The sequence below is a fragment of the Paenarthrobacter sp. NPDC089307 genome, assembly GCF_040685055.1.
In the GTDB taxonomy this organism is placed as follows: Bacteria; Actinomycetota; Actinomycetes; order Actinomycetales; family Micrococcaceae; genus Arthrobacter.
Genome location: NZ_JBFBHE010000003.1, coordinates 54,622 through 111,412 on the forward strand (window position 1 = coordinate 54,622; position 56,791 = coordinate 111,412).

General features: G+C 63.5%; 54 protein-coding genes and 1 riboswitch (2 of these 55 running past the window's edge). Of the genes, 29 read left to right on the top strand and 25 right to left on the bottom strand.

Translation table 11 applies throughout. The annotated features are described in order from the left end of the window. From AB0N72_RS07735 to AB0N72_RS07745, 3 genes are all read right to left on the bottom strand, one after another. On the bottom strand, window positions 1-109 hold the start of the coding sequence (locus AB0N72_RS07735) for an SRPBCC family protein (protein ID WP_363934257.1). 356 nt of this gene lie to the left of the window's left edge; only the first 109 of its 465 coding nucleotides appear in the window; its start codon is at window positions 107-109; the stop codon falls past the left edge of the window. After that, window positions 106-444, bottom strand: coding sequence for a metalloregulator ArsR/SmtB family transcription factor (locus tag AB0N72_RS07740; protein ID WP_363934451.1), 339 nt, complete (start codon window positions 442-444; stop codon window positions 106-108). The genes AB0N72_RS07735 and AB0N72_RS07740 overlap by 4 nt, the downstream gene beginning before the upstream one ends. A gap of 138 nt (window positions 445-582) precedes the next feature. Next, window positions 583-1,554: a hypothetical protein gene (locus AB0N72_RS07745; protein ID WP_363934258.1), complete on the bottom strand. Its 972-nt coding sequence runs from the start codon at window positions 1,552-1,554 to the stop codon at window positions 583-585. 156 nt (window positions 1,555-1,710) lie between these two features. On the opposite strand from AB0N72_RS07745, the gene AB0N72_RS07750 reads away from it, so the two are divergent. Further along, the gene (locus AB0N72_RS07750) at window positions 1,711-2,190 is read left to right on the top strand and encodes a DUF4383 domain-containing protein (protein ID WP_363934259.1); all 480 of its coding nucleotides are present in this window, start codon (window positions 1,711-1,713) and stop codon (window positions 2,188-2,190) included. A gap of 144 nt (window positions 2,191-2,334) precedes the next feature. Here AB0N72_RS07750 and AB0N72_RS07755 read toward each other — a convergent pair whose 3' ends face one another. The 3 genes from AB0N72_RS07755 to AB0N72_RS07765 form a co-directional block, all read right to left on the bottom strand. Then, window positions 2,335-3,015 carry a response regulator transcription factor gene (locus AB0N72_RS07755; RefSeq protein WP_363934260.1) on the bottom strand — a complete coding sequence of 227 codons (681 nt, stop codon included), beginning with the start codon at window positions 3,013-3,015 and terminating at the stop codon, window positions 2,335-2,337. Continuing rightward, a complete protein-coding gene (locus AB0N72_RS07760; protein ID WP_363934261.1) occupies window positions 3,008-4,333 on the bottom strand; it encodes a histidine kinase in 1,326 nt (441 codons plus the stop codon). Before AB0N72_RS07760 ends, AB0N72_RS07755 begins: the two co-directional genes overlap by 8 nt. Window positions 4,334-4,537: 204 nt before the next feature. Beyond that, window positions 4,538-5,209 carry a GntR family transcriptional regulator gene (locus AB0N72_RS07765; protein WP_363934262.1) on the bottom strand — a complete coding sequence of 224 codons (672 nt, stop codon included), beginning with the start codon at window positions 5,207-5,209 and terminating at the stop codon, window positions 4,538-4,540. Between the two features lie 151 nt (window positions 5,210-5,360). On the opposite strand from AB0N72_RS07765, the gene glyA reads away from it, so the two are divergent. The 7 genes from glyA to purU are packed head-to-tail and all read left to right on the top strand — an operon-like array spanning window position 5,361 to window position 14,188. Continuing rightward, a complete protein-coding gene (glyA, locus tag AB0N72_RS07770; RefSeq protein ID WP_363934264.1) occupies window positions 5,361-6,701 on the top strand; it encodes a serine hydroxymethyltransferase in 1,341 nt (446 codons plus the stop codon). Beyond that, window positions 6,698-7,918 carry a sarcosine oxidase subunit beta family protein gene (locus AB0N72_RS07775; RefSeq protein ID WP_363934266.1) on the top strand — a complete coding sequence of 407 codons (1,221 nt, stop codon included), beginning with the start codon at window positions 6,698-6,700 and terminating at the stop codon, window positions 7,916-7,918. Before glyA ends, AB0N72_RS07775 begins: the two co-directional genes overlap by 4 nt. 17 nt (window positions 7,919-7,935) lie before the next feature. Continuing rightward, the gene (locus tag AB0N72_RS07780; protein ID WP_363934268.1) at window positions 7,936-8,319 is read left to right on the top strand and encodes a sarcosine oxidase subunit delta; all 384 of its coding nucleotides are present in this window, start codon (window positions 7,936-7,938) and stop codon (window positions 8,317-8,319) included. A 2-nt stretch (window positions 8,320-8,321) separates the two neighbouring features. After that, complete coding sequence (locus tag AB0N72_RS07785; protein ID WP_363934269.1) at window positions 8,322-11,267, top strand: sarcosine oxidase subunit alpha family protein; 2,946 nt, start codon at window positions 8,322-8,324, stop codon at window positions 11,265-11,267. Then, the gene (locus AB0N72_RS07790) at window positions 11,260-11,898 is read left to right on the top strand and encodes a sarcosine oxidase subunit gamma family protein (RefSeq protein WP_363934270.1); all 639 of its coding nucleotides are present in this window, start codon (window positions 11,260-11,262) and stop codon (window positions 11,896-11,898) included. The genes AB0N72_RS07785 and AB0N72_RS07790 overlap by 8 nt, the downstream gene beginning before the upstream one ends. Then, entirely contained in the window at window positions 11,898-13,289 is a 1,392-nt protein-coding gene (locus AB0N72_RS07795; RefSeq protein ID WP_363934272.1) for an L-serine ammonia-lyase, read from the top strand. The genes AB0N72_RS07790 and AB0N72_RS07795 overlap by 1 nt, the downstream gene beginning before the upstream one ends. A 2-nt stretch (window positions 13,290-13,291) precedes the next feature. After that, the gene (gene purU, locus AB0N72_RS07800; RefSeq protein WP_363934273.1) at window positions 13,292-14,188 is read left to right on the top strand and encodes a formyltetrahydrofolate deformylase; all 897 of its coding nucleotides are present in this window, start codon (window positions 13,292-13,294) and stop codon (window positions 14,186-14,188) included. 92 nt (window positions 14,189-14,280) lie between these two features. Here purU and AB0N72_RS07805 read toward each other — a convergent pair whose 3' ends face one another. The 3 genes from AB0N72_RS07805 to AB0N72_RS07815 all read right to left on the bottom strand — a co-directional run bounded on the left by AB0N72_RS07805 (window position 14,281) and on the right by AB0N72_RS07815 (window position 16,950). Further along, on the bottom strand, window positions 14,281-14,784 hold the full coding sequence (locus AB0N72_RS07805) for a DUF456 domain-containing protein (protein WP_363934274.1): 504 nt from the start codon (window positions 14,782-14,784) through the stop codon (window positions 14,281-14,283). Between the two features lie 89 nt (window positions 14,785-14,873). Further along, window positions 14,874-16,064 carry an NADP-dependent malic enzyme gene (locus tag AB0N72_RS07810; protein ID WP_363934275.1) on the bottom strand — a complete coding sequence of 397 codons (1,191 nt, stop codon included), beginning with the start codon at window positions 16,062-16,064 and terminating at the stop codon, window positions 14,874-14,876. A gap of 277 nt (window positions 16,065-16,341) precedes the next feature. Continuing rightward, window positions 16,342-16,950, bottom strand: a complete 609-nt coding sequence (locus AB0N72_RS07815; RefSeq protein WP_363934277.1) for a TetR/AcrR family transcriptional regulator — start codon at window positions 16,948-16,950, stop codon at window positions 16,342-16,344. Between the two features lie 200 nt (window positions 16,951-17,150). On the opposite strand from AB0N72_RS07815, the gene AB0N72_RS07820 reads away from it, so the two are divergent. The 3 genes from AB0N72_RS07820 (at window position 17,151) to AB0N72_RS07830 (ending at window position 20,885) form a co-directional block, all read left to right on the top strand. Then, the gene (locus AB0N72_RS07820) at window positions 17,151-18,278 is read left to right on the top strand and encodes a VCBS repeat-containing protein (protein WP_363934279.1); all 1,128 of its coding nucleotides are present in this window, start codon (window positions 17,151-17,153) and stop codon (window positions 18,276-18,278) included. Between the two features lie 52 nt (window positions 18,279-18,330). Further along, the gene (locus AB0N72_RS07825; RefSeq protein WP_363934281.1) at window positions 18,331-19,476 is read left to right on the top strand and encodes an FG-GAP-like repeat-containing protein; all 1,146 of its coding nucleotides are present in this window, start codon (window positions 18,331-18,333) and stop codon (window positions 19,474-19,476) included. Window positions 19,477-19,835: 359 nt separating this feature from the next. Continuing rightward, complete coding sequence (locus AB0N72_RS07830) at window positions 19,836-20,885, top strand: VCBS repeat-containing protein (protein WP_364081238.1); 1,050 nt, start codon at window positions 19,836-19,838, stop codon at window positions 20,883-20,885. Window positions 20,886-20,887: 2 nt separating this feature from the next. Here AB0N72_RS07830 and AB0N72_RS07835 read toward each other — a convergent pair whose 3' ends face one another. Continuing rightward, on the bottom strand, window positions 20,888-22,189 hold the full coding sequence (locus tag AB0N72_RS07835; protein WP_363934285.1) for an MFS transporter: 1,302 nt from the start codon (window positions 22,187-22,189) through the stop codon (window positions 20,888-20,890). A 157-nt stretch (window positions 22,190-22,346) separates the two neighbouring features. Between AB0N72_RS07835 and rraA the strand changes: the two genes are divergently transcribed. Both rraA and AB0N72_RS07845 read left to right on the top strand, forming a co-directional pair. After that, window positions 22,347-22,820, top strand: coding sequence for a ribonuclease E activity regulator RraA (rraA, locus tag AB0N72_RS07840; RefSeq protein ID WP_363934287.1), 474 nt, complete (start codon window positions 22,347-22,349; stop codon window positions 22,818-22,820). 130 nt (window positions 22,821-22,950) lie between these two features. Then, on the top strand, window positions 22,951-24,603 hold the full coding sequence (locus AB0N72_RS07845) for an MDR family MFS transporter (RefSeq protein WP_363934288.1): 1,653 nt from the start codon (window positions 22,951-22,953) through the stop codon (window positions 24,601-24,603). 68 nt (window positions 24,604-24,671) lie between these two features. Here AB0N72_RS07845 and AB0N72_RS07850 read toward each other — a convergent pair whose 3' ends face one another. The 7 genes from AB0N72_RS07850 to AB0N72_RS07880 form a co-directional block, all read right to left on the bottom strand. After that, window positions 24,672-26,117 (bottom strand): aromatic amino acid lyase, encoded by a 1,446-nt coding sequence (locus AB0N72_RS07850; protein ID WP_363934290.1) that lies wholly within the window; start codon window positions 26,115-26,117, stop codon window positions 24,672-24,674. A gap of 242 nt (window positions 26,118-26,359) precedes the next feature. Beyond that, a complete protein-coding gene (locus AB0N72_RS07855; protein ID WP_363934292.1) occupies window positions 26,360-28,111 on the bottom strand; it encodes a urocanate hydratase in 1,752 nt (583 codons plus the stop codon). Between the two features lie 33 nt (window positions 28,112-28,144). Further along, a complete protein-coding gene (locus AB0N72_RS07860; RefSeq protein WP_363934294.1) occupies window positions 28,145-29,056 on the bottom strand; it encodes an ABC transporter substrate-binding protein in 912 nt (303 codons plus the stop codon). 77 nt (window positions 29,057-29,133) lie between these two features. Beyond that, window positions 29,134-29,886: an ABC transporter permease subunit gene (locus AB0N72_RS07865; protein WP_363934296.1), complete on the bottom strand. Its 753-nt coding sequence runs from the start codon at window positions 29,884-29,886 to the stop codon at window positions 29,134-29,136. Continuing rightward, window positions 29,847-30,497 carry an ABC transporter permease gene (locus AB0N72_RS07870; RefSeq protein WP_363934298.1) on the bottom strand — a complete coding sequence of 217 codons (651 nt, stop codon included), beginning with the start codon at window positions 30,495-30,497 and terminating at the stop codon, window positions 29,847-29,849. Before AB0N72_RS07870 ends, AB0N72_RS07865 begins: the two co-directional genes overlap by 40 nt. Continuing rightward, window positions 30,494-31,600 carry an ATP-binding cassette domain-containing protein gene (locus tag AB0N72_RS07875; protein WP_363934300.1) on the bottom strand — a complete coding sequence of 369 codons (1,107 nt, stop codon included), beginning with the start codon at window positions 31,598-31,600 and terminating at the stop codon, window positions 30,494-30,496. The genes AB0N72_RS07870 and AB0N72_RS07875 overlap by 4 nt, the downstream gene beginning before the upstream one ends. Further along, the gene (locus AB0N72_RS07880) at window positions 31,597-32,283 is read right to left on the bottom strand and encodes an IclR family transcriptional regulator (protein ID WP_363934302.1); all 687 of its coding nucleotides are present in this window, start codon (window positions 32,281-32,283) and stop codon (window positions 31,597-31,599) included. Before AB0N72_RS07880 ends, AB0N72_RS07875 begins: the two co-directional genes overlap by 4 nt. Before the next feature lie 245 nt (window positions 32,284-32,528). Here AB0N72_RS07880 and AB0N72_RS07885 point away from each other — a divergent pair, with 245 nt between their 5' ends. The 3 genes from AB0N72_RS07885 to AB0N72_RS07895 all read left to right on the top strand — a co-directional run bounded on the left by AB0N72_RS07885 (window position 32,529) and on the right by AB0N72_RS07895 (window position 36,880). After that, a complete protein-coding gene (locus AB0N72_RS07885; protein ID WP_363934304.1) occupies window positions 32,529-33,728 on the top strand; it encodes an allantoate amidohydrolase in 1,200 nt (399 codons plus the stop codon). Next, a complete protein-coding gene (locus tag AB0N72_RS07890) occupies window positions 33,725-35,080 on the top strand; it encodes a formimidoylglutamate deiminase (protein ID WP_363934305.1) in 1,356 nt (451 codons plus the stop codon). The genes AB0N72_RS07885 and AB0N72_RS07890 overlap by 4 nt, the downstream gene beginning before the upstream one ends. Window positions 35,081-35,410: 330 nt before the next feature. Further along, complete coding sequence (locus tag AB0N72_RS07895) at window positions 35,411-36,880, top strand: sugar porter family MFS transporter (RefSeq protein WP_363934306.1); 1,470 nt, start codon at window positions 35,411-35,413, stop codon at window positions 36,878-36,880. Window positions 36,881-36,943: 63 nt separating this feature from the next. On the opposite strand, the gene AB0N72_RS07900 is transcribed toward AB0N72_RS07895, so the two are convergent. From AB0N72_RS07900 to AB0N72_RS07910, 3 genes are all read right to left on the bottom strand, one after another. Continuing rightward, a complete protein-coding gene (locus tag AB0N72_RS07900; protein ID WP_363934308.1) occupies window positions 36,944-38,170 on the bottom strand; it encodes an MFS transporter in 1,227 nt (408 codons plus the stop codon). Window positions 38,171-38,238: 68 nt separating this feature from the next. Further along, window positions 38,239-38,682: a MarR family transcriptional regulator gene (locus AB0N72_RS07905; protein ID WP_363934309.1), complete on the bottom strand. Its 444-nt coding sequence runs from the start codon at window positions 38,680-38,682 to the stop codon at window positions 38,239-38,241. A 77-nt stretch (window positions 38,683-38,759) separates the two neighbouring features. Then, on the bottom strand, window positions 38,760-39,263 hold the full coding sequence (locus AB0N72_RS07910) for a GNAT family N-acetyltransferase (protein ID WP_363934310.1): 504 nt from the start codon (window positions 39,261-39,263) through the stop codon (window positions 38,760-38,762). Between the two features lie 107 nt (window positions 39,264-39,370). Between AB0N72_RS07910 and AB0N72_RS07915 the strand changes: the two genes are divergently transcribed. From AB0N72_RS07915 to cycA, 5 genes are all read left to right on the top strand, one after another. Beyond that, window positions 39,371-39,700, top strand: coding sequence for a PadR family transcriptional regulator (locus AB0N72_RS07915; protein ID WP_363934312.1), 330 nt, complete (start codon window positions 39,371-39,373; stop codon window positions 39,698-39,700). Window position 39,701: 1 nt separating this feature from the next. After that, window positions 39,702-40,067, top strand: a complete 366-nt coding sequence (locus AB0N72_RS07920; RefSeq protein WP_363934314.1) for a DUF1048 domain-containing protein — start codon at window positions 39,702-39,704, stop codon at window positions 40,065-40,067. Beyond that, window positions 40,064-40,867, top strand: a complete 804-nt coding sequence (locus AB0N72_RS07925) for an ATP-binding cassette domain-containing protein (RefSeq protein WP_363934316.1) — start codon at window positions 40,064-40,066, stop codon at window positions 40,865-40,867. The genes AB0N72_RS07920 and AB0N72_RS07925 overlap by 4 nt, the downstream gene beginning before the upstream one ends. Then, the gene (locus AB0N72_RS07930; protein ID WP_363934318.1) at window positions 40,864-41,628 is read left to right on the top strand and encodes an ABC transporter permease; all 765 of its coding nucleotides are present in this window, start codon (window positions 40,864-40,866) and stop codon (window positions 41,626-41,628) included. The genes AB0N72_RS07925 and AB0N72_RS07930 overlap by 4 nt, the downstream gene beginning before the upstream one ends. Before the next feature lie 164 nt (window positions 41,629-41,792). Continuing rightward, complete coding sequence (gene cycA, locus AB0N72_RS07935; RefSeq protein ID WP_363934320.1) at window positions 41,793-43,253, top strand: D-serine/D-alanine/glycine transporter; 1,461 nt, start codon at window positions 41,793-41,795, stop codon at window positions 43,251-43,253. A gap of 67 nt (window positions 43,254-43,320) precedes the next feature. Here cycA and AB0N72_RS07940 read toward each other — a convergent pair whose 3' ends face one another. From AB0N72_RS07940 to AB0N72_RS07950, 3 genes are all read right to left on the bottom strand, one after another. Then, a complete protein-coding gene (locus AB0N72_RS07940; RefSeq protein ID WP_363934322.1) occupies window positions 43,321-44,469 on the bottom strand; it encodes a mannitol-1-phosphate 5-dehydrogenase in 1,149 nt (382 codons plus the stop codon). Beyond that, window positions 44,469-46,487 carry a PTS mannitol transporter subunit IICBA gene (locus tag AB0N72_RS07945; protein ID WP_363934324.1) on the bottom strand — a complete coding sequence of 673 codons (2,019 nt, stop codon included), beginning with the start codon at window positions 46,485-46,487 and terminating at the stop codon, window positions 44,469-44,471. Before AB0N72_RS07945 ends, AB0N72_RS07940 begins: the two co-directional genes overlap by 1 nt. A 62-nt stretch (window positions 46,488-46,549) precedes the next feature. Continuing rightward, a complete protein-coding gene (locus tag AB0N72_RS07950; protein WP_018780189.1) occupies window positions 46,550-47,272 on the bottom strand; it encodes a TetR/AcrR family transcriptional regulator in 723 nt (240 codons plus the stop codon). Between the two features lie 129 nt (window positions 47,273-47,401). Here AB0N72_RS07950 and ptsP point away from each other — a divergent pair, with 129 nt between their 5' ends. The 6 genes from ptsP (at window position 47,402) to AB0N72_RS07980 (ending at window position 51,479) form a co-directional block, all read left to right on the top strand. Then, a complete protein-coding gene (ptsP, locus tag AB0N72_RS07955; protein ID WP_363934326.1) occupies window positions 47,402-49,102 on the top strand; it encodes a phosphoenolpyruvate--protein phosphotransferase in 1,701 nt (566 codons plus the stop codon). A 30-nt stretch (window positions 49,103-49,132) separates the two neighbouring features. Then, window positions 49,133-49,411 carry an HPr family phosphocarrier protein gene (locus AB0N72_RS07960; protein WP_363934328.1) on the top strand — a complete coding sequence of 93 codons (279 nt, stop codon included), beginning with the start codon at window positions 49,133-49,135 and terminating at the stop codon, window positions 49,409-49,411. A gap of 52 nt (window positions 49,412-49,463) precedes the next feature. Next, on the top strand, window positions 49,464-49,886 hold the full coding sequence (locus tag AB0N72_RS07965; protein ID WP_363934329.1) for a helix-turn-helix domain-containing protein: 423 nt from the start codon (window positions 49,464-49,466) through the stop codon (window positions 49,884-49,886). Between the two features lie 66 nt (window positions 49,887-49,952). Next, on the top strand, window positions 49,953-50,201 hold the full coding sequence (locus AB0N72_RS07970; protein ID WP_363934331.1) for a hypothetical protein: 249 nt from the start codon (window positions 49,953-49,955) through the stop codon (window positions 50,199-50,201). 84 nt (window positions 50,202-50,285) lie between these two features. Continuing rightward, entirely contained in the window at window positions 50,286-51,071 is a 786-nt protein-coding gene (locus AB0N72_RS07975; RefSeq protein ID WP_363934332.1) for an alpha/beta hydrolase, read from the top strand. A gap of 144 nt (window positions 51,072-51,215) precedes the next feature. Next, entirely contained in the window at window positions 51,216-51,479 is a 264-nt protein-coding gene (locus tag AB0N72_RS07980; RefSeq protein ID WP_363934334.1) for a DUF6480 family protein, read from the top strand. 9 nt (window positions 51,480-51,488) lie between these two features. Here AB0N72_RS07980 and AB0N72_RS07985 read toward each other — a convergent pair whose 3' ends face one another. Beyond that, window positions 51,489-52,553, bottom strand: a complete 1,065-nt coding sequence (locus AB0N72_RS07985; RefSeq protein WP_363934335.1) for an ATP-dependent DNA ligase — start codon at window positions 52,551-52,553, stop codon at window positions 51,489-51,491. A gap of 262 nt (window positions 52,554-52,815) precedes the next feature. Further along, window positions 52,816-52,968, top strand: a riboswitch (cyclic di-AMP (ydaO/yuaA leader). A 14-nt stretch (window positions 52,969-52,982) separates the two neighbouring features. On the opposite strand from AB0N72_RS07985, the gene AB0N72_RS07990 reads away from it, so the two are divergent. Then, window positions 52,983-54,191, top strand: coding sequence for a hypothetical protein (locus AB0N72_RS07990; RefSeq protein WP_363934337.1), 1,209 nt, complete (start codon window positions 52,983-52,985; stop codon window positions 54,189-54,191). 188 nt (window positions 54,192-54,379) lie between these two features. On the opposite strand, the gene AB0N72_RS07995 is transcribed toward AB0N72_RS07990, so the two are convergent. Further along, entirely contained in the window at window positions 54,380-55,594 is a 1,215-nt protein-coding gene (locus AB0N72_RS07995) for a helix-turn-helix domain-containing protein (protein ID WP_363934338.1), read from the bottom strand. A gap of 208 nt (window positions 55,595-55,802) precedes the next feature. Here AB0N72_RS07995 and ald point away from each other — a divergent pair, with 208 nt between their 5' ends. Then, window positions 55,803-56,791, top strand: partial view of an alanine dehydrogenase gene (ald, locus tag AB0N72_RS08000; RefSeq protein WP_363934340.1) — the 5' portion only. The gene runs 130 nt beyond the window's last position; only the first 989 of its 1,119 coding nucleotides appear in the window; it begins with the start codon at window positions 55,803-55,805; the stop codon falls past the right edge of the window.

Consider the following 56,791-nt stretch of genomic DNA (forward strand, 5'->3'; position numbering starts at 1 on the left):
CCGGGTCGACGTGGGCTTTGAAGACTGCGCTGACCGGAGCGTCGAATTCGCGGACAGTGTCAACGAACGGTACGCCGTCGTCGGCGGTGATGGTGGTTTCATTGCTCATTTCGGTTCCTCTGTCTTTCCTTGTTCCTGGTGGGATTCCTGGTGGGAGATGTCAGCGGCAAGCAATTGATCCAGGCGCCGGAAGCGGGACTCGGCGATCAGGCGGTATTGATCGATCCAGGCCGTCATGCGTTCCAAAGCAGCGGCGTCAAGGTGGACGGGCCTGCGCTGGGCGTCCCGGGAGCGGGTCACAAGCCCGGCATGCTCCAGTACCTGGATGTGCTTGGACACAGCCTGCTTGCTGATCGCGAACGGTTCGGCAAGCTCGTTGACTGTGGCCTCTCCCCGCGAGAGCCGGGCAACAATGGCCCGCCTGACCGGATCCGCCAAGGCCATGAAAGCCCTGTCAAGACTGTCAGGACCCACAACCTCTTGTTCCACCAACTCGCCAACCCCTTTTAGTCAACCAGATCCTTTATCAACGATTTGGTTGATTAACAGGCTACGCCTCTGCTGATCCCAACGCAATGGCCTTTATTCCCCGCCCAACTGCCTGAAGTCGTTCTCCCACAAGCGCCGCATCTCGGCGTCCTTGCGGATGACCTCCATCGATTCGAGCTCAGCCGGAGGAGCCGGCCGCCTGGAGCGGGGAGTCAACGTGCGCCGACCCTGATCGAGCGCCAGGAGGGCCCGGTCGGTCAGTGCGTCATTCTTCAAAGCCAGATTGGTTTTCCGCCGCCGCAGGACTTCCTTCAACGCAGCCTGCGCTGACTCAAAGTCGCCCCTGGCGCGTTGCGACCGCGCCCGGATCAGCAAGAGGGCAGCCGAGAGATCGTCGGTGTTCAGCAAGCCCTCGGTCCAAAGCACCACGTCGCGGTGGCGTTCCAGTGAATACGCCGCCGTGCAGCGCGCCAAGGCAGAAGGCAACGACGGCGGCAAACCCGCCACAGCTTCCAGTGCGGCTTCGGTCATCCCCATTTCCCGAAGACAATGGGCAAGCGCCAGGAACACGGATTCTTCGCTGAACAGCACCGGAACCTCGATGCGTTCGGCGACCTCGACCCGGGTGACCACCTGCCTAAGGTAGGTCGCAGAGAACTGGCTCGCGTCGTCGTCGATCCTTGTCGTTAAGCCGCGCTGCAGCAGTTCCGAGGCCCGCAGGTACCCGCCGTGCTTGTAAACCAGGAGGCCGGCCATGATGTGGCACAGGCCGGCCCATCCCGGGTTCATCCGGGCGAAGGCGAGGAGACGGTCGGGTTCCGTGGAAGAAAATACGGCCTCATGCATCGCTTTGGCAGGCTTGGAGGAGAGCATTTTCAGCCGTGGGACGCCGCCCACCAGCGACAGACGCGCATGGTCCCGGCCGCTGAGGACACCGGAAAGGACATCGTTCACACCATCAGCCAAGCCACGCACAGGCGTCCGGACGTACCCCTCCCGGAAAGGCGTCACGTCCCGTAGATCATGGAAAATTGTGTGCACGCGACCGTTCGGCACTTGGCTCATGAATCCATGCTAACCGGCACCTGAACTGGGCTCATCCCCTGCTATCGGAAGCAATTCAGGAGTATTATGGCGGCGTCGGCAAGGTTTTGCCACACCCCTTGCCGCAGGTCGGCTCTCCATGAGAAGAGCCGGGTAACCGCGTGAAAGGGAGGACTGATGACCACCGCTTCGCACCCCGCCGAACACCACCACATGATGGGGTTGACGCTTCGCAACACCGCCATGGGCGTTGGCATTGTATTTCTGCTGGTAGGCGTCCTGGGCTTTATCCCCGGAATCACCACCAATTACGGCGCCATGACCTTTGCAGGACATGAATCCGGCGCCATGCTGCTTGGAGTATTCCAAGTGTCCATACTCCACAACATCGTTCATCTGCTGTTTGGCGCGGCCGGCTTGGCCATGGCAAGGAACGCACGCATGGCCCGCCTGTTCCTTATTGGCGGCGGCGCCGTATACATCGTTCTTTGGATCTACGGCCTGGTCATCAACCAGGGAACGGGCGCCAACTTCGTGCCGTTCAACACGGCCGACAACTGGCTCCACCTGATCCTTGGCGTCGCCATGATCGGCCTCGGCGCCTGGCTTGGCAGGGACGCGATGGACGAAACAACCACGACACGCAGGAGCATGTAACCCTCCGTATCGACTGGCAGAACAACGACGGCGGCCGCCCCCTTCGCGGGGACGGTCGCCATTCTGTTGCGGCCACTTGGTGGCGCCGGCGCTAAGTCGGGGGCCGGCGCTAAGTCGGGGGCCGGCGTCGACGACCGACCGAAGCTACCCGAGAAGCTTGTTTTCGTACGCGAAGGCCACGAGTTGAAGGCGCGTTCCAACACCGAGTTTCGTGAGGACACTACGCAGATGGGTCTTGACCGTTGCCTCGGATACGAAGAGGCTCCCAGCCATCTCGCCGTTGCTCAAGCCTTTGGCGGCCAAGAGGAAGACATCACGTTCCCGCGCAGACAGGGGTTCCAGAACAGATAGATTCGGCGAGGCGACCGGCACTGTTCTGGCCGCATGCTGAAAGAGATCGTGGACTGATCCAGGCGCAATGACGGAGTACCCGGCATGGACCGTCCTGATCGCAGCCAGGAGGAACTCCGGCTCGGCGCTTTTGAGGAGATATCCGCTGGCTCCGGCTTGGACTGCTTCCACCACCGCCTGGTCACGATTGAACGTGGTCAGTGCGATGATTTTCGGCTTTTCCGTACCGTCACGCTTGGCAGCAGCGGAGATTATCCTCGTGGCAGTGACACCATCCATGACGGGCATGCGGAGGTCCATGAGCATGACATCCGGCGCGTGTTCAGCAGCCAGGGAAACCGCTTCGCCGCCGTCACCCGCCTCCCACGCCAGCACCATGTCGGGCTGGCTTTCAACAAGCATCCGGATCCCCGCCCGAAACAGGGCTTGGTCATCAATCAGGGCAACAGAAACAGTCCCGGACGCGTCAACCACGGTCAGCGGCCTCCCGAGCGGCTACGTCTGTTTGGTTCGCGATACCCTCACGCGATTCAGTGCCAGATGGCAGCGACCCGGTCATCGCCCCATAAGGCAGAAAAGCAGTCACCCGGAATTGCCCGCCGTCAGGGCCAGCCGTCAACCATCCACCTGCCAGATGGGCACGCTCACGCATGCCGGCGATCCCTCGTCCAATGCGGCTTTGGTCCCTACCGGCGCCCGTTTCCCCCAATGAAACGGACACCGGAAGCGCGGAGGAAGCGTGAACCGTCAGTCCGGGGCCGCTCCAGTCGAAATGCACCCGCACGGCGGCGCCCCTGCCGGCATGCTTAAGCGCGTTTGTGAGGCACTCTTGGACGATTCGGAAGACGGCGAGCTGCTGCCCCGAACCAAGGTCAACCGGCACCCCGCTTTCACTGTGCTGAATATCGAGGTTGCCCTGCCGCATACGTTCCATCAAAGGTTTGACATCGCTTATCAGCGGTTGAGGGGCGACCATGCCGTCGTCCCTCACGCCTTCGATAACCCGCTGCGCGTCCACCAGTGCGTGCCTTGCGGATGAAGCTATGTGTTCAAGGGCTTCCAAGACGGGCTTTGGCTGGGCTTGGCTTAGATATCGCGCGCCATCGGCTTGGGCAGCGATGACAGCCAATGAGTGGGCCAACACATCATGCAGGTCGCGAGCGATCCGGGTGCGCTCCTGCTCCACTACCAGTTCGATTTCCGTTTCTTTAAGGTTGGCTTCTGTCTGCGCTTGGGCCTTGGAGAGCATCCTGCGGTCCTCATAGAGTGCTGCCAGGATCCCGACTACAGTGCACGCGGCTGCGATGATCAAGAGGAGAGGGAACAGTTGCCACCAGTACTGTCGGAGGACAACACTGTCCCCTATATACAACGGCCTGAACCAGCCAACTCCGTTGCCGTAGCGGGCAGAAATCATCATGTACGTCATGACGGCGGCGAACGCCAGATTGAAGCCGGCTGCGACGATCCGCTGAAGCTTGGAGCCCCGCCACATGATGAAGCCAAGAGACACGAAGGAACCCAAGTAAATCGCCCAATGGTTTGCGGCAACTGGCGGAAACACATGAAGCAACTGACCAAGCAGTAGAGCCGCAGTCGAGGCCAGCGAGGCGTAGGGCTTCCAAGTGGCGAGTGCAACGGCGATGGTCATCAGGACCAGAGTTACGGCCCCCGGCCAGTATTGAAGCCCGGGTCCCATCCTTCCGGCCTCAGCGATGCACCACAACACAAAGAAGATCACAGCCGCGGCTGGGGCGCCCCAAAGCCGACTTAGTCTCAACGCAAGTTCCATGCCAGCCACACTATCCATGGCAAGGATAGTGAAACGGACGAAAACGGTGCTGCACCCGCGATCTCCACCTCCGGGCCAGAATAATCATCCTCAAGGAAGAATCTGCATCCAGCCCAAACACCCAGAACGTGAGCGAGCGACCAGCCCAAGCACCCGGAACGTGAACGAGCGACCAGCGCAAGCACCCGGAACGTGAGCGAGCGTCTAGAGGACCTTGCGGATGGTCTCTTCGAAGCTGACCACGTGATGCATTGCCAGCTTGGCGGCGAGCTCTTCGTCGCCGTCGGCTATGGCAGTGAGAAGGTCGGCATGCTCGGAGATGTGCCCTGAAACGGAAGGCATCTTCTCCAGCATGTGGCACCAGATTCGGGTGGCGAGGTTGTCATAGCGGATGAGGACATCCTCAAGATGGGCATTGGCCGAGGCTTTGTAGATAAGCCGGTGGACCTGGATGTCGTATCGCATGAGTTCACTTGAGGAGGCATCCTGGCCCTCAAGGTCACGGATGGCCGCAGCGACGGCACGGAGTTCGTCCCGCATTGCCGGGCTGGCCATCCGGGCAGCTTTCCCGGATGCCAACGGCTCCAGGAGCTCGCGGATCTCGGACACTTCGGCGAGCTGCGTGATGTCCACGCCGGTAGCAAAGGTGCCGCGGCGCGGATAGGACACCACGAGGTGGTCGCTTTCCAGGCGCTTGATGGCCTCGCGGACGGGAGTGCGGCCGATGCCCAGCTCAGCCGCGATCTGGCCGTCATTGATGGGATCGCCGGGTTTGATGTCCAACATGATGAGCCTGTCGCGCAGCAGCAAATAGGCGTTGTCCGCCAAGGACGTGCCCTGCGGAGCGGATTCCAGTGCTTCCAAAACTGTGCTCATGACTCTCTCCCGTTGTCGCAATCCTAGTCTGGTGGACGAGTTGCCGCAGACCTGTTGACGACCATGTGATCTTCAACATACTATGGCAACAGTTCTAATATATCAGTTGCCCAACAGTCGGCCACTAGACAAGCCCTTGAAGGAGAACACCATGGTTGAACCGCTGATCCGCCCGCTCGCACAGGCGGACCCGGAGGTCGATCAGGCGATCGCCCAGGAACTCATCCGCCAGCAGTCCACGCTGGAAATGATCGCCTCTGAGAACTTCGCCCCCACGGCCGTCATGGAAGCCCAGGGCTCGGTGCTGACCAACAAGTACGCCGAGGGCTACCCGGGCAAGCGGTACTACGGCGGATGCGAACACGTTGATGTGATCGAGCAGCTCGCCATCGACCGCCTGAAGTCACTGTTCGGTGCCGAATTCGCCAATGTGCAGCCGCACTCCGGCGCCCAGGCCAACGCCGCTGCCATGCACGCGCTGATCACGTCCGGCGACACCATCATGGGCCTCAACCTCGCCCACGGCGGCCACCTGACCCACGGCATGCGTATCAACTTCTCCGGCAAGCTCTACAACGTGGTGCCCTACGGCGTCCGCGAGGACACCCACACGGTGGACATGGCCGAGGTTGAAGCACTCGCTCAGGAACACAAGCCCCAGCTGATCGTTGCCGGCTGGTCCGCCTACTCCCGCCAGTTGGACTTCGCCGAATTCCGCCGGATCGCAGATTCCGTTGGCGCCTACTTGATGGTCGACATGGCACACTTCGCCGGCTTGGTCGCCGCAGGGCTGCACCCGAGCCCGGTCCCCCACGCCCACATCGTCACCAGTACCACGCACAAGACCCTCGGCGGACCCCGCGGCGGCGTCATCCTCACCAACGACGCCGACATCGCCAAGAAGGTCAACTCCGCAGTGTTCCCCGGACAGCAGGGTGGACCGCTGGAGCACGTCATCGCAGCCAAGGCCGTCGCCTTCAAGTTCGCGGCAGAGCCTGAGTTCAAGGAACGCCAGGAGCGCGTCCTCGAAGGCTCCAAGATCCTGGCCGAGCGCCTCCTCAAGGACGACGTTGCAGCCGCCGGCATCTCCGTGGTCAGCGGTGGAACCGACGTGCACCTGGTCCTCGCCGACCTCCGCAACTCCGAGCTCAATGGCCAGCAGGCTGAAGACACCCTTCACCGGATCGGCATCACGGTCAACCGCAACGCCGTCCCGTTCGACCCCCGCCCGCCGATGGTCTCCTCAGGCCTCCGCATCGGCACCCCGGCCCTCGCCGCCCGCGGTTTCGGTGCCGAAGAATTCACTGAAGTCTCAGACATCATTGCGACGGCGTTGATCGCCGCGGCGGCCACCGGCACCCTGGGTGACCAAACCGCCGTCGAACTCCGCAACCGCGTGACCGCCTTGGCGGAGAAGTTCCCGCTTTACCCCCACCTCGGCAATGGCGCCGTATCCGAAACCGAAGCAGAACTGATTGGAGCAGCCCAGTGAGCGCGGACCACCTCCCCGAACACCCCGACTTCCTCTGGCGCAACCCGGACCCGAAAAAGAGCTACGACGCCGTGATTGTCGGCGGCGGCGGGCACGGCCTTGCCACCGCCTACTTCCTGGCCAAGAACCACGGCATGACCAACATCGCCATCCTGGAAAAGGGCTGGCTGGCCGGTGGAAACATGGCCCGCAACACCACCATCATCCGTTCCAACTACCTCTGGGACGAGAGCGCAGCCATTTATGAGCATGCCCTCAAGCTTTGGGAGATCCTTCCCGAGGAACTCGAGTACGACTTCCTGTTCAGCCAGCGCGGCGTCATGAACCTCGCACACACCTTGGGCGACGTCCGCGAGAGCATGCGCCGCGTGGGCGCCAACCGTCTCAACGGCGTGGACGCTGAGTGGCTGGAACCCGATCAGGTCAAGGAACTCTGCCCCATCCTGAACACCAGCGACAACATCCGCTACCCGGTCATGGGGGCTACGTACCAGCCGCGTGCAGGCATCGCCAAGCACGACCACGTCGCCTGGGCCTTCGCCCGCAAGTGCGACGAACTCGGTGTGGACATCATCCAGAACTGCGAAGTCACCGGCTTCATCAAGGACGGCAACCGGGTCACCGGTGTCCAGACCACCCGCGGCACCATCAACACCGAAAAGGTAGGCCTCTGCGCCGCCGGCCACAGTTCCGTGCTGGCCGAGATGGCCGGCTTCCGCCTCCCGATCCAATCCCACCCGCTGCAAGCGCTGGTTTCGGAACTGCACGAGCCCGTCCACCCCACGGTGGTCATGTCCAACCACGTCCACGTGTACGTATCCCAGGCCCACAAGGGCGAACTGGTGATGGGCGCCGGCGTCGACTCCTACAACGGCTACGGCCAGCGCGGATCGTTCCACGTGATCGAGGAGCAGATGGCAGCAGCTGTTGAGCTCTTCCCGATCTTCGCCCGTGCACACGTACTCCGGACGTGGGGCGGCATCGTGGACACCACACTCGATGCTTCGCCGATCGTTGGCCTCTCCCCGGTGGAGAACATGTTCGTCAACTGTGGTTGGGGAACCGGTGGCTTCAAGGGAACCCCCGCTGCCGGCCTGACGTTTGCCCACACCATCGCCACCGGCGCTCCGCACAAGCTGAACAAGCCCTTCGCACTGGAGCGCTTCGAAACCGGTGCGCTGATCGACGAACACGGCGCCGCCGCCGTGGCCCACTAGCCAGGACAGGAAAAGACATGCTCCTCATTTCATGCCCCAACTGCGGGCCGCGAGACGAAACCGAATTCCACTACGGCGGCCAGGCTCACATCGCCTACCCGGAGAACCCGAACGACCTCAGCGACCGCGAATGGGCCGAGTACCTGTTCTACCGCGAGAACACCAAGGGCACCTTCGCCGAGCGTTGGGTCCACAGCACCGGCTGCAGGCAGTGGTTCAACATGCTCCGCGACACCGTGAGCTACGACATCCACTCCATCTACGCGATGGGCCAGCCCCGACCGGACACCACCGGAACAAGCGCCGGCGTGGCCGGCCAAGCGGGCGGTCCGGGCCTCGCCCCGGGCGCCCCGACGACATCCACGGCAGCCCCCGCACCCACCTCCTCGGAAGGAGTCTAGAAGTGACCAGCAAGAACGCACGCCTCGCCACCGGCGGACGCATCGATCGCAGCATCTCCTGGCGCTTCACTGTGGGTGGCCAGGAATTCACCGGCCACCCCGGCGACACCATCGCCTCTGCACTGCTGGCCAACGGCCACATCAACGCAGGCAACTCCCTTTACGAGGACCGCCCCCGAGGCATCATGGCCGCAGGCGTGGAAGAGTCCAACGCCCTGGTCAAGATCGCCCCCCGCTTCCCAGGCCATGTTGCCGAATCCATGCTTCCTGCCACCGCGGTTTCGCTGGTGGACGGCATGAACATCGAGCTCCTGTCCGGCCTTGGAAAGTTGGATCCGAACGAGGACAAGGCCGAATACGACAAGAAGTACGTCCACACGGACGTCCTGGTGGTCGGCGGCGGTGTTGCAGGATTGGCAGCAGCCCGCGAAGCTGTCCGCACCGGCGCCCGCGTCATCCTGATCGACGACCAGCCTGAACTCGGCGGCTCGCTGCTCTCCGGTTCGACTGCACCTGAACTTGCCGACAAGATCGAAGGCAAGCCTGCGCTGGAATGGGTTGCCGACGTTGAAGCCGAGCTGGTTTCCGCCGCTGAATGCACGGTCCTGAACCGCACCACCGCGTTCGGTTCCTACGATTCCAACTACTTCATCGCAGCCCAGAACCGCACGGACCACCTGAGTGTTCCTGCCGCCCCGGGCGTCTCCCGCCAGCGTATTTGGCACATCCGTGCCAAGCAGGTTGTCCTGGCTCCCGGCGCCCACGAGCGTCCGTTGGTGTTCGAAAACAACGACCGCCCAGGCATCATGCTCGCCTCCGCTGCCCGGACCTACCTGAACCGTTACGCTGTTGCCGCCGGCTCGCGGGTGGTCATCAGCACCACCAACGATTCCGCTTACGCACTTGCCGCGGACCTGAAGGCAGCAGGCGTGGCGGTTGCCGCCGTCGTCGATGCCCGTCCGCAGATCAGCGCGAAGGCCGCAGCCGCCGTCGAGTCCGGTATCCGGGTCCTCATCGGCAGTGCAGTGGCGGACACGTCCGCGGATGAGTCGGGCCGACTGAACGGCGTCACCGTCCGGAGCATCAACGACGACGGCGAACTCACCTCGGGCGTCGAACAGCTGGCTGCCGATTTGCTGGCCGTTTCCGGTGGCTGGAGCCCGGTGGTCCACCTCCACAGCCAGCGCCAGGGCAAGCTGCGTTGGGACGATGAGCTCGCTGCCTTCATCCCCTCCAGCGTGGTCCGCGACCAGCAGGTTGTGGGCGCAGGCCGTGGCAGCTACGAACTGCAGGACTGCCTGGCCGAAGGCATCTCCGCCGGTGCCGCCGCTTCCATTGCCGCTGGCTTCGAATCCACTGTGAAGCCTGTGGAACTCCAGGCTCCTGTGGCAACCGCACCGAGCCGCCAGCTCTGGCTGGTTCCCGGACAGACCGGAGAACCGGGCGAATGGCACCACCACTTCGTCGACTTCCAGCGCGATCAGTCCGTAGCCGACGTGCTGCGTTCCACCGGTGCCGGCATGCGCTCGGTAGAGCACGTCAAGCGGTACACCTCCATCAGCACCGCCAACGATCAAGGCAAGACCTCCGGCGTCAACGCAATCGGCGTCATTGCCGCGGCGTTGAAGTTCGGTGGCGCTGACACGGTTCCCGGCGTCGGCGAGATCGGCACCACGGCCTACCGCGCACCGTTCACCCCGGTGGCGTTCGCGGCTTTGGCCGGCCGCCAGCGCGGCGAGCTGTTCGACCCCGCCCGCGTCACCTCCATCCACCCATGGCACGTTGCCCAGGGGGCACTGTTCGAAGATGTTGGACAGTGGAAGCGCCCCTGGTACTACCCGCAGTCCGGCGAGGACATGGACACGGCAGTCCTGCGTGAGTGCGCAGCGGTCCGCGAATCCGTGGGCTTCATGGACGCAACCACGCTGGGCAAGATCGAGATCCGTGGCACGGACGCCGGCGAATTCCTGAACCGCGTTTACACCAACGCTTTCAAGAAGCTCGCACCGGGATCCGCCCGCTACGGCGTCATGTGCACCCTCGATGGCATGATCTTCGACGACGGCGTGACCCTGCGCCTGGACGAGGACCGCTACTTCATGACCACCACAACGGGCGGTGCCGCCAAGGTGCTGGACTGGCTGGAAGAGTGGCACCAGACGGAGTGGCCGGAACTCGATGTTGTCTTCACGTCCGTAACGGAGCAGTGGAGCACCATCGCAGTTGTTGGTCCGAAGTCCCGCGCAGTGATCGCGAAGGTTGCCCCGGAGCTCGCCGAAAACGGTGGCCTGGATGCTGAAGCCTTCCCGTTCATGACCTTCCGCGAAACCACGCTGGCGTCCGGAGTGCAGGCACGCGTTTGCCGTATCTCCTTCTCCGGCGAACTGGCCTACGAAATCAACGTCCCGTCCTGGTACGGGCTGAACACCTGGGAAGCCGTTGCTGCCGCAGGTGCCGAGTTCAACATCACCCCTTACGGCACCGAAACCATGCACGTACTCCGAGCCGAGAAGGGTTACCCGATCGTCGGACAGGACACCGACGGCACAGTCACCCCGCAGGATGCAGGGATGGACTGGATTGTTTCCAAGGCCAAGGACTTCATCGGCAAGCGTTCCTACCTCCGGGAAGACGCCAGCCGGGAGGACCGCAAGCACCTGGTGAGCGTCCTTCCCGTTGACCACTCGCTGCGTCTGCCTGAAGGCACGCAGTTGGTGGAGAAGGGCATCCCGGTCAACCCCGCTGACGGGCCCGTACCCATGGAGGGCTTCGTGACCTCCAGCTACCACAGCGCCGCGCTGGGCCGCTCCTTCGGCCTGGCACTCATTCAAAATGGCCGCAACCGCATCGGCGAGACCCTCGTGGCCTCGGTGGGAGACCAACTGGTGGACGTGGTTGTTGGCGAAACCGTACTTTTCGATGCTGAAGGGACCCGCAAAGATGGCTGAAACAGCAACACCAGCAGAAACCGTCAACCGCGTCCGGGGCGCCCGTCGCAGCCCGGCCGAACACCTGGCTGATGCCTTCGCCTCCGGTTCGATTCCGGGAACCGTGACGCTCACCGAGATCCCGTACCAGGCCATGGTGGGGATCCGCGTTGACCGGACGTCCGACGCCGGTACCCGGGTTGCGTCCGTGACCGGCGGCTTGCCTGCCACGTGCGGTGAGGTGACGGGAACCGGTCCGGTGAACACCCTGTGGCTCGGTCCCACCGAGTTCCTGGTGGTAGCCCCGGAGGAAGCCCACGATTCCTTGGGCGGATCCTTGGTCAGCGACCTGACCGCGGCTTTGGGCAGCGACGCAGGCCAGGTGGTGGACCTGTCCGCCAACCGCACCACGTTCGAGCTCTCCGGACGCCAGGCCCGGGCCGTGCTGGAGAAGACCTGCTCCTTGGACCTGCACCCGCGCGTCTTCAAGCCCGGCACGGCTGTTTCCACGGAGCTTGCCCACATCCCGGTGATGCTGTGGAAGACCTCGGATGAGTCCTACCGGATCTTTCCCCGGGCCTCCTTTGCCGACTTCCTGGGACGCTGGCTCCTGGACGCCATGCGGGAATACGCGTCGCCTGAGGTCCCGTAATGGCACTGAGTGTGCTTGACCTGTTTTCTGTGGGCATCGGGCCGTCGTCCTCGCACACGGTCGGCCCGATGCGCGCGGCCAAGCAGTTCACGGATGGCCTCGAATCATCCGGCCAGCTCCCGGCTACGGTGCGCGTCCAGGCTGAGCTCTTCGGCTCCTTGGGCGCCACCGGCCGGGGCCACGGCTCCGACAAGGCCGTGGTGTTGGGACTCCAGGGCCACTCCCCCGAAACAGTGGACACCCGCACCGCCGACGACCAGGTTGCAGCTGCAGCGCTCGACGCCGAACTCCGGTTGGGCGGCGACCACCGGGTGGATTTCAACTGGGACGAGGACGTTGTCCTGCACCGCCGCAAGTCGCTGCCCGCCCATCCCAACGGGATGACGTTCCGGGCTTTGGACCACACCGGGACAGTGTTGCGGGAACGCAGCTACTACTCCATCGGTGGCGGCTTCGTGGTGGACGGGGATGCTTCAGGAGCGGACAAAGTAGTAGCGGACGACACCGTGCTTCCCTACCCCTTCAATACTGCCGATGAGCTGCTTGCCATCTGCGAACGCGAAGGCAAATCCATCTCCGACATCATGCTGGCCAACGAACTCGTGTGGCGTTCCGAAGAGGAACTCCGCGAACGCCTTCTGGGCATCTGGGCCGTCATGCGCGAATGCGTGGACAACGGCTGCTCTGCCGAGGGAATCCTGCCGGGAGGCCTGAAGGTCAGGCGACGGGCGCCGTCGTTGTTCAAGAAGCTGTCCCAAACCGACGCCGAACTGAACGGCTCGGACTCCACGGACCCGCTCCTGGCCATGGAATGGGTGAACCTGTTCGCCTTGGCCGTGAACGAAGAAAACGCTGCGGGCGGCAGGATCGTCACGGCACCCACCAATGGTGCGGCCGGCATTGTCCCTGCCGTCCTGCACTACTACACCAAGTTTGTGCCGGGAGCCAACGACGACGGTGTCGTGCGCTTCCTGCTCGCGGCGGCCGCCGTCGGAATCCTGTTCAAAATCAACGCGTCCATTTCAGGTGCCGAGGTTGGTTGCCAGGGTGAAGTGGGTTCGGCCTGTTCCATGGCTGCTGCGGGACTCTGTGAAGTTCTCGGCGGGACGCCGGAGCAGGTGGAAAACGCCGCCGAAGTAGGCATCGAACACAACCTTGGCCTCACGTGCGACCCCGTGGGCGGGCTGGTGCAGATCCCGTGCATCGAACGCAACGCGATCGCCAGCGTCAAAGCCATCAACGCCGCCAGGCTCGCCCTGCACGGCGACGGCAGCCACAAGGTGTCCCTGGACAAAGCCATCAAAACCATGCGCGAAACCGGCGCGGACATGAAATCCAAGTACAAAGAGACCTCCCGCGGAGGCCTCGCTGTCAACGTAGTGGAGTGCTGACCATGACTGCCATCCAAACTGAAACTGCCGCAGTTTCCGCCGAAACCACCGTGGAGCACGTCCTCACGCTGGATTGTCCCGAAGGACCGGGAATTGTCCACGCCGTGTCAGGCTTCCTGCTGGAACACGGTTGCGACATCATCGACAACAAGCAGTTCGGTGATCGCGCCGAGGGCCACTTCTTCATGCGGGTGCACTTTGCATCCTCCGGAGACGACTCCACCCTGGACACCCTGCGTTCCGCGTTCTCCCCTGTTGGCGAGAAGTACGGCATGAACTGGCAGCTTGAACGCCAGGGCCACAAGCGCCGGGTTCTGATCATGGTTTCGAAGTTCGGGCACTGCCTGAACGACCTCTTGTTCCGGGCACGGATCGGCGAACTGCCCATCGACGTCGTGGGAGTCGTCTCAAACCACACCGACCACCAAGGCCTGGCGGAGTGGCACGGGATTCCCTTCTTCCACGTTCCCGTCACGGCGGCCACCAAGCCTGCCGCCGAGGGACGCCTGCTGGAGATCATCGATGAACTGGACGTTGAACTCGTTGTCCTTGCCCGCTACATGCAGGTCCTCAGCGACGATCTTGCCCGGAAGCTCGATGGCCGCGCGATCAACATCCACCACTCGTTCCTGCCGAGCTTCAAGGGCGCCAAGCCCTACCACCAGGCATACGCGCGTGGCGTGAAAACCGTGGGCGCCACTGCCCACTACGTGAATGGCGAGCTGGATGAAGGACCCATCATCGCCCAGCAGGTAGTGGAGGTGGACCACACGTTCGGGCCGGACGATCTCGTAGCCGCCGGCCGGGACACGGAATGCAAGGCCCTCAGCAACGCCGTTCGTTGGCACTGCGAGGGGCGGATCATCCTGAATGGGAACAGGACGATTGTGCTGAAGTAGGCCTTGCTGGACCCCATTTCGATGGTCCGCTGCGCGCTCGATGTTTCCAAACATCCTTTGCGCAGCGGGCCATCGAATTGGCGCTTAACGGTCTAACCATTCACGGCGTTGATCCACACTCCGATGATCCAGGTACTGGCCGCAGCACACGCGAGGCCGAACTCCACGAGTATCCCGATCCCGGTCGCCTTGAGGGCGGCCCCGCTTGAACGTATGGCGGTCTGGAAGTTGCGGGTCCGCTGGACTTCGCTGAGGAGAAGCCCGACGGCGAAGCCCACAAAGAGCCCGACCACGGGAATCACGAACATACCCACGACGCCAACCACTACCCCGATCAGCACGGACCTGCTGGGAATACCGTGTTGTTTGAGTTTGCGCCCAGTGAGCACGGCGCTGGCGGCCATGCCCGCAACGACGAACACCATGCCGATAGCGAAGATCACCCAGCCCAACGGTCCCGCACCGCCCCAGATGGCCCACGCCAACAGGCTCGCTCCGATAAGGATGCTGCCTGGCAGCACCGGAATGATGGTCCCGGCAACGCCTACGGCGATGGCCAGGCCACACAGGATGGTCACGATGAGTTCGGCGTTCATGGCCCAAGTCTATGAGCGCCCTGACACGAACGACGGCGACGCTCCCCGGCAAGGGGGCGTCGCCGTCGTCGGACTTGCGAAGGTGGCCGCTACTCGGTGACTGCAGCCGCAACAGCCGCGGTGACCGCGGGCGCCACGCGGGCGTCCAGCGGGCTCGGCACGATGTAGTCCGCGGAGAGGTCTTCAGCGGCCAGCTCAGCGATGGCGTTGGCTGCGGCGATCTTCATGGCAGGAGTGATCCGGCGGGCCTTGGCGTCGAGTGCGCCGCGGAAGATGCCCGGGAAGGCCAGCACGTTGTTGATCTGGTTCGGGAAGTCGCTGCGGCCGGTGGCAACAACGGCTGCGTACTTCTGTGCAACCTCGGGCAGGACTTCGGGGTCCGGGTTGGACAGGGCGAACACGATCGATTGCTCGTTCATGAGCTTGAGGTGCTCCTCGTCCAGCTTGGAAGAAGAAACGCCTACGAAGACGTCGGCACCCGTGAGTCCCTCGCCGGGACCGCCGCTGATGCCGCGGGGATTGGTGCGCTGGGCCATGCGGGCCTTGACGCTGGTGGGGTCAGCCACAAGGTCGGCACGGTCGGCGTTGACCACACCCTTGGAATCAAGCAGGATCACGTCCTCGATGCCCACGGCAAGGAGAATCTCCGCGATGGCGATGCCGGCAGCACCTGCGCCGGAGACGACTACCTTGAGTCCGGCCAGTTCGCGCTTGGTCACCTTGGCTGCGTTGGTCAGGGCTGCGAGGACCACGACGGCGGTGCCGTGCTGGTCATCGTGCATGACGGGGCAGTCGAGGGCTTCGATGAGCCGCTCTTCGAGTTCGAAGCAACGGGGAGCGGAGATGTCCTCGAGGTTTACCGCTCCGAAGCTGGGACGGAGGCGGACCAAGGTCTCGATGATCTCGTCAACCTCCGTGGTGTTCAGTACCAGGGGGATGGAGTCGAGGTCGCCGAAGGACTTGAACAGGGCGGACTTGCCCTCCATGACCGGCAGGGATGCGCTTGGGCCGATGTTACCGAGGCCCAGTACTGCGGTGCCATCGCTGACCACGACAACCAGGCGCTCGGCCCAGGTGTGGGTGCGGGCAAGCTTGGGGTCAGCGTGGATGGCGCGGCTCACCTGGGCGACGCCCGGCGTGTAAGCGATGGAGAGGTCGCGCTTGTTGTTCAGCGGAACGGTGCTGGAAATCGTCAGTTTCCCGCCTTCGTGGGCTGCGAAGATCTCTTCTTCGGTCAGTACCAGGGCGTCGTTGTCAGTTGCAATTGTCTCGATGGACACGTCTTTGTCTCCTCAGGCTAGCCGTGGACCCACGGCATGGTTCGGGCAGGAACAGAACTGCTGGCGGACCAAGGGTGGCTGGTCCGGCGTTGCTTCTGCAGGTAGGGGCTGCTAGCCGCTTCGGTAGTTCCAGCCTAGGGAGGCGTGAGGGGTACAAGATTCAATACCAAGAGAGACGATTCGAGAGTAAAACGTTCAACCAGTCCAAAATGTGACCCAGGTCATGGCGTTTGGCCCTCATTTCGGCGTCGTTGGTCTAGACCACTAGGCGCGCGAGCTATTCGCCCGTCATCAAGGAACAGGCGCGCTTGAGGTCCTTTTCGGCCTCAAACAACGACAACCTGCGGCAGCGGACAGCCTGGACCAAGCCGCTGACCAAATGCAGCAGAATCCTGGCCTTCACGGTGTCCTTGCCCGAATCCTTGCTCAGCGAGCCCACCACTTCCTCGGACAGGGCATCGATCTCGCGCAACAGTTGGGCCGTGTCGTCATCCTTGCCCGCAGGGCGGATCAGGCAGTGCTCCACGCCCGGCTGCATCACCCGAAGATGGAAAATCTCCATCATCAGTCCGGCGAGCGCGTGGCCTTTGCCCTCACGCTGGTGGACACCCTCGCGCAACTCCCGGAGCTGCTGCCTGTAGACGGCCAGCATCAGATGGGCTGTGGAGGGAAAGTACCGATACAGGGTTCCGAGCGGGACATCGGCGCGGGCTGCAATATCGGACAGGCTCAACGTGTCGAATTGCCGCTGGGCAAAGCCGGCCGCTGTCCTCAGGATGCGGGCATAGCGCAGTTGCTGCCGCGGGGTGGTAGGCGCGGCAGCCATACGGGGAAGCCCCGTGGTCAGGTCAAGGGAGTACGGTTCCAGTGTGTTGGTTACGGGCATTTCCGGCGATCTCTTGGCAGGCTGACAAGGAGGCGGCCGGCCGGCGAAAAAGACCCGCGGCTGGCCGATCGCATCAATGATACGGGAGCTACATGACCGTTCCCTGAGAGTCTCCCGAGGCCCGCGCCGCTGCGGCTCCCGGGATCAGCGGCCCGCCCGCATACACTTTCATGCAGGCTTGAAACCCACAGGAGGAACGTATGGGGACATTACGACGCCGGATGGCAGCGGCGCTGCTGGCCACCACCCTGGCGGCCATGGCACTTGGCCAACTGCCGGCGTCGGCGGCCCCCAGCAACGGACCCGACCCGGTACTCAACGGCCAGGCCTTCGTTGGCAAGCAGCTGACGGCGGACATCGGCCCGTACACCTTCTACGGATGCGGGGGCGGCAAAGGCCCGGACTATTCGATCTACTGGACCCGCGACGGGTTCCTTGTGGCCGGGGAAACTGCACCAAGCTACAACCTTGAAGGGGACGACACCGGTTCACGGATAGCCGTCCACGTCACAGCCAGCAAGACGGCGTGCGGCGGAGAATCCCTGCACAGCGCGGAAACCCGTCCCGTGGGCGCGGTGAACCGTGCGGCCGGGTTCACCGGGCGGAGCTTCGAACTGCTGGCCCGGGCCAATGACGGCTCCCTGCTCCTGTATGGCCGCAACGGCACTGGTTGGGATCCTGCCCGCACAGTGGGCTACGGCTTCAACATCTTCAATACCGCGTTCTCCCCGGGCGACTTCGATGGCGACGGAAAGAGCGACATGATTGTCCGTGACTCTGCGGGCGGCCTCTACCTCTTCAGCGGAGACGGTGCCGGGGGTTGGAAGCCTGCTCGGGCCATCGGCAACGGATGGAATGTCTTCGACGCCATCATCGGCCCCGGCGATTTCAACGGCGACGGCAACAACGATGTCCTCGCCAGGGATCCTGGCGGCGCGCTCTATCTGTACCCCGGCAATGGTGCCGGGGGCTGGTTGCCGCGAACCGCCGTCGGGACCGGCTGGAACGTCATGAACGCCCTGGTGACGCCGGGAGACTTCAATGGCGACGGAAATGTGGACCTGCTGGCGCGCGACGGCAACGGGTACCTGTTCGTCTATACGGGCAACGGTGCCGGCGGCTGGTCACGGTCATGGATGATCGGCGTCGGATGGAATGCACTCAAATACGTCGGAGCCGCCGGTGACTTCAACGGCGACGGCTTCCCCGACGTCTACGGCGTGGACCAGCAGGGTCGCTTGCTGACGTACTACAGCGACGGCCGGACCGGCTGGAAGGGCTCCGAAGCTGTGGGCGCAGGCTTTGGATGGTTCACAGCGATCTTCTAGGAAGAAACCCGGACGCTGTACCATTAACTTCACAAAGTCTGGGGAGGACACAATGTACGCTCCATCACGCCTGGGGTCTGGCGTGCGTCGAGCGGTTGCCGCAACAGTGGCTGCGATCGTCGCCGCCATGGTTGTGGGGCCCGCGCCCGCCATGGCCACCATGGATCCGGAACCGCCAGTCATCACCGGCTCGCCGTTTGTCGGATCAACACTCACTGTCACGTGGGACCCTTACGCCTACAAAGGGTGCGGTGCCGGAGCCGGCCCGGACACCCGGATCTACTGGACCAGGGACGGCGAGGTCGCTACCGACCACCCAGCCTGGCCCAACTACGTCCTGGGCGAAGGGGACCGCGGAAAAACCATAGCCGCCCACCTTGTTGCCGCCTATCCCTGCGAAAACATGGAAGTAGCGAGCGAGGAGACGGCGCCGATCTCCGCCTCCAACCGACCCAACGGCTTTACGGGGCGCGGCGCCTTCGAGCTGCTCGCCCGCCGCTCTGACGGCGCCCTGCTCATGTACCCGCGGACCAACAACGCCTGGGAACCTGCGCAAACCGTAGGCGTCGGCTGGAACATTTTCCCCACCGTTTTGTCGCCGGGTGACTTCGATGGCGACGGCAACAACGACGTCCTGGGCCGGGACTCGTCAGGTGGCCTCTACCTTTACAGCGGCAATGGTTCAGGCGGTTGGAACGGTCCCCGGAAAGTGGGAACCGGGTGGAACATCTTCACCTCGCTGGTTGCCCCCGGTGACTTCAACAGTGATGGCAACAACGACATCATGGCCCGTGACGCCAACGGGCTCCTCTACCTCTACCCCGGCGACGGCCACGGCGGATGGCTGCCGCGGACGTTGATTGGCCAGGGCTGGAATGCACTGAACGCGATCATCACTCCCGGCGATTTCGACGGCGACACCAACGTTGACATCCTGGGCCGCGACTCCGCCGGGAACCTGAAGCTCTACAGCGGGAACGGCTCAGGTGGCTGGAATGGCATGGCCGTGGTGGGCCAGGGCTGGGGCAGCATGAGCAAGATCGGCAGCGCGGGGGACATCAACGCCGACGGAAAGCTGGACGTCTTCGCCGTGGACACCTCCGGGCAGTTGCGGGCCTACTACGGCAACGGCGCTGCCGGCTGGGCGGGAAGCGCCGTGATTGGCTGGGGCTGGGGCGGGTTCACGGACCTGTTCTAGTTTTGGGTTTGTTGGAGGGCCCCGTTCGCTTCATGTGGACGGGGCCCTTCGCCATCTTTGGGCACCCCCTATGCCCGCGACCCTGCAGGCGGTAGTGTCATCCCAATTGATCTCTTTCGGCCATCTCCGTGCCGCCTTATCTCTTGGGGGAATCCTTGGGTCTCAACCCTGCCCTGCGCGCGCCTGCGCGCCGCAGCACCAAAAACTTTCTCATTGGCGCATTATCCCTTTCTCTACTCCTGGCACCAGCGACAGCCGCCGGGGCTTCCACCTCTACCGTTGCCCCGACGCGTTCGTCCGCGGTTGCGACGCAGCTGCCAGCTGTCTCTGCACCCCTTCGGACAGTCTGGCTTAACTGGGTGGAGATCCAAGGGGACCCGACACTTGGTGGCCGCCTTCATATGGTGCTCTACAGCCCACCGGAGGTCTCACCCTCAGGTGGCCAGCCCACCTTTATCTATAAGTGGACACGCGACAACGTAGTGATTCCCGGGGCAAATCAGGCTTTCTACAGTCCCGTCGCCGCTGACGTGGGCCATACTCTTTCGGGTTCAATAACGGCTACTTTCGACGCAGCGTCCACGGCGACCCAGACCGCCCATAACCCACTCATCATTGGGGCGAAGGCGCGCTCCTGGGGCTTCAACGGGGACGGAACGGCAGACGTTTTTGCGCGCAATGCGTATGGTCAGCTGTTGCTCTACCCAACGGATGGACGTGGACATTGGTATGCGCCCCAAGTGATCGGTACGGGGTGGCACATCTATGATTTGCTGCTGGCCCCCGGAGATTTCGACGGCGACGGAAACGCAGACGTCATGGCTCGGGACCCTCAGGGGCGCCTCTTCCTATACTCGGGGAACGGCGCCGGAGGGTGGATCGTAGCCAAGCAGGTGGGCCAAGGATGGCAGGGTTTCCGGGACATCATTGGGGCGGGTGACTTCAATGGTGACGGCACCAACGACATTATGGCCCGCGACTCGGCCAACAACATGTTGCTCTATCCCGGCGACGGCCGTGGAGGTTGGCTCCAGCCGACTCAAATTGGATACGGGTGGGGTAATGCCAGCCTGATCACGGCAGTGGGCTACTTTACCGGCAGTGAATCGCTATCACTGGTGTACAAGAACCAATACAACGGACTGATGATCAGCGAAGGCCCCAGAAATGGTAATTTCCTCGGCGCAGCAACAACCGGCTACGGCTGGCAGGTCATGTCCCGCGTGAGCGGGCTCGGGGATTTCAACGGGGATGGCGACCCCGACCTCTATGGCATCACCTACAGCGGCGAAATGATCATGTACTACGGAAACGCCTCGGAGTACCAGATCAACTCCATGTTCGGCGGCTACTGGAAGGGCCAGGCAACGGTCGGAACTGGTTGGAACATCATGAACTACGTCTTCTAGGCCTAGTCCACGCTCTTGATCTTCACCACGAACACGGCGCCCAGGAGCCCGATGACTGCGGCGGCTATGTAAAGCGAGACGTAGCCGCCCAAGGAATCAACAAACACAAAAGCGATTGCGGGGGCGATCACCTGGGGCAGCGAATTCGCAATGTTGATGACACCCAGGTCCCGGCCGCGGTCCAAAGCCGTAGGCAGGACCTGGGTGATCAGCGCGAAGTCCACTGCAAGGTAGGCTCCAAAGCCAATTCCGAGTACGGCCGCGCCCGCAAGACCGCCGATCCACGTTGGGGCGAAGGCAAGAATCAACGATGCCGCGGCGATGATGACCGACGACGCTATGACCAAGGGCTTCCGCTTTCCCATCCGGTCACTCAGCCGTCCGCCCAGGACACTGGTGATGATAACCATCACGGCATAGAGCCCGGTTAGGACGAGCACGCCGAACTCGGGCTGGATTCCTTGGGTTTCCTTGAGACGGACTACGTCGCTGAGGAAGAACAGCAGGTACAGGGTCACCATATGGTTGCCGGTGCTGACGAGTAGCCGGGTCAGCCAGGCCCAGGCAAAGTCCGGGTAGCGTCTCGGAGAGACCCAGAATCCCGCAACGAAACGCCAAAGGCTGAAGGGCGGTCGATCCTGCGGCGGCAGGGGCTGGTCGTCGCTTTTGAAGAGATAAAGCACGACGCCGGCGAGCAGCGCCGCTGCGCACACCCAGTACCCTGCGGCGAAGTCGCCAGCCACGACGGCGGCGATTACTGCGCCCACGAGGATTCCCACCGTCTGGCCCATGGCCGCCAACCCGCCGACTGTCCCGCGCTGCGGCACGGGAACCCTGTCCGGGACGGCCGCCGTGATGGCCGAGTACATGGCGTTGGCACCCGCCTGCACGAGGCACCACAGCAAAGTCATCACAGCGACATTGGGGGCTCCTGCCAACGCCACGAGGGCAACTGCACCGAGTATGGCTCCCATGAGTACCCAAGGAACCCGCCGTCCAAAACGGGAGGTGGTTCGATCGCTGAAAGCGCCAAAGAGAGGGTTGGCGACCATCGACACAGCGGCACCGCATCCGGTAACCAAGGCAAGGATGGCTTCCTTCTGCCCCTCGTCGAAGTGGGCCGCCTGCTGCCCCAGAAGAACCTGGAGGGGCCCGAAGAACGCTGCGTTGATGCCGAGATTGACCAACACCACGCCAGTGACCCACACAGGCCTGACAGGAGCCACGGGTTCAGCGAGCGCCGTGCCATTGGACCGGACGACGGCGGGATCCGGTACTGGCCCCGGAAGGTCAGACAAACTCATGGCAGGTTCCCCCTCATTTGGTGTGTGGATTCAGCCTAGCGCGGCAGCACGACACTGGACCGACGTCTCGTCGTTTATCCACATAGCCCCGAAATACGGACCGTCCGGGCATATCAGACACGTTAGTGTGGCCTCAAACCCACGGAGGAGCATCACTATGAGCCAGCAGATAAATACCGCCGATCTCTACGACGAGCGCGGCGAAGAACTGGAGTCCATCGCCATCCAGTTCCAGAACCTCGGGCGCCACACACACTTCAACGGACCTGCCCGCACCATCCGGTGTTTCGAGGACAACGCCTTGGTGAAGTCTGTCCTTGGCACACAGGGTGATGGCGCCGTTCTGGTCATTGATGGTCAGGGTTCATTGAGGACCGCCCTCATGGGGGACATGATTGCCGAAAGTGCCGTGAAAAATGGCTGGGCCGGGGTCATCATCAACGGCGCCATCCGCGACCGCGAAGCCATCGCCCGGCTTCCTTTGGGCGTCAAAGCCCTCGGGAGCAACCCCAGGAAGAGTGCCAAGACGGGAGCCGGCGAGCTCGATGTCGAACTCGTCATTGATGATGTCCGCATCCGGCCCGGGGCGATGATTTACAGCGATCCGGATGGCATCCTGCTGGAACGCTGACGCTTCCGGGCCCGTCTTGGAGGAACAGGCGAAGAAATATTTTCCCATCGGGAATGATCGGGGCGTTAGGATAGTTACTGAAAGCAACTATCCTGCTTAATCCCACTTTTCTGCCATCTCTGGAGAAGATATGTCCAATTCCACGCCCGTTCGGGCAGCTGGTGAGGTGCTGACCCACCGTCAGACGCTCACCGTCATGGTGGGACTCATGCTCGGCATGTTCCTGTCCTCGCTGGACCAGACCATCGTGTCCACGTCCATCTACACCATCGCCAACGACCTCGACGGCTTGTCCCTCCAGGCGTGGGCCACCACGGCCTACCTCATCACCTCCACGGTGAGCACCCCGCTGTACGGCAAGCTCAGCGATATCTTTGGTCGGCGCCCGCTGTACCTTGCGGCCATCCTGATCTTCCTGGCCGGCTCACTGTATGCAGGTTCCGTTCACTCCATGACGGAGCTTGCCATTGCACGCGGCATCCAGGGACTCGGTGCCGGTGGTCTCCTGGCACTGGCCCTGACCATCATCGGTGACATCGTCGCCCTCAAGGACCGGGCCAAGTACCAGGGCTACTTCATGTCGGTGTTCGGCATTTCGTCCGTCCTGGGCCCGGTCATCGGTGGCGCGTTCGCAGGTTCAGCCAACATCCTGGGCTTCGACGGCTGGCGTTGGGTCTTCTTCATCAACCTCCCCATCGGTCTTGCAGCCCTGGTGGTCGTCTTCATGTACCTGCACCTGCCGGTCAGGCACGTGAAGCAGAAGATCGATTACTGGGGCGCCGCCGCCATCACGCTGGCCATCGTTCCGCTGCTTCTGGTGGCCGAGCAGGGCCGCACGTGGGGTTGGTCCTCTGCAGGGTCATGGCTTTGCTACGGCCTGGGTGTTATCGGCATCGTGGCCTTCCTCTTGGCAGAGAGGCGCGCAGGAGACTACGCACTGATTCCCCTGCGTCTGTTCAAGAACACCACCTTCGGCCTGTCGTCGCTGCTGAACTTCATCATCGGCATCGGCATGTTCGGCGCAATCGCCATGCTGCCCATGTACTTGCAGCTGGTGAAGGGCCTGACGCCCACCGAGGCGGGCCTGATGATGATCACCTTCACCGTGGGCATTCTCTTCGGATCAATCTCCGCAGGCCGCACGATCTCATCGTCCGGCGTCTACCGGATCTTCCCCATCCTGGGCACTGCTGTACTCGCCGGTGCAGCGACCGTCATGGGCTTGGTCCTGGGAGTCGACACCGGTTTGTGGGTTCCCGGACTGATCGCCGTGTTCTTCGGCGTTGGCCTGGGCTTCTGCATGCAGCCGCTGACTCTTGCCATGCAGGTTTCCGTTCCGCCCAAGGACATGGGCGTCGGCACCTCCACGGCTGCGTTCTTCCGCTCCATGGGCGGCGCCGTTGGCACGGCAGTATTCATCTCCATGCTGTTCAGCACCGCAGCGGACAAGATCGCTGATGGCATGAAGACGGCAGCATCCAGCCCCGACTACCAAGCCGTCATGCGTGACCCGGCAGTCGCCTCGGACCCCGCGAACGCCAAGCTGTTCGACTTCTTCAAGAACGGCGCCAACAACGATTCGCTGAACGACACAAGCTGGTTGCACTCGGCCAACAGCACGCTCACCCGGCCGATCACCGAAGGCTTCGCGCAGGCCATCGACGTGGTCATGCTGACCGCCGCTGGCCTCATGATCATCGCGTTCCTGATCAGCTTCGCGCTGCCGAACAAGAAACTCACGGATCCGAAGGCTGCCGCCAAGGATTCAGTTCCGGCTCACTAAGCAACGTAAGTAAGTAGAAGCGGCAGGCAGTCTTTGGACTGCCTGCCGCTTCTATGTTGCCTTGGATGCTAGTGCGCCGCCAGGACGATCCCGACCGCTTGCTCCACGTCACCTCGCAGATCCCGATCGGCGGCGTCCGCCGGCAATGCATATCCGGCGGTCATCATGCTGCGCAGAGTGTGGCTGGGAAACTCGTCCGGTCGCCGCCCTTGGAGCCGGAGCGCACGTGCGGCACAGACAAGTTCGACGGCGGTCACGGTCGCCAAGGCCTGCACCGTGGACTGCAGTTGAGCCGCCGCAACGCTTGCGAAGCTTGCGTCTTCCTCTGCACCCAGAGACAACACCACTGTCTGCATGCTCGCTGGATGGCTATTGGCACGAATCCGGCCCACTGCGGCGGCAGCGACATATTCGAGCATCATGACGCCGGACTTTCCCGTTCCATCCTGCGCAAGGAAAGGGTGGAGTCCGGTGTAGTTGGGGTCGCACAGCAGATCAATCCTGCGCAGGTGGGTTGCACAGGCAGCAGCTATGGCCAGGTGCAACGTATCCACACGGCGGGCAAGGTTGGTCATCTGGAAAAGCCCGTGGTGGGCGACATCGTTCGTGCCATCGGGCAAGCTCCCATGGACCAAGGGATTCTCGTTGCCGGCGGTCACCAGACGGCCGAGCAAACTGCCCAAAGCCTCCAGTTCCTCAGCCTGGGAGCCAAATATTTGGGGCAGCGTGCGCAGGCAATACGGGTCCTGGATTCGGGAAGGCTGCCCGCTGCCCTGGACCAACTCGTGCAGAGCATTCGCGGCTTTTGCAACAGCAGGGGTGTCCGCGGCAGCCGCCACCGCCGGACTCAATGCCTCCGCGTTGCCGGACATTGCGATGAAGGATAGTGCCGCCACGGACGCAGCATTCTCCAGGAGCTGTGCAAGTTCCTCGTGGGCCAGAACCGCCTGGGCGATCGTCAATGCGCTGGAGCTGATGAAGGGAAGAGCGTCGGCGGTGGCCCAGCTGTCCACGAAGCGACGTACCCCTCCCCCGCCCAAGGGCTCACGCTCGCCCAGCATCGTCAGGGCCGTTCCGGACAGGGCTTGGAGATCGGCTGTTCCGATGCCGCCGAACTCCCGTATTTCCGGAACGACATCCGAGTTGATCAGCTCGGCAAGAGCCACGGCAATGGCCGGGTTGATGCCGGATGCACCAGCGGCCAACTGTGAGAGTCTCACTACCAGCATCGCCCGGATGGTCCGCCGGGCCAGGGGCCTGCCTGCATCCACGGCATGACTCCGCAGCAATTGAAGGCCGTGGAGGTCACTGCCGTCTTCGGACAGGGCAACAGTCCGGTTCGCCCCTACCCCTGTTGAGCGGCCATAGACCGGTCGGCGTGATGACGTCGCAACGGCAGACTCCTGCGACGCTGCCATGCGGGCCATGGCTTCGGGTGCCACATTCACAGACGCGCCGTCCGCAACCGCCACAATATCCGCCAATGCCAAATGCCGGCCGTCTATTTCGATCATGGGCCGATCCTTTCATTTGTCGTCGAAGTGAGGCGCCTTAACGGCAGTAGTGGTTGCCAGGCAGGGCATGGCAACCACTACTGCTTGCTAGTCGGTTTCAGGCGCGAAGCGGACCGGGTTCCAAGCCACTGGGGAGTGCTGGACAGGAAGCTGCTTGCTCCTTCGGGCCACGACGATGGGATCACTTTGACGTGATTCCGGATCTGAACATTCCAGTTCTGCCCGGGAAGCGGCAGTCACGGTCATGGTCGTGCTTCCTGGTCGTCCGCTGCGCCCTCGTTCATGGGGATGCGGACGCCGCGTTCCTTGGCTACTTCGATGGCGCGTTCGTAGCCGGCGTCGGCGTGGCGGATGACGCCCATGCCGGGGTCGTTGGTCAGCAACGCGGTCAGCTTCGCCGCGGCCAGTTCCGTGCCATCAGCCACGGAGACCTGGCCGGTGTGGATCGACCGGCCAATCCCAACCCCGCCGCCGTGATGGATCGAGACCCAGGTGGCGCCCGAGGACGCAGCGGTGAGGGCGTTCAGCAGCGGCCAGTCAGCAATCGCGTCCGATCCGTCCTTCATCGACTCCGTCTCCCGGTACGGGGACGCCACCGAGCCCGAATCCAGGTGGTCACGGCCGATCACGATCGGGGCTTTGACCTTGCCCTCGGCCACGAGCTTGTTGAACAGCAGCCCGGCCTTGTGGCGTTCGCCGTAGCCGAGCCAGCAAATCCGGGCCGGCAGGCCTTCGAACTCCACCCGCTCAGCCGCGGCGTCGAGCCACTTGTGCAGGTGCTTGTTCTCCGGGAACAACTCCTTGATCGCCTCATCCGTGACACGGATGTCTTCCGGGTCACCGGAGAGAGCCACCCACCGGAACGGGCCAAGACCCTCGCAGAACAACGGACGGATATACGCCGGGACGAAGCCGGGGAACTCAAACGCCCGGTCGTAACCGCCCTTGCGGGCCTCATCCCGGATGGAGTTGCCGTAATCGAACACCTCGGCGCCGGCGTCCTGGAACTCCACCATCGCCTGGACGTGCCGGGCCATGGACGCCTGGGCCTTCTTGGTGAACCCTTCCGGATCCGCCGCGGCCTCAACATGCCACTCTTCCACCGTGATGCCCTCGGGCAGGTAAGACAACGGATCATGCGCGGAGGTCTGGTCCGTGACCACATCAATGGTCAACTCCCCGGCCTTGTGACGGGCCAGCAACTCCGGGAACACCTCCGCGGCGTTACCCACATACCCCACGGACCAGCCACGACGCTCAGCCTTCGCGGCCTGGACCTTCGCGATCGCCGTATCCAAATCCGTTTCCACCTCGTCCAGGTACCGCTTGCCCACACGGCGGCGCAGACGGGTCTCATCCACATCAACAATCAAGCACGCACCGTCGTTCAGCGTCACCGCCAACGGCTGCGCACCACCCATCCCACCACACCCACCAGTCAGCGTCAGCGTCCCCGCCAACGACCCCTCCGTGGAACCCTCCACGGCAGGGGCAGGGTGCCGGCCATCTTCAGCGAGCTTCCGCCCCACCGCAGCGAACGTCTCATACGTTCCCTGCAAGATCCCCTGCGTGCCAATGTAAATCCACGAACCCGCCGTCATCTGCCCATACATCGTCAAACCCTCAGCCTCCAAACGGCGGAACTCAGGCCACGTCGCCCAGTCCCCCACCAGGTTCGAGTTAGCCAACAACACCCGCGGCGCCCACTCGTTCGTGCGGAACACACCCACCGGCTTACCCGACTGCACCAGCAGGGTCTCGTCCTTCTCCATCGTCTCCAGCGTCCGGGTGATCGCATCAAACGCATCCCAGGAACGGACAGCCCGGCCGGTGCCCCCATAGACCACCAGGTCATCAGGACGCTCAGCAACCTCAGGATCCAGATTGTTCATCAACATACGCAACGGCGCTTCGGTCTGCCACGACTTGGCAGTGAGCTCCGTACCCCGGGCAGCCTTGACCGGACGGGCTCCAGTAGTGAAATCGGCAGTCATTCTCTTACTCCTAAAAATTCCAGAACAGCGGGATCAGCCCAGGTTCTTGGTCTTGAGCCATTCCTTGGCGATTTCGCCGATGTCCTCGAACTTGGCCACGCGGCCGTTCATCTTGATCAGGTCCTCAGTGGTGAGGGCAGCAGAGACCTTGTCCAGTGTTTCCTTGACAGTGGCCGTGGACTTCTTCTGGTTGATGACCGGAACGATGTTCTCGGAGAGGAACAGGTTCTTGTTGTCCTCGAGTGCCACAAGGTTGTTCTCAGCCAGTGCCGGGTCCGTACTGAAGAGGTCGGCTACCTGGATCTGACCGGAAAGGAGGGCGTTCAGCGTGAGCGGCCCACCGGCGTCGAGCGCTGAAAATTCCTTGAACTCAAGGTTGTAGACCGACTTCAGGCCAGCAACGCCGTTGAGGCGGGTCTTCCACTCCGGCGGGCCGCCCAGGACGAGGTCCTTGGCAACCGGCTGCAGGTCCTCGATGGTCTTGAGCTTGTACTGATCGGCGATGTCCTTCTTGACGGTGAGGACATCCTTGTCCTCCGCCTCGGAAGCCGTCAGGACCGCAAGGCCGGAGGGGATCTTGGTGGTCAATTCCTTGGCCACGTCCTCGGAAGAAACAGCCTTTGTTGCGGAGTCGAGGTACTGCAGGAGCGCCCCGCCGTACTCGGGCATGAGGTCGATGGAGCCGTCCTTGAGTGCGGGGATGGTGACCTCGCGGCTGCCGATGCTGGGCTTCTCCGTGACCGCCACGCCCTTGGACTTGAGGGCCTCTGCGTAGATCTTGGCGATCAGCTGGCTTTCCGGGAAATCGGCGGAACCGACAATAATGCTGTCGCTCGAGGCTCCCGCGGCCGTGTTGGACGTGCTCATGGGGTCCCCGCCGCCGCAGGCGCTCAGGGTGATGGCGGCAACTGCCGCAAGGGTGAAACCGGTGAGGTACTTCTTCATGTCAACTCTCCTGGAAGGGGCGCCGCAGGGCATGCGGTGGCCAAGTGGGGGTGGGGGAGGTGCGAAATAGCTGGTAGCTAGACCGTGACGGGGGTCTTCACGGCTTCGGCTGCGGGAGCCGACTTGATGGTGCGCCGGGTCAGTCCGGGTGAGACCACGCGACGGGTAATAAAGGCGAGAAGCTGGTCGAAGAACAGTGCCAGCAAAGCAACCAGAACTGCGCCTGCAACCATCTGGCCGTAGTCGTTCTGGGCCTTGCCATCGATCAGCAGGCGGCCGAGGCCACCGAGCGAAATGTATGCGGCGATGGTCGCCGTCGAGATGATTTGCAGCAGGGCGCTTCGGATACCGGACAAAACCAGTGGAAGCGAGCAAGGCAGCTGGACATCCGTGAGGATCTTCATGGTGCGGAAGCCCATGCCTTTTGCGGCGTCGACGGCGGCAGCATCCACTGCGCGGACGCCGGCGTAGGTGTTGGTCAGGATCGGCGGAACCGCCAGCAGTACCAGCACGATGAGGCTTGGGAGGACGTAACCCATGCGGGACGGGAAGGCCGGGGAGATAAGCAGGACAAGGAGGATCAGCAGACCAACACTCGGAAGGGCACGGAGCGCGTTGGCAAGGCCGGCGATCATGAACACACCCTTGCCGGTCACGCCGATGTAGATGCCGAGCGGTATTGCGATGATGGCAGCGATGTCCAGTGCAATTAGCGAGTAGAGAAGATGCTCACCGATCAGTGTTGGGATTCCGCCTGCACCACTCCAGTGCGCGGGGTCGAACAAGTAGTTCACGATGCCACCACCTTGGGGGTCCACGGTGTCAGCCACCGGTTGAGAAGGATGATCAGCCCGTCCAGGATCATCGCCAGGACCACGCAGAGCACGATGCCCGCGATGATCGGCGTGTAGAAACGGAGCTGGAAGCCCTGCGTGAAGAGCGAACCAAGCTGCGGAATGCCCAACAGCGCAGCAACAGAGACCAGGCTGACGTTGGAAACTGCGGCCACCCGCAGGCCTGCGCAGATAACAGGGACGCCCACGGGGAGCTCAACCTTCAGCAGGCTCTGGTAGCCGCGGTAACCCATGGCCTTGGCGGCTTGGACTGTGTCCTCGGGGACGGAATCCAGGGCATCAGCCACCACCCGCACCAGCAGTGCGACTGTGTAGACGGTCAACGCTGCGACGATGTTCAGCGGGTCCAGGATCTTGGTGCCCAGGACAAGCGGCAACAGGACAAAAAGAGCCAGGGACGGAACCGTGTAAAGGAGTCCGGCGACGCCCACCAGCAGCGGGTAGATGCGGCGGCTCCGGTGTGCCCACCAGCCAAGGGGCAAAGCGATGAGCAGCCCCAGGATCAGCGGGGTGACGGCCAGCAGGACGTGCCAGCCAAGCAGGAAGACAATGTTGTCGAACTGGCGGCCCAGCCATTCGAAGTTCATCGCGCGGTCTCCAAGTGAGGTTCGGCCTCGATGGCCTTGACAACGTCCGTGGCTGTGACCGTGCCGATCAGCTCACCGTGCTCATTGACCACAACACCACGGCGGCTCGGCGAGGAGAGAGCCGCATCCAGCAGCTGACGCATTGTCCCGGAAGCCGCGGCAGGGATCCCGCTGAGGTTGAGGTTCTCGCGCTTGACCTCACCGTTGAGAAGCTCCGGCTGCGCCCAACCGAGAGGCTTCCTGCCGCCGTCGACCACCAACACCCAAGCACCCGACGCCTTGGCGCGGGCCTCGTCGGCGGACGCGCCGAGCTGGACCACGGCTTCTTCGCCGATGGTTACGGCCCCGGCTGTCTTGGTGAAGCCGAGGGAACGGTAGCCACGGTCACGGCCCACGAAGTCGGCCACGAACTCATCGGCGGGCGAAGTGAGCAACTCGGACGGCGAAGCCATCTGGGCGAGCTTGCCGCCAACACGCATCACGGCCACCTGGTCGCCGAGCTTGAGTGCTTCGTCGATGTCGTGCGTGACCATGATGATGGTCTTGCCGATCTCGCGCTGCAAGCGGAGGAACTCCTCCTGCAACTGGCCACGGACCACGGGGTCAACGGCACTGAAGGGCTCATCCATCAACATGAACGCCGGATCCGAAGCAAGCGCGCGGGCCACACCGACGCGCTGCTGCTGGCCGCCGGAGAGCTGCCACGGGTAGCGCTTGGCGAAGCTCGCAGGGAGCCCCACCCGCTCCATCAGTTCAAGGGCCTTGGTCCGGGCCTTTTGGCGGCTTTCGCCAAGGAGGACCGGCATGGTGGAGACGTTGTCCACGATGGTCTTGTGCGGGAAGAGCCCCGCGTGCTGGATGACGTAGCCGATCCTTCGGCGGAGCAAGGCCGCGTCCATACCGGAAGTGGGCTGGTCATCGAGGTAGATGGTGCCGCTGGTGGGTTCGATGAGGCGGTTGATCATCCTCAACGAGGTGGTCTTGCCACAGCCGGACGGACCAACCAGGATGGTCAGCTTGCCGGTGGGCGCCTCCAGATTGAGGCCGTCGACGGCGACGGTGCCATCGGGGTAGGCCTTGGTGACATTTTCAAACTTGATCATTTTGCTTCCATGCTTTCCTGGGGTAGCTCATGGTTGTCGGTGGTCAGGGTGAGGACGTTGTCAGCTTCCTCCACCAGTTGCTGGCCGATTTTGAGGGCCTTCAGCTCATCCACGCGATAGCTGGGCGCGACGACGCTGAGCGAGGCCACCGTCCGTCCTCCCATGACTACCGGTGCCGCAATGGCCGTAACGTCGTCCTCCACACCGCTGCGCACCACGGCGAAGCCACGCTCAGGCTGTTCGCCCTTGAGTACTTGGCCGGAAGCTGTTCCTTCGAGCGGGATACTCCGCCCGACCCAGCTGGAATGCCTGATCGAATGAGTGCCTTCGACGATCGCGATGTAGATTCCCGTGTCCCCAACCCCGGGAATGCTCAGATAGCAGGATTCGCGCGTTGTTGCCACGAGCCGCTTCATGGCCGGCGTGCACAACGAGACGAGTGATTCTTTGCCGAGCGCCAGTGCACCCAACTGGATGATGCTGGCCCCCGGACGGAAGTTGCCGCCGTCGTCCCTTGAGACAAAGCCGCTGCCTTCAAGGGTTCGGAGCAAGCGAAGGGCCGTGCTGGGCGAGAGGTCCGCAACCCGTGCGGCGTCGCTCAGCGCAATGGCTCCCTCGGAGCACACGGCCCCCAAGAGAGCGAGCGCCCGCTCGACCGTTCGCGTCGAAGAATCTGCTGCCATTGCGTGGCCTGCTTTCAAGTGGTCTGGATCACCATGTCTTGCCACTAAGTAAAAAGCACTTTTCACACCATGGCAATAGTTTTCTTCAAATTTCCCGAGATTCCGGGAAATATGTCGCGGCGGATCACCACTGCGTGTCACGGATGTTTCCACCCCGTTAAATACCGCCGCTTGGGCGTCAGACCCTTGCCATGTGATGGCATGTGCTTTTTACTTGGTGGCAGTCGTCAACATCGGAGGAACACGTGGAAACCGTCAATCAGCTCCTTGATTCGATCAAGGACGTCGGCCGGGATGGTGTGCGGGGAGGCTACTCCAGGGCCGTCTACTCAACGCCGGAACTCGACCTCCGTGAATGGTTCAAAGAGCAGGCCGCCCAGCGCGGCCTGGGCATCGAGACCGACCGCAATGGAATCATCTGGGCCTGGTGGGGTGAACCGCAGGACGGCGCCTTGGTCACTGGCAGCCACCTGGATTCAGTCCCCGGCGGAGGCGCTTTTGACGGACCGCTGGGCGTCGCTTCCGCACTGGCCGCCGTCGATATCCTCAAAAAGCGCGGGCTTCAGCCGCGCCGGTCCCTGGCCGTGACCGTCTTCCCCGAGGAAGAAGGGTCCCGATTCGGTGTGGCCTGCTTGGGTTCCCGGCTGCTGACCGGTGCCATCGACGTCGACAAGGCGCTGAATCTGCGCGACGCCGACGGCGACACCTTCGCCGACGTCGCACGGTCCAACGGCCTGGATCCGCGGCACATCGGCGCCGATCCTGAAGCGTTGGCCCGGATCGGCGACTTTGTTGAACTGCACGTGGAACAAGGCAAGGGATTGGGACAGGATGGCCCGGCCATCGCCGTCGGAAGTTCCATCCTGGGGCACGGGCGCTGGAAGATCAGCGTCAGCGGCCAGGGAAACCACGCAGGCACCACACTGATGGCAGACCGCGCCGATCCCATGGTGGCTGCCGCGCAGATCGTGTTGGCTGTGCGCGACACCGCGGCCAAGCAGGCGGATGCCCGGGCGACTGTCGGCCGCCTGACACCGGTTCCCGGCGGCACGAATGTGATCGCCTCCCGTGTCGATCTCTGGCTTGACGCCCGCCATCCGGACGACGCCGTAACTGCGCGCCTCATCGAAGCGATCTACGGCGCGGCGCAGGAAGCAGCCGCCGCCGAAGGTTGCACCGCCACGCTCACGGAAGAGTCCTACAGCGGGACCGTCCATTTTGACTCAGGCCTAAGCCGTCGGATCGGCGACCTGTTGCCGGAAGCGCCTGTTTTGGCCACGGGCGCCGGTCACGACGCCGGCGTGCTGGCCGGATACGTTCCCTCGGCCATGCTTTTTGTCCGAAACCCCAGCGGAATCTCGCATTCGCCCGAAGAGTACGTCGCCGACGAAGACGCCGCTTCCGGAACTGTTGCCCTGGCCGACGTCTTGGAGGGCCTCCTGTGAGCACGTTCTGGTGCGAAACCGCGATCATCGGATCCGATGACAGCTCAGGGGCGCCCGAGGCCGCAACTGGCGTGCGCCTGGAGATCCAGGAGGGGCGGATCACGAGCGTCACGCGTGACGCGCAGCCGCAATCCGGCGACACCGTGCTGGAGGGCATCGTCTTTCCCGCCGCTGCCAACGCGCACTCGCACGCGTTCCACCGGGTCTTGCGTGGCCGGACCCACGAAGGGCGCGGGGATTTCTGGGTCTGGCGTGAGCAAATGTACACGAGCGCGTCGGAGCTGACTCCCGAGAAGTACGAAAAGCTTGCGACGGCGGTTTTCGCCGAGATGGTGGTCACCGGGTTCAGCAGCGTCGCTGAGTTCCATTACGTCCACCACCAGCTCGATGGCGCCCCCTATTCCGAACCGCATGCCATGGAGTTGGCGCTGGCACGGGCGGCAATGTCCGCCGGCATCCGCTTGACCCTCCTGGATACCTTGTACCTGACCGGCGGAATCGGCACACCCCTGAGTCCGGAGCAGGCAAGATTTGGAGACCAGGACGTCCACGCCTGGCTCAACCGTCTTGCCTCGCTCCGCACCGCCATTGCCGGGAGTTTCCCGGCGGATCGCGTGAGCGTCGGGGCTGCCCTGCACTCTGTCAGGGCTGTACCGGAAGAGGACTTGAAGGTGGTGGCCGCGCAACTGCCAACAGACATTCCCCTGCACATCCACCTGAGCGAACAACCCGCCGAGAACCAGGCCTGCCTCGAGGCCTACGGCACCACTCCCACCGGCCTCTTGGCGCGCAACGGGCTGCTTACAACCAGGCTCTCGGCGGTCCATTCCACGCATCTCACGCAGGAAGACATCACCTCCCTCGGGCAGGCAGGCACCACTGTGGTGATGTGCCCGAGTACTGAGGCAGACCTCGCAGACGGGATCGGTCCGGCCAGGGAACTTTCCGACGCCGGAGCGACCATCGCCCTCGGGACCGACCAACACGCCGTGATCGATCCCTGGGTCGAAATGCGCACCCTTGAACATGGGGAGCGGCTTGGAAGCGGCCAGCGCGGCAGGTTCACGCCGCAGGAATTGCTTCGCGCTGCAACGGACGGGGCGGCACGGTCCATGGCCACCCCCGTGGCGGAGTCGGTGCTTGCGGTGGGCAGCGTCTGCGACCTCATGGTCATCAACCCGGCCTCTACCCGCACGGTCGGCTCCCGCCCGTTGCAGATGGCGTTCAGCGCCACGGCAAGCGACGTCAGCAAAGTCATCGTCGGCGGCGAACTGCTCGCTTCAGACGGCGTGCACACGCGGCTCGGCGAACCCGGGACACTGCTGGCGGAAGCGCTGAAGGAGCTCTCCTAGCGCCGTGCCTGCGGTTCCAAGGCGTCCGACGGCGGCCCTCACGTTTGGCACTTGAGTCAAGGGCCGCCGTCGTGGGTTGTGTTCAATATGTGGATCCAACGAACGGGTTTTAGGCTCATGGCTGGCTGTAAACAGCTCCCAGGGAACATGCAGCTGACCGCCAGAGCGTCCTTGGGTTAATAAAGTGAATGCATGTCACGTCCATCACTTGACTGGAACTTGGCGGATATGACGTGCCACACTGTGTAGCGCGAGTGCACCGGCGTCCCCGTCGGAACAGCCGACGACGTCACGCACCGCAATCCCACACACCGTTCCCAAGGGAGACCCATGTCCAGTCCCAGCACCGAAGCAGGCGCGCCCCACGTTTCCCGAAAGGTGATCGGCCTCGCTGTCGCCGGCGCAGTGGGTGGCTTCCTGTTCGGCTTTGATTCCTCCGTGGTCAACGGTGCCGTGGATGCCATGGCAAGCGAATTCGTCATGAGCGAGGCACTCACCGGGTTCGCCGTTGCCGTTGCTTTGCTTGGATGTGCCGTGGGCGCCTACCTGGCCGGCAAGGTTGCCGACCGCTACGGCCGCATCCCCGCAATGAAGATCGGTGCGCTGCTCTTCCTGGTCAGCGCAGTTGGAACCGGCCTCGCATTCAGCGTGTGGGACCTCATTTTCTGGCGCTTGGTGGGTGGACTGGGCATCGGCCTGGCGTCCGTGATTGCCCCGGCCTATATCTCGGAGATCTCTCCCAGGCACGTCCGTGGCCGCTTGGCCTCGCTTCAGCAGTTGGCTATCACTACGGGCATCTTTGCTGCGCTGCTCTCCGACGCCGTCCTGGCCAACTCTGCCGGCGGCGCCGGTGGCACACTGTGGCTGGGGATCGAAGCATGGCGCTGGATGTTCATTGCCTGCGCCGTGCCGGCCGCCGTCTATGGCTGGATTGCGTTCCGCTTGCCGGAATCGCCGCACTTCCTGGTGCTCAACGGCAAGGAAGACCAAGCGCGCACCATCTTCAACCGACTGATTCCGGGCGACGACATTGACCGGCACATCCGCGAAATCCGGGAATCCATCCAGCAGGAGAAGCTCTCCACCAAGAAGGGTTCCCTGCGCGGCAACAGGTTCGGCCTGCTGCCCGTGGTGTGGATCGGCATCATCCTGTCCGTGCTGCAGCAGTTTGTTGGCATCAACGTGATCTTCTACTACTCCACCACGCTGTGGAAGGCCGTCGGATTCCAGGAGAAGGACTCCCTCACCATCTCCGTGGCCACCTCCATCACCAACATCCTGGTGACCCTGGTGGCCATCGCACTGGTGGACCGCATCGGCCGCCGCCCCATCCTCTTGACGGGCTCCATCGGCATGGCCGTATCGCTTGGCGTTATGGCCCTGGCCTTCTCCTCGGCTGTGGGCACGGGCTCCGAGATCACGCTTCCTGGTGCATGGGGGCCGATTGCCTTGGTTGCGGCCAACGTGTTCGTAATCAGCTTTGGCGCCTCCTGGGGACCGCTCGTGTGGGTCCTGCTGGGCGAAATTTTCCCGTCGCGCATCCGCGCACGCGCTTTGGGCCTGGCAGCGGCCGCCCAGTGGATCGCGAACTTTGCCATCACACTCAGCTTCCCCATCATGGCGGCAGGTTCGCTCCCCCTCACCTACGCCATGTATGCAGCGTTCGCCGCGGCGTCGTTCTTCTTTGTGATGTTCAAGGTGCCTGAGACGAACGGCATGTCCCTGGAACAGGCTGAGACATTGTTCGTTCCGAAGGGCGCCCCGGTTGCCCCGCTTCCGGTCACCTCGGACGAAAAATAGGTAACGCGCAATGCAGGAAAGCCCGGCGGATTACATCCGCCGGGCTTCTTTTTTAAGTGCCTGTTACACCAGGTGTGGTTCGTGCGACGAGAGGAACTTCCTGCCCCCGAACGCGATCAGAATGGCAATCACCATGGCCACCGCCCCGGCGAAGAACGGAACCTGGGGTCCGAAATGCTCACCGAGCTGCGCTGCAGCAAAGGGGGCCAGTGCGCCGCCCATCCAGCGCACGAAGTTGTAGCCGGCCGAAGCAACCGGGCGCGGCGAATCAGAGACGCCCATGGCAAGTTCCGTATAGACCGTGTTGTTGATGCCCAGCAAGGCGCCCGCCACGATGACAAGCACGACGACGGCAGTCACCGAGTGCCCCGCCGCCAGTCCCAGCCCGATCAGGTCGAGCATGAGGACGGCCAGTGTGCCGGTGAGGACCTTGACGGCACCGAAGCGCTTCTGCAGCACGGGTGCGACGAACACCGAGAACACCGCCACGGCGACGCCCCAGCCGAAGAAGACTCCCCCGATTCCGTAGGCGTCCATGCCGAGGATAAAGGGCGTGAAGGCAAGGATGGTGAAGAAACCGTAGTTATAGAAAAGGGCGCTGGCGGCCGTGGTGCGGAGACCCTTGTGGCCAAGTGCCAGGAGCGGGTCCCGCAGCCGGGACTTCTTCGCCGGTGCCGGCGTTTTGGGCAACAGGGCCAAGAGGGCAATAAAGGCCACCGCCATCAGCACAGCCGTACCGAAGAACGGCGCACGCCACTGCCATCCACCAAGGAGGGCTCCCAAGAGCGGGCCGAGTGAGATGCCGAGTCCCAGGGCTGCCTCATAAAGAATGATCGCGGTGCCCGTTCCGCCGCTGGCCACACCCACAATCACGGCCAAGGCTGTGGCGACGAACAGCGCGTTGCCCAAACCCCACCCTGCGCGGAAGCCTACGAGCTGCTCAACGCTGCCGGAAAGGCCGGACAGTGAAGCGAAAACCACAATGATCGCCAAGCCGATCAGGAGCGTCTTCTTCCCGCCGATCCGCGAGGACACGAAGCCACTGATCAACATCGCTATTGCGGTTACGAGGAAGTAGCTGGTGAACAGCAACGAGACTTCGCTGGTGGACGCCTCAAGGTTCTTGGCGATCGCGGGGAGGATGGGATCCACCAGCCCGATACCCATGAAGGCAAAGACCGCCGCGAGGGCGGTGGCCCACACTGCTTTGGGCTGCCTCAGGAATGAGGCTTTTTCGGCTTCGAGGGTGTTTTCGGCGCTTGCTGAAGCGTCAGCCAACTGGCGTGACATTCAATTGCTCCTTGTCGGTGCGTGATTGTGGGTCGGTGCGTGACTGTGGGTCTGTGCGTAAATTCTGGTTAGTTCTGGAATGAGCCGTTGATCTTGCTGATGACCGGAAGTGCGGCGGCCAGAGCGTCGACTTCCTCAGTGCTGAGGTTCTGCAGCAACTCCGCCACCATCGCATTGCGGCGTTGGTTGGCAGATTCGACGGCGGCGGCCCCGGCTGTGGTGAGGGCCACTTGGACGGCGCGGGAATCGTCGGGGTCGGGCTGGCGGGTTACCAGGCCGGCGCGCTCGAGCTTGATGATCTGCTCGGTGGCGCTGGGGACTTTGATCCCGAGGTTCTTGGCTATGTCACCGACCCGGAGACCTCCGTGCGAGATCATGGAGAGCAAGCTCAACTGCGCGGCAGTGAGTTCGCCTTCAGGGTCCAGGCGGCGGAACATATAGACCCCCAGCCGGAGGGCCTCACGAAAGTCCTGCGCGAGGTCGACGAGGCGGGGATCAAAAGTACCGTTCATATTTAGGTACCCTAATAGTTAGGGTACCTAATAGTCAAGTATCAGCTCAGGACGGGCGGCAGATAGGGGGCAGGACGCTAGAGCGTCAGCTTCATACCTTCATGGCTCGCCACAAAACCAAGCCGCTCATAGAAACGGTGGGCCGCAATCCGGGATTTGTCCGTGGTCAGCTGGACCAATGAGCAGTTGCGCTCCCTGGCCCGCTCAATAGCCCACGTGATCATCAGCGCCCCAACGCCCTGCCCGCGCAGCTTACCGGACACCCGCACCGCCTCGATTTGCGCACGCCACAACCCCTTGCGGGACAGGCCCGGTAGGTAGCTGAGCTGGAACGTGGCCACGACATCGCCGTCGAGTTCACCCACCACCAAAAGGTGCGCTGGATCGGCGTCGATCGCGTCAAAAGCCTGCTCGTAGGGCTGCAGGTCGTCGGCATCCTCCCGCGCCGCCCCCAATTGATCGTCCGCGAGCAACGCAAGGATGCGCGGCAGGTCGCCCTTTCTGGCGCGCCGAAGGGTGAAGGTTCCACCCTCGACGGCGGCGGTCAGCAAAGCGGGTGAGGATCCGGATTCTGTGGTCACCCCCCCCAGCATGCCATCTTGATCGGAACTCAGTGTTGCTAAGTACCGGTACCTAGTTCTACTATATAGTGGTAGCTAGTGATACTGAGTAGCGAGGGAGGTGTCCGATGGGCAAGCAAATGACGGAGATGCTCAAAGGCACGCTGGAGGGCATCGTTCTGGCCCTCCTGACCGGGAAGGCGGCGTATGGATACGAAATCACCACGCTGCTCCGCGAGCAGGGTTTCACCGAGATCGCTGAAGGCACCGTTTACGCGCTGCTGGTCAGGATCGAACAAAAGGGGCTGGTGGACGTTGAAAAGCGTCCCTCCGAAAAAGGGCCGCCCCGCAAGGTGTACACGCTGAACGCGCAGGGCCGAAACGAACTGAACGAATTCTGGAACACCTGGAGCTTCTTGTCCGGACGGATTGAAGAGCTCCGCAAGGAAGGAAAATAGCATGGCAGCGAAATGGATCGAACTGGTCACCGGATCACTCGAGCAGAAGAAGCAGTACAAGCAAGCCAAAGCCCGCATGGACGCCCTGCCGGAGCCCTACCGCACCGTGGCAAGCGCCTTCAACCGCTACCTGATGTACTACGGCGGCGTCACGGAGGGCGACACCATGGTGCAGATGTTCGCGGACCTCGCGGACCTTTGGGAACGCGCGGCGATCGACGGCACTCCCGTCAGCGACATTGTCGGCGAAGATCCGATCGAGTTCGCGGAGACTTTCGCCCAGGCCTACGGCGGAAAGCGCTGGATCGACAAGGAACGCGAGCGCCTCAACAAAGCAATCGATAAGGCGAAGGAGTCGGAGTCATGACTGCGGCGGCAATCCAAGCGACACCGGCAATACAAGTCGAGGGCATTGAAAAGTCCTACAAGGATCTCCATGTACTCCGTGGCGTCACCTTCGAGGTAGCGCCCGGTAGCATCTTTGCACTCCTCGGCTCCAACGGCGCGGGCAAGACCACCATGGTGAAGATCCTGTCCACGCTGCTCGCCGCGGATGGAGGGCAGGCCGCCGTCGACGGTTTTGATGTTGCCAGCGAGTCGCTCCAGGTGAGGCAGTCCATCAGCCTCACCGGGCAGTTCGCGGCCGTGGATGAGGTGCTCACCGGCAAGGAAAATTTGATCCTGGTGGCGAAACTGCGGCATCTCAAGGACCCGGGCAGGATCGCGGATGAGCTGCTGGCGCAATTCAGCCTCACCGACGCCGGCTCACGGAAAGTGGCGGGCTATTCAGGAGGCATGCGCCGGCGCCTGGACATCGCCATGAGCCTGATCGGCAACCCGAAGGTGATCTTCCTGGACGAACCAACCACCGGGCTGGATCCGCAGGCGCGCGTCGAGGTGTGGCAGACCGTCAAGGACCTGGCCCGGAACGGCACAACAGTGCTGCTCACCACCCAATACCTCGACGAGGCCGAGCATCTGGCCGACCGCATCGCGATCCTGCACAAGGGCACAATCATCCAGAACGGCACGCTCGACGAGCTCAAGCGGCTGCTGCCGCCGGCCGAGATTGAGTACGTCGAAAAGCAGCCCTCGCTCGAAGACGTCTTCCTGGCGCTCGTCGGAGAAACGGCTGAAGAGCAGAAAGAGAAGGAGACATCCCGATGAGCACTCACATCCTCAGCGATACCCGCGTCCTCACCGGCCGCTCGCTTCGCCACATCCTGCGCAGCCCCGACACGATCATCACCACCGCGGTCACGCCGATCGCACTGATGCTGCTGTTCGTGTACGTGCTGGGCGGCGCGATCAATACTGGCTCCGACGAGTCCTACATCAACTACATGCTCCCCGGCATCTTGCTGATCACCATTGCCTCCGGCATCGCGTACACCGCCTACCGCCTGTTCCTGGACATGCAGGGTGGCATCTTTGAGCGCTTCCAGTCCATGCCAATCGCACGGTCTTCAGTTCTCTGGGCGCACGTGCTCACCTCACTGGTGGCCAACCTCGTCTCGGTCGCGATCGTCGTAGGAGTGGCCCTCCTTATGGGGTTCCGCACCGGAGCATCCGTGGGCACCTGGCTTGCGATCGCCGGCATCCTGGTCCTGTTCACGCTCGCCTTGACCTGGCTGGCAGTGATCGCCGGACTCTCAGCGAAAACCGTCGACGGCGCCAGCGCGTTCAGCTACCCGCTGATCTTCCTGCCGTTCATCAGTTCAGCGTTCGTGCCCACCACGACGATGCCGGGCCCGGTGGCCTGGTTCGCAGAGAACCAGCCAGTGACCTCGATCGTGAACTCCGTTCGAGCCCTGTTCGCGCAACAGCCCGTGGGCAGCGACATCTGGGTAGCCCTGGCTTGGTGCCTAGGCATCCTGGTCCTCGCCTACGCCTTCGCGATTGCCGCGTACCGGCGGAAGATTGCCTAGCTGCCACAACAAAAACACAGGCCTAAGCTCCCCATTTCCACAGGGGAGCTTTCGCCATGCAGACCGATTCGCCATTTGTCAGACATAAGCTATAGCTTTATCGAACCAGATCTGTAACGGCCGTCACCTTTTTGACGGTTCTTCCGAAGGGTTCTTGAACACTCATGTCTGACCAGACGACAACAGGGCAGCGCACTGCCTCCAGCAGGGACAGCGAGCCCCACCTTTCACGCTCGCTCAGCAACCGCCACATCCAGCTTCTGGCCATCGGCGGCGCCATCGGAACCGGCCTGTTCATGGGCTCCGGCAAGACCATCTCCGTTGCCGGCCCCTCCGTGATCTTCGTGTACATGATCATCGGCTTCATGCTCTTCTTCGTTATGCGCGCCATGGGCCAACTCCTGCTCTCCAACCTGAATTACAAGTCGTTCAGCGACTTCGCGGGCGACCTCCTGGGCCCGTGGGCCGGCTTCTTCACCGGCTGGACCTACTGGTTCTGCTGGGTAGTTACGGGTGTGGCCGACGTCATCGCCATCGCGGGTTACGCCAACGAACTCTGGCCGGGCATCCAGCTGTGGATCCCGGGCCTGGCCACCATCATCATCCTGCTGCTCCTGAACTTGCCCACGGTCAAGGCGTTCGGTGAGACTGAATTCTGGTTCGCGCTCATCAAGATCGTGGCCATCGTTGCCCTGATCGTGGTGGGCCTGGTGATGATCTTCACGGGTTTCCAGTCCAACGCGGGCACAGCCAGCTTCACCAACCTGTGGAGCCACGGCGGCTTCTTCCCCAAGGAGTTCATGGGCTTCGTGGCAGGCTTCCAGATCGCGGTCTTCGCATTCGTCGGCATCGAACTGGTGGGCACCGCGGCCGCTGAAACCAAGAACCCGCAGCACAACCTCCCCCGCGCCATCAACGCCATTCCGCTTCGCGTGATGCTCTTCTACGTAGGCGCGCTGATCATCCTCATGTCGGTCACTCCGTGGACTGAATTCAAGGCCGGCCAGAGCCCCTTCATCGCGATGTTCTCCCTCGCCGGTCTGGGCATGGCAGCCACCGTGGTGAACCTGGTGGTCCTCACATCGGCAATGTCCTCGGCCAACTCGGGCATCTACTCGACCTCCCGCATGGTGTACGGCCTGGCTAACGACGGCGACGCTCCCAAGCTCTTCGGCCGGCTCTCCAGCCGCAAAGTACCCCAGAACGCCCTGTTCCTGTCCTGCGTCCTGCTGCTGGCCGGCGTCGCGCTTCTCTATGCGGGCAAGGACGTTGGCGTCGCGTTCGACATGGTGACTACGGTCTCCGCCGTTTGCTTCATGTTCGTGTGGTCCATCATCCTGGCCAGCTACCTCGTCTACAGGAAGCGCCGCCCGGAACAGCACGCAGCATCACCATTCAAGATGCCCGGCGGTATTCCGATGGTGTGGGTGGTGTTCGCCTTCTTCGCGTTCCTCGTCTGGGCGCTCACCACGCAGCCGGACACCCTCACGGCCCTGCTGGTCACGCCCATCTGGTTCGCCATCCTCGGCGTGGCCTACGCCGTGGTCCGCAAGTCCCCGCTCCACCAGGCCCGCGTGGCCGAATGGAAGGCGATGTCGGAAGCTGAAACCGCGGCAGCGCGCTGACCCTTAAACACGAAAGCCCGACGCCGGGCACCCACCTCGGGTGCCCGGCGTCGGGCTTTCCTGGCAATCAGGCCTCCGCTTGGCGGTCCTCCACCAGTTTCTGCACGGCGGGGAACAGCGGGTGCGTCGGCACCAGTTCGGTGACACGTTCGACGACGGCGGCCGCGTCCAGTTCGGACAGCAGCCTGGCGAGCTCCACGGCTTCGTCGTCGCCGCCGTCGTCGAAGCGCAGGGCTGCGGACATTGCTTCAAGCAGGGCCACCGGGGTGACGCCGCGCTCGGCGAGTTCAGCGGCCGGGCCCACGAAACGCTCGTGCCTGCCGAGTTTCCGCAGCGGCGCACGACCCACGCGCACCACGGTGTCCGGCAGGTGCGGGTTGGTGAAGCGCGAGAGGATCTTCTGGACGTAGGCTTCCTGCTCGGCCTCTACGAAACCGTGCTTGGCCACCAAAAGTTCCTTGGTCTCCTCCAGCACGGCCCGGACCTTTGCAGCCACAGTGGGATCGGCCATGGCGTCTGAGATCTTCTCCAGTCCGGCCGCGTAGCCGAAGTACGCAGCGGAAGCATGGCCCGTGTTCACGGTGAAGAGCTTGCGCTCGATGTACGGTCCGAGTTCGTCCACGAACGTTGCCCCCGGGATCACCGGCGCGCTGCCCTTGAAGGGTGTGCGGTCGATAACCCACTCGTAGAACGTCTCCACCGTCACGTCCAGGCCTTGGCCCGGTGCCTGGTTGGGGACGATCCGGTCAACTGCGGTATTGGCAAAAACGCCGACGGCGTCAAGGTCGCCGGCCGAGTCGTCCCAGGCCGCCCGGATCTCCGTGTGCAGGAGATCCGTGGCGTTGATGGCGTTCTCGCAGGCCATGACCTGCAGCGGCGGAAGGTCCGCGGGCCGGGCGGCCAGCCCGCGGGCGATTACCGGCGCCACGAACTTCAGGATGTGCGGCCCCACCGCCGTGGTGACCACATCCGCCGTCGAGATTTCCTCCACGACCGCGGCTTCCTGGGTTGCCGAATTCAAGGCGCGGAAGCCTTCCACGGTCTTGACCGCCGGGTTCTCGCCTACTTCGTGGACGTCGTAGGAGTCGGCAGATGCGAGCTGGCTGATCAGGGCATCCGCAACGTCGGCGAACACCACATCATAACCGGCTTCGTGCAGCAGCAGCCCCACGAAGCCACGCCCGATGTTGCCTGCCCCAAAATGGACTGCCTTCACTATGCGTTGACCTTTCCGAACAGCTCGAGGACTTCTTCAACGGTTGTAGCCGCCTCCAACTGGGCAACCTGTGCCTTGTTGGTGAAGATCTTCGCGATCGAGGACAGGATGTGGAGGTGTTCGTTGTTGATGCCGGCCACGCCCACCACGAACTTCACTTGCTTGCCGCCCCAGTCGATGCCCTCCGGGTAACGGATGATGGATACGGCCGAGTGGTTGATGTGCTCCTTGGCATCATTGGTGCCGTGCGGAATCGCCAGGAAACTGCCCATGTATGTGGACACGGATTCCTCGCGCTCGTGCATGGCGTGGACGTAGCTCATGTCCACGGCCCCGCGATCCAGCAGCAGCTGCCCGGCCTCGTCGATAGCGGCGTCGCGGTCCGTTGCGTGGCCGTTCAGGACAACACTTTCGCGGAGCAGGACACCTTTACCCTCGACGACGGCGGCAGCCGGCTCTGCGACATGGGCGCCATGGGCGGGGGCTGCTGCGGCGGTCTCCGCGCGAGTGCCCTCGCTGTTGCTGGCCTTCACCAGTTCAACGATTTCGTCGTACCGCGGGCTGTTCATGAAGTTGTCCACGGAGTAGTGCACGGCGCTGGCGGTACGCGGCTGGGCCCTCTCGGTGAGGTCCTCGTGCGTCACCACGACGTCGTAGGAATCACTCAGGTTGGCGATAGCCGAATTGGTGACCTTGACGTCCGGGAAACCGGCCGCCTTGATCTTGTTGCGCAGGACCGAGGCGCCCATGGCGCTCGAGCCCATGCCGGCGTCGCAAGCGAAGACGATGTTCCGGACCGGACGGGTCAGGACGCTACCTTCGCCGCGGGTAGCAGCCGCGTCACCTGCGCCCCCGCCAGTCAGGGCGGAGGAGACGGAGCTCTTCTTGCCCTTCATGGCTTCCATGCGCGAGGTAGCTTCCGTGAGGTCGTCCTCGCCCTTGTTCTTGGAGGTGCGCAGGATCAGGGAGGCGATCAGGAAGGAGACGGTTGCAGCCAGGACGACCGACAAGATGACGCCGATGTAGCTGTCACGCGAGGTCTGCGCGATCACGGCGATGATGGAACCCGGAGCTGCCGGGGCAACCAGGCCGGAGTTGGTGATGGCCAGCGTGGCGATGCCCGTCATGCCGCCGCCGATGGCAGCCAGGATGAGGATCGGCTTCATCAGAACGTACGGGAAGTAGATCTCGTGGATGCCGCCGAAGAACTGGATGATTGCGGCGCCCGGAGCAGAGGCCTTGGCCGCACCACGGCCGAAGAACATGTACGCCAGCAGGATGCCGAGGCCAGGGCCAGGGTTGGCTTCAAGGAGGAACAGGATGGACTTGCCGTGGTCAAGGGACTGCTGGATACCCAACGGAGTCAGCACGCCGTGGTTGATGGCGTTGTTCAGGAAGAGCACCTTGGCGGGTTCAATGAAGATGCTGGTCAGCGGCAGCAGGCCGTTGTTAACCAGGAACTCGACAACAGTTCCGGCGCCCTCCGTGAAACGCTTGACCACCCATGAGAGGCCATAGAAGCCACCCAGTGCCAATGCCGCGCCCCAGATACCGGCGGAAAAGTTGTTCACCAGCATCTCGAAGCCCGGGCGGATCTTTCCATCCCACAGACGGTCGAGCTGCTTCATGGTCCAACCGCCCAGCGGGCCCATAATCATGGCACCGATGAACATAGGCGAGTCGGTACCGGCAATGACTCCCATGGTTGCAATGGCGCCAACGACGCCACCACGGACGTCGTAAACCATCCGGCCACCTGTATAGGCAATCAGGATCGGAAGGAGGTACGTGACCATTGGGCCAACGATGCCCACATTGGGAGCGCCCTTGTCATTGGTGCCGAAACCACCCAGTTCGGGAACGGGAATCCAGCCTACTTTGATGAACAGGGCAGTGATGAGGCCCCAAGCGATGAAGGCGCCGATGTTGGGCATGATCATGCCGGACAGGAAAGTTCCGAACTTTTGGACACCAACGCGGGCGGTGGTGCGGGACTTCGCAACGGTCTCTGTTGCCATGTGAATTCCTAACGTGTGTCCCGCGGCGGCGCGGGGTCAGTCGATATAGATCGAGAGAGCAGCTAGGAGCTGCTGGAAATGCGGTGAAGCCATTCAAGGAAGAGCTTCAGTTCAGAGCTGGACAGTTGGTCCGAATGCGAGGCCTGCAGTGCCGCATTCAGGGCGATTGCCGCAACAACTACCGAGGACTTACCGGAGTCATCTGCTGCGGCGCCACGGGCGGTTTCCGTGGAGACGGCAAAGATCATGGAATCCCGGGTCATCGTTGAGAGCTCGAGGTTCCGTTCCTCCACCGGCTCGGCGATCAGCATGAGCGTGACGCCCACGTTGGCCGCCAGGATGCTGCGTGCCGCTTCGCGGGGCGGCACGTTGATCTGACCGGCGATGGCGGCCTTGTTCAGCATCTCCTCCAGAAGCGCTTCAGCATCGGCCACGATTGCTGGGCGGCTTTCCGGCCGGATGTTGCCGAACATGACCAGGTAGAGGTGGGGTTGGGTCAGCCCGAACTGGACGTGGTTGTCCCACATCCGCCGGACGTCTTCCAAGGGCTCACCGGACGGTGCAAAGTCACGCTCCCCCGCCACGTACTCTTCGAAGCCGGCCGAAACGACGGCGTCGAACAGTCCTTCTTTGTCACCAAAGTGGTGGTAGAGCGTGGGCGCCGTGACCCCCGCAAGCTTGGTGATCTGGCGCGTTGAGACCGCTGACCCCTCCGAATTCGCCAGCAATTCGGCAGCTGCGCGAAGCAACCGAATTTTAGGCGGAAGCTGGTCATCGAAACTCATAACCGCTACCCTAGCACCTATAGCGTTGCTATATGAAGTGGCTCACAACAGAAATTTGTAAGCTAGCTAGAGGGGTCCCCGGTGCCGACGCCGGCGGGTCTGAACCAACAAGCAGGAACAGAGGATTCAGTGCAGAATTTCCAAGGAGTTGGGGTAAGCCCTGGCCGCATCATCGGTTCCGTCCGCCAGATGCCCAAGCCGGTGAGCGAGCCGCCGTCGGGCGAACGGCTGGCCGCGGACGTTGCTCCGGAAGACGCCGTCGCCCGTTTAAAGGCTGCCGCGCAGGCCGTCCATGACGAACTCAAGGCCCGCGCCGAGTCTGCCTCCGGCGACGGCAAAGCTGTCCTTGAAGCCACAGCGCTGATGGCCAAGGACACCATGCTCCTGAAGTCGGCCGCCAAACTCGTCAACGCCGGATCCTCCGCTGAGCGCGCCATCTGGGAAGCCGGCGCGTCCGTTTCCGAAATGCTGCACAACCTTGGCGGCTACATGGCCGAACGCGCAACCGACGTCCTGGACGTGCGCGCCCGCATCGTGGCCGAGCTCCGCGGCGTCCCTGCCCCGGGCATCCCTTCCTCAGACACCCCCTTCATCCTGGTGGCCGAAGACCTCGCACCGGCAGATACGGCCACGTTGGACCCGTCCAAGGTACTGGCGTTGGTGACCTCAGGCGGCGGACCCCAGTCGCACACAGCGATCATCGCCCGCTCACTCGGCCTGCCTGCCGTCGTCGCCGCCCACGGCGTGGACGGGATCACTGATGGCTCCGAGGTTTACGTTGACGGCGCCGCCGGTTTCGTGGCCGTTGAGCCTTCCGACGAACACCGCGCCGCGGCCAAGGCCTGGGCTGAAACCTCGGCGACCCTGGCCTCCTTCGACGGAAACGGCACGACGGCGGACGGCCACTTGGTGCCGCTCCTCGCCAACGTCGGAGGTGCCAAGGACGCCGTGGCCGCTGCAGGCCTCGGCGCCCAGGGTGTTGGCCTGTTCCGCACCGAGTTCTGCTTCCTGGAGCGTGACACCGAGCCTTCCGTGGACGAGCAAGCCGCGGCGTACAAGGCCGTGTTTGACGCGTTCCCAGGCAAGAAAGTGGTCCTGCGCACCCTCGATGCCGGGGCTGACAAGCCCCTCCCCTTCCTCACGGATGCCACCGAGCCCAACCCCGCACTGGGTGTTCGCGGCTACCGCACCGACTTCACCACTCCGGGCGTCCTGGAACGCCAGCTCGAGGCAATCGCCCGCGCCGCTTCGGAGTCCGAAGCCGACGTATGGGTCATGGCACCCATGATCTCCACAGCCGCCGAGGCCGGACGCTTCGCCTCGCTCTGCGCCGCGGCAGGGATCAAGACGCCAGGCGTGATGGTGGAAGTTCCCTCTGCCGCCCTCACTGCCGCCACGGTCCTGCGGGAAGTCGGGTTCGCCTCGCTGGGCACCAACGACCTCACCCAGTACGCCATGGCCGCCGACCGGCAGCTCGGCCCGCTCGCGGAGCTGAACACCCCCTGGCAGCCCGCTGTGCTCCGGCTCGTCCAGCTGACCGTTGAAGGCGCGGCCCAGGAAGGCGCAGGCCGCGACGGCGACAACAAGCCCGTTGGCGTCTGTGGTGAGGCAGCCGCCGACCCGGCCCTCGCCGTCGTCCTTACCGGTCTGGGCGTCACCACACTGTCCATGACCGCGCGCTCGTTGGCCGCCGTCGGGACCGTACTGAAGACCGTGACGCTGGAACAGGCGCAGGAACTTGCCCGCCTCGCGCTTTCCGCACCCAGCGCCACCGAGGCCCGGGAATGGGTCCGCGCCAAGCTGCCCGTGCTCGAAGAGCTCGGCCTCTAACCCTTTTTCGAACCACAGCCAGGAGAAACCATGCCAGAACGCACAGCAACCATAGCCAGCCGCTCAGGGCTGCACGCCCGCCCGGCCGCTTTGTTCGCCGAAGCTGCGGGCGAGCAGCCAGTGGACGTCACCATCGCCATGCAAGGCCAGCCCGAGGACGAGGCGATGGACGCCGCCAGCATCCTCTCGCTCATGACACTCGGTGCCGCCAAGGGTGACGTGGTGGTGCTGCGGGCCGAGGGCGAGGGTGCCGATGCCGCGCTGGACGCGCTGGTGAAGCTGCTGGAAACCGATCTGGACGCCGAGTAACCGTCACGGCGGTTTCCCGGCGCGCCCGGCTCCCTCAGGCTAGGCTTCTGGCATGGCATTGATAGCTCCCCGCGTCGCGCCGGGCCTCCCCGCTGATGACGCCCGGAATCTGGCGCGCGCACTCCAGGACAGTGACGACATCACCGTGTTCGTGGACGGCACGGTCCACCGCCTGCCGGACGAGGCGAGGGACGCCGTCGTCGACCTCCTGGCCCGACTGGGCCGGGGCGAAACGGTGACGGTCAGCAGCGTGGAGGAAATGCTCACTACCTCGCAGGCCGCGGAGCTTGCCGGGATCTCGCATACGTACCTGCGGAACATGACCGACCGCGGCGAAATACCTGTGGAATACCGCGGCACGCATCGTCGGATCCGGCAGAGCGCCATCCTGGCCTGGCTGGAAACCCAGAAGAGGAAACAGGCCGAAGAAGCCGCGGAAGATGACGCCGAAAAGGGGCAAAAAGCGTCCGAGTGATAAGGATCAAGCAACGATCCCAGCCAACAGGCGGGCACCTGTAAAGCCCGGGGTTACGCTTGATCGGTGGGCAATTTCAAAGGGTGGCATATCGTGGCCGGTTTGGCTGCGCTTGCCCTTGCCATACCCTTGGGCTCGGCCATGGGATTGAACTTTGTTGCTACCTTCATGTTCGCGTGCACGGTGTTCGTGGCGGTGACCATGTGGACCGAATCGAAAATCGCACGACGCCGGGAAGCCGCTGAAGCGGCCGCCGCACCTGACCCTTCACATCCGGCAGCGGACCCCACCGAATCGGACGACGCCCGGGACTAGCCGCACTCCCGCGTCATCACCAACCAACAGCATGCTGTTCAATAGCTGTATGGCTTTTAGGTTTCCTTCCATGGCTTGGCCCGCATGAGCGCACTGGTGTCCGCCGACGTCGAGGTCCTCGGCCTGAGCGGACGTATCCTCTGGAAGGAGGGCACTCCGGCGCCGGGCGAGGCCTCGGATGCCACGCCTGCGTACGTCCTCATCCACGGGATTGGGGTGTCGCACCGGTACCTTGCCCGGCTCCACGCCGTCCTGGCCGCGGCTGCACCGACCTACTCACTGGACCTTCCGGGCTTCGCGGGCACTCCCCGGCCGGAACGGCAGCTGTCAGTTGAGGACTACGGCGCATTCATTGCCGAGGCCCTGGCATCCCGCGGGATTGATTCCTACATCCTGGTGGGCCACTCCATGGGGGTGCAGTTCGCTATCGAGGCTGCCCTGCACCGGCCCGAAGCCGCGCGGCACGTGGTGCTGATGGGTCCGGTTGTTGATTCCCGGCACAAGAACCTCATGCGCCAATCCCTCGCCCTGACCCTCGATGGCATCCTTCGCGAGAGCCCGTCGTCCAACTGGATCGTCTTGTCTGACTATCTTCGCTGCGGACCCCGCTGGTACTTCACCGAGCTGCCCGTGATGATGGAATACCCCACGGAGGATCGCCTCTCCCGGATAAAGGTCCCCGTGTTGATTCTGCGGGGAAGCCGCGACCATGTAGCGGGGCCGGAGTGGTCGCTGCGGCTCTCCAGGGCTGTGGCGCAGGGTCGCCTGGTGGAGATTCCCGGCGTCGGGCACGTGGCCCAGCACATGCGGCCCAAGGCCGTGGCAGATGCCATCCGCAGCTTCGTTACCGCTACAACGCAGCACCGCTAAGCGGCCGGCCGCTTGAGCGCTGGGCGCCTGGCCGCTCAGGAACGACGCCGGCGCGCACCCGGGTGCCCTTGTTGGGTTCGGCCGAATCAGGCTAGGCTGGCGGGGCCAGCAAATTAGTAAGTCTGCTTACGAAAGGGTGCCACCATGACCAGCTATGACCCGGAAGACGATCCGCAGACCTTCGGCGTGAGCGGTGCTACCGGACCCATCGACACCACTGCCGAGGCCGACAGCATCCACGAAGACCCCGACATGCGCCAGGACGAGGACGACGACCCCGCATCCTCAGCCAACCCGGACCCCTTGGACGGAAATATCACGGGGCTGGAGCCGGGCGGCGGAGTGCCACCGGGAGAAACCCCGCCCGCCGAAGGCAGCATGAGCAGCGACCAGGGGCACGAAGAGTAGTACCGGCACCTACGGGAGGCTCAATATCTGCCCGAGATCGTACTCGGCAGGTTCTTCCAACTGGGAGTACGTGCAACTCTCAGGGGTCCGGTCCGGCCGCCACCGGCGAAACTGCGTCGTGTGGCGGAACCGATCGCCCTCCATGTAGTCGTAGGCCACCTCAATCACCAGTTCGGGGCGCAGGGGGACGAAGGAGAAGTCCTTGCCGGCACTCCACCTGCTCTGGCCGCCGGGCATCCTCGAACCCCCGGGAGCGTCCTCCTGGCTGGCCCACTCGCCCCAGGGGTGCTCGGCAAACTCCACCTGATACGGTTCGAGCTCAGCCACCAAGGCTTCCCGTTTTGCCATGGGGAATGACGCTACGACGCCCACGTGGTGGAGCCGCCCCGAGTCATCGTAGAGGCCCAGCAGCATCGACCCCACAACCTTCGCCGTCTTGTGCCAGCGGAATCCGGCCACCACGCAGTCGGCGGTGCGTTCGTGCTTGGTCTTGAACATCACCCGCTTGTTCGGCTGGTACGTCCCGTCCAGGGGCTTGGAGAGAATCCCGTCCAGCCCTGCGCCTTCGAGCTGCACGAACCATTCCTGCGCACGCTCCAAGTCGGTCACAGCAGGCGTGACGTAGATGGGTGGCTCGGCTTTGGCCAGTGCCCGCTCCAGGACGGCACGACGCTCCGAAAACGGCTTGCCCGTCAGGTCTTCGTCGCCGAGCGCGAGGATGTCGAAGGCGACCAGGGACGCCGGGGTCTTCTCTGCAAGCATCCGCACCCGGCTGTCCGCGGGATGGATCCTCTGCTGCAGCACCTCGAACTCAAGCCGGTTGCCCTCGATCATGACGATCTCGCCGTCGATCACGCATTTGTCCGGGAGGTTCCGCTTCAAGGCCTCCACGAGCTCCGGGAAATAGCGGGTCATGGGCTTCTCATTGCGGCTGCCCAGGATGATCTCATCCCCATCCTTGAAGACGATGGTCCGGAAGCCGTCCCACTTCGGCTCGTAATGCCCTACCTCGGGGATTGCGGGGACAGATTTGGCGAGCATGGGCGAAATGGGCGGCATCACTGGTAGATCCATAGCTCATGTCTACCGGCCAGTACGGGCAGAAGGCTAGTGTTGGGCCATGGATATCTTGGCCGTGTTGGGGGCAGTCCTCGGAATTCCGACGCTCCTGGCAGGGCTTTCACCAGCCCCGAACCCTAAGCGGTAGGACCCTCCCGCAAGGGGCGACCTACCGCCCGTTACATTAATGTGACTTTACTTTCCGCCTCCTGTACGGTCGTAGGGCGACCCGAATCTCCGCTGGGCCGCTTCTGGATTGACGCCGGGCTCTGCCGCAATCCAGGATCCGCCAGACCCGCGGCAGAGACGGGGGACCCACAGTTTCCCGGGCTTGTTTTCTCCACAAGCCCTTGGGGTGAAGCCGCACCACGCGGCCGGACGGCCTCGTCCGAACCCGACAGCTAACCTCGCAGGCGTTGAGAGGCAACAACCATGTCCCCAACCATGGAAAATTCGCGCCGCGCACAACTGGAGCGCGAGCGCACCAAGCCAACCGGACGCCGTCGGGCCCAACCCAGCGGACAGGTCACCGGAGCAGAAAGTACGACGCCGGAAGCCGCCACCGCGGCAATCCCCACCCAGGTGGCACCAGCCGCAGCCGCCCCCACCACGCGCGCGGCCGCCCGGGCCGCTGAGCGGGAACGGGCAGCCAAGGCCGTGATCGAGCCAGTGGAACCCAACGCAGATCCGGTGGAACCCAACGCGGGCAGCCCTGCCCTCCCCGAACCGGCGACGGCAGCCATTCCAGTGATCGAAGCCGCCGCAGCCCCGGTGTCGACCACGCCGGGTCCTCCAACGGCGGCCATTCCCATCGTCCGGCCTGCCAGCCCGAAACAGGATCTGCCTGAACCGGCCACCGCAGCCATTCCGGTCGTTGCTCCACGCGAGGAAGCCGCCGCAGCATCATCGTCGGCAACAGCCCGCGTCGTGACGCCGGCGCCGGTGACCGCAGCAAGCTTCCGGGCTACATCTGCTTTTGACCGCGAGCCGCAAGCTGTCCTGCAGAAAGCCGCGTCCGTGAAGCACATGAGCCAGCGCATGGCAGTCATTGCAGGCGCACTGGGCTTGGTGCTGACTGCAGGCGGGCTGGGGCAAGCGTTGGAACTTCCGTTCTTCGGGCAGGAATCCCCCACTCAGGAAGCCGGCGGCAGCAAGGACGGCCAGGACCGGCAAACGGGCTCGGCCGCCCCGGCACCCCGCGCTTCCTACACCACGGCCTCCTCCCCATCTTCGTCGGGCTCGGCTTCGTCCCAGGCGGGCCAGCCTGGCACGGTACCGGAGGAACCCGCCGAGGTTTCGCCGTCGTCGGTTCCCTCACCGCACGTCTCGCTGGCTGCCCCTGTCTGGGTCCCCTCGGCGGCCGCTGCGGTGCCGCCAGTTGCGGCGCCAGCGCCCGGAACGGCTACGCCGGCCCCGGCACAGCCTGCACCTGCTCCCAGCGACGTGCCCTCTGACACGGTCACCACACCGCCGGCCACGGCAACCCCGACGCCGACGCCCACACCGGCTCCGCCGACTGCCACTCCGACGCCGACTCCGACGCAGACCGAGACCCCCAAGCCCCGGCCAACCGGCAGTCCCAGCGCCACCGTCAAGCCACAGGCCAGCACCTTGGAATCACTCCTTGACGCCGCCCAAAAGGCGTTGCAGTGAGCACCCGGATGCCCCGCACCAACGTGCACACCGGATGGCATGGCAGGTACTGCAGCAGCAGCCGCACGGCCACCTTCCGGCGCCGGATGGGCCGCTGGAGTTGCCAACGGCTGAAGCGCTCCTAAAGGCTGAAACGAAAGAGGCAGGCACCCACGGTGCCTGCCTCTTCCGCGTTGATTGCCCAAGGTTCAGATCCGGGGCCTCCCGGCCCAGCGTCGCGCCTTCAGCGCAGCGTGCAGTTCGAGGCGGATCGCGCCATTCAACGGATCCGCACCGATAAGTTGGCGGATCCGGCCGAGGCGGTTGTAGATGCTGCTCCTGTGGAGGTGAAGTTTGGCTGCAACGTCCTGAACCGCGCCGTCGTTGTCATACAGCAATTCAAGGACCGGCAGGAGTTCACCGTTCTTGTCCTGGTCCTCGAGCGTCCTGAAATGCACGGAACCGGTGTCGTCCCAGCCTCCTGGCGCCAGCAAACGGTCAAAGAGCTGGTAGACCCCCACGGAGCGGCTGTCCACCAACTCCCCCAGCTGGGCGTCCACAGCGGCAGCCTGGGCGGCAACCTTGGACTGGCGGTAGGCCCCCGCCAATTGGCGAATCACGTGGAACGGCTCGCTGATCCCCAGGATGACCCTGTCCACGGTCCTGCCGGCGCGCTTGGCGAGCTCAAGCTGATAGTGGACCAGGACCTGGGCGTGGTCGGCCCGGCCGCCGGATTCCCGGAACAGGACCACCGAGTGAGTTTCCGTGCCGGCGCTGAACAGCGCGGGGTTGACGCCAATGGTCGACTGCAGCGCGGCGGACCGGTGCGTGAGGGTTGCCGCGATGGGATCGACGTCGGACCGGGCACCGTCGGCGTCCAGGATGGTCACCAGTTGCCAGGGACCGCGGCCTTGGATTTCCTTCCAACCGGCCACGGCCGCGACGGCGTTGGACTCTCCGCCGCATGCCGAGAGGAACTCCTGCTCGCGCCTGCGCCGGAACTCGGACTCGGCTGTGTTCGAGTCCAGGAGCAAGCCGGCCAACAGGTCCAGTTCGTCACGTACGCCGGGCAACTGGGCGAGGATCGCCGTCGCGCTTTGCTCCTCAAGGTCCTGCTGCACCCATAAGTAGCCCACGCGGAAACCGCGGACCAGCAGCGGCACGCAAACGCGGCCCAGCATCCCGAGTTCGTCGTTGGCGGGAACCACCACGGGACGGACGGCGGTGGAGATGCCGTGGGACAGTTGCCAGGCGCTGACGTCGCTGGGGACGCGCTTGCTGAGCAGGAAGTTCACGCGGACGCGGTCGGCGTGGGATTGGTTGGAGCTGTAGGCGAGCAGGACGCCGTCGAGGTCCTCCAGGGACAGCCCGCGGCCAAGCTTCAGCGCCACGCGCTCAACGATCTGTTCCACGTCCTGCTGCATCCAAAAAGCGTACCAACAGCAGGCGACACTTGACGCTCCAGCACTCGACAAATGTCGAGCTACGCACAAAAACTCCCTTGATTTTCCGGGGTTTTGCTCCTCAGCGGCTGCCAGCTCCATGTCGCCTGCCTCACAGCCGGATTTATTCTGGAATCACAGCCCACAGCAAATCTTCGGCCCAACAAGCCGCAAACGATGGAGCCAGTAAATGATCATCGGCGTCCCCAAAGAAATCAAGAACAACGAGTTCCGCGTAGCCATTACCGCTGCCGGCGTCCACGAGTTCCGCACCCACGGACACACCGTCCTGGTTGAGCGCGGCGCAGGCCTGGGCTCGGGCATCACCGACGAGGAATACTCGATCGCCGGCGCTGAAATCGTCAACGAAGCCGATGACGTATGGGCCCGCGCCGACATGGTCATGAAGGTCAAGGAACCCATCGCGGCCGAATACCACCGCTTCCGCAAGGGCCTGATCCTCTTCACCTACCTGCACCTCGCCGCAGAGCCCGAGCTCACCGCCGAGCTCATCAACTCCGGCGTCACGGCCATCGCCTACGAGACCGTGCAGGAAGGCCGAACCCTTCCGCTGCTCGCCCCGATGTCCGAGGTCGCAGGCCGCCTGTCCGTGGTTGTCGGCGCGTCTTCGCTGATGGCTCCAGCTGGCGGCAAGGGCGTCCTCCTGGGCGGCGTACCGGGCGTCCGCCCGGCCAAGGTTGTGGTCCTGGGCGCCGGTGTTGCGGGAACCAACGCCGCCGCCATGGCACTGGGCCTCGGTGCCGATGTCACCATCATGGACATCAACATCAACCGGCTCCGCGAACTCGATGCGCTCTACCAGGGCCGCCTGAAGACCGTCGCGTCCAACGCCTACGAGATCGAGAAGTCAGTCATCGACGCAGATCTCGTGATCGGCTCCGTCCTGATCCCGGGCGCCAAGGCTCCCAAGCTGGTCACCAACGAACTCGTCTCCCGCATGAAGCCGGGCTCGGTTCTGGTGGACATCGCAGTGGACCAGGGCGGCTGCTTCGAGGACACGCACCCCACCACCCACCAGGAACCGACGTACAAGGTCCACAACTCGATCTTCTACTGCGTTGCCAACATGCCTGGCGCTGTTCCGAACACCTCCACGTACGCACTGACCAACGTCACCCTGCGTTACGCCGTGGCACTGGCAAACCTGGGCGTCAAGGC

Coding starts and splice junctions, on each gene's coding strand:
- AB0N72_RS07740 (WP_363934451.1), bottom strand. CDS start 444: ATGGCCTTGGCGGATCCGGTCAGGCGGGCCATTGTTGCCCGGCTCTCG.
- AB0N72_RS07745 (WP_363934258.1), bottom strand. CDS start 1,554: ATGAGCCAAGTGCCGAACGGTCGCGTGCACACAATTTTCCATGATCTA.
- AB0N72_RS07750 (WP_363934259.1), top strand. CDS start 1,711: ATGACCACCGCTTCGCACCCCGCCGAACACCACCACATGATGGGGTTG.
- AB0N72_RS07760 (WP_363934261.1), bottom strand. CDS start 4,333: ATGGAACTTGCGTTGAGACTAAGTCGGCTTTGGGGCGCCCCAGCCGCG.
- AB0N72_RS07765 (WP_363934262.1), bottom strand. CDS start 5,209: ATGAGCACAGTTTTGGAAGCACTGGAATCCGCTCCGCAGGGCACGTCC.
- glyA (WP_363934264.1), top strand. CDS start 5,361: ATGGTTGAACCGCTGATCCGCCCGCTCGCACAGGCGGACCCGGAGGTC.
- AB0N72_RS07780 (WP_363934268.1), top strand. CDS start 7,936: ATGCTCCTCATTTCATGCCCCAACTGCGGGCCGCGAGACGAAACCGAA.
- AB0N72_RS07790 (WP_363934270.1), top strand. CDS start 11,260: ATGGCTGAAACAGCAACACCAGCAGAAACCGTCAACCGCGTCCGGGGC.
- AB0N72_RS07795 (WP_363934272.1), top strand. CDS start 11,898: ATGGCACTGAGTGTGCTTGACCTGTTTTCTGTGGGCATCGGGCCGTCG.
- purU (WP_363934273.1), top strand. CDS start 13,292: ATGACTGCCATCCAAACTGAAACTGCCGCAGTTTCCGCCGAAACCACC.
- AB0N72_RS07805 (WP_363934274.1), bottom strand. CDS start 14,784: ATGAACGCCGAACTCATCGTGACCATCCTGTGTGGCCTGGCCATCGCC.
- AB0N72_RS07815 (WP_363934277.1), bottom strand. CDS start 16,950: ATGCCCGTAACCAACACACTGGAACCGTACTCCCTTGACCTGACCACG.
- AB0N72_RS07820 (WP_363934279.1), top strand. CDS start 17,151: ATGGGGACATTACGACGCCGGATGGCAGCGGCGCTGCTGGCCACCACC.
- AB0N72_RS07825 (WP_363934281.1), top strand. CDS start 18,331: ATGTACGCTCCATCACGCCTGGGGTCTGGCGTGCGTCGAGCGGTTGCC.
- AB0N72_RS07835 (WP_363934285.1), bottom strand. CDS start 22,189: ATGAGTTTGTCTGACCTTCCGGGGCCAGTACCGGATCCCGCCGTCGTC.
- rraA (WP_363934287.1), top strand. CDS start 22,347: ATGAGCCAGCAGATAAATACCGCCGATCTCTACGACGAGCGCGGCGAA.
- AB0N72_RS07845 (WP_363934288.1), top strand. CDS start 22,951: ATGTCCAATTCCACGCCCGTTCGGGCAGCTGGTGAGGTGCTGACCCAC.
- AB0N72_RS07850 (WP_363934290.1), bottom strand. CDS start 26,117: ATGATCGAAATAGACGGCCGGCATTTGGCATTGGCGGATATTGTGGCG.
- AB0N72_RS07855 (WP_363934292.1), bottom strand. CDS start 28,111: ATGACTGCCGATTTCACTACTGGAGCCCGTCCGGTCAAGGCTGCCCGG.
- AB0N72_RS07860 (WP_363934294.1), bottom strand. CDS start 29,056: ATGAAGAAGTACCTCACCGGTTTCACCCTTGCGGCAGTTGCCGCCATC.
- AB0N72_RS07870 (WP_363934298.1), bottom strand. CDS start 30,497: ATGAACTTCGAATGGCTGGGCCGCCAGTTCGACAACATTGTCTTCCTG.
- AB0N72_RS07875 (WP_363934300.1), bottom strand. CDS start 31,600: ATGATCAAGTTTGAAAATGTCACCAAGGCCTACCCCGATGGCACCGTC.
- AB0N72_RS07880 (WP_363934302.1), bottom strand. CDS start 32,283: ATGGCAGCAGATTCTTCGACGCGAACGGTCGAGCGGGCGCTCGCTCTC.
- AB0N72_RS07895 (WP_363934306.1), top strand. CDS start 35,411: ATGTCCAGTCCCAGCACCGAAGCAGGCGCGCCCCACGTTTCCCGAAAG.
- AB0N72_RS07900 (WP_363934308.1), bottom strand. CDS start 38,170: ATGTCACGCCAGTTGGCTGACGCTTCAGCAAGCGCCGAAAACACCCTC.
- AB0N72_RS07905 (WP_363934309.1), bottom strand. CDS start 38,682: ATGAACGGTACTTTTGATCCCCGCCTCGTCGACCTCGCGCAGGACTTT.
- AB0N72_RS07915 (WP_363934312.1), top strand. CDS start 39,371: ATGGGCAAGCAAATGACGGAGATGCTCAAAGGCACGCTGGAGGGCATC.
- AB0N72_RS07920 (WP_363934314.1), top strand. CDS start 39,702: ATGGCAGCGAAATGGATCGAACTGGTCACCGGATCACTCGAGCAGAAG.
- AB0N72_RS07925 (WP_363934316.1), top strand. CDS start 40,064: ATGACTGCGGCGGCAATCCAAGCGACACCGGCAATACAAGTCGAGGGC.
- AB0N72_RS07930 (WP_363934318.1), top strand. CDS start 40,864: ATGAGCACTCACATCCTCAGCGATACCCGCGTCCTCACCGGCCGCTCG.
- cycA (WP_363934320.1), top strand. CDS start 41,793: ATGTCTGACCAGACGACAACAGGGCAGCGCACTGCCTCCAGCAGGGAC.
- AB0N72_RS07945 (WP_363934324.1), bottom strand. CDS start 46,487: ATGGCAACAGAGACCGTTGCGAAGTCCCGCACCACCGCCCGCGTTGGT.
- AB0N72_RS07950 (WP_018780189.1), bottom strand. CDS start 47,272: ATGAGTTTCGATGACCAGCTTCCGCCTAAAATTCGGTTGCTTCGCGCA.
- AB0N72_RS07960 (WP_363934328.1), top strand. CDS start 49,133: ATGCCAGAACGCACAGCAACCATAGCCAGCCGCTCAGGGCTGCACGCC.
- AB0N72_RS07965 (WP_363934329.1), top strand. CDS start 49,464: ATGGCATTGATAGCTCCCCGCGTCGCGCCGGGCCTCCCCGCTGATGAC.
- AB0N72_RS07975 (WP_363934332.1), top strand. CDS start 50,286: ATGAGCGCACTGGTGTCCGCCGACGTCGAGGTCCTCGGCCTGAGCGGA.
- AB0N72_RS07980 (WP_363934334.1), top strand. CDS start 51,216: ATGACCAGCTATGACCCGGAAGACGATCCGCAGACCTTCGGCGTGAGC.
- AB0N72_RS07985 (WP_363934335.1), bottom strand. CDS start 52,553: ATGGATCTACCAGTGATGCCGCCCATTTCGCCCATGCTCGCCAAATCT.
- AB0N72_RS07990 (WP_363934337.1), top strand. CDS start 52,983: ATGGAAAATTCGCGCCGCGCACAACTGGAGCGCGAGCGCACCAAGCCA.
- AB0N72_RS07995 (WP_363934338.1), bottom strand. CDS start 55,594: ATGCAGCAGGACGTGGAACAGATCGTTGAGCGCGTGGCGCTGAAGCTT.